Source organism: Variovorax sp. OK212, from assembly GCF_900112425.1.
Classification (GTDB): domain Bacteria; phylum Pseudomonadota; class Gammaproteobacteria; order Burkholderiales; family Burkholderiaceae_C; genus Variovorax.
In genome coordinates, this window is record NZ_FOLP01000016.1 from 57,672 (window position 1) to 112,623 (window position 54,952).

General features: G+C 68.5%; 56 protein-coding genes (2 of these 56 only partly in view). 21 read left to right on the forward strand and 35 right to left on the reverse strand.

Annotated features, from left to right (window positions below; translation table 11 throughout):
- Positions 1-866, reverse strand: the 5' portion of a protein-coding gene (gene ggt, locus BM004_RS30845) for a gamma-glutamyltransferase (protein ID WP_093219057.1). The gene continues 766 nt to the left of window position 1, outside the view; 866 of the gene's 1,632 nt are visible here — the first part of the coding sequence; it begins with the start codon at positions 864-866; the stop codon falls past the left edge of the window.
- An 89-nt stretch (positions 867-955) separates the two neighbouring features.
- The gene (locus tag BM004_RS30850; RefSeq protein ID WP_093219058.1) at positions 956-1,942 is read right to left on the reverse strand and encodes a Bug family tripartite tricarboxylate transporter substrate binding protein; all 987 of its coding nucleotides are present in this window, start codon (positions 1,940-1,942) and stop codon (positions 956-958) included.
- A gap of 103 nt (positions 1,943-2,045) precedes the next feature.
- Between BM004_RS30850 and BM004_RS30855 the strand changes: the two genes are divergently transcribed.
- The 5 genes from BM004_RS30855 to BM004_RS30875 all read left to right on the forward strand — a co-directional run bounded on the left by BM004_RS30855 (position 2,046) and on the right by BM004_RS30875 (position 5,509).
- Positions 2,046-2,981, forward strand: a complete 936-nt coding sequence (locus BM004_RS30855) for a LysR family transcriptional regulator (protein ID WP_093219060.1) — start codon at positions 2,046-2,048, stop codon at positions 2,979-2,981.
- A 481-nt stretch (positions 2,982-3,462) separates the two neighbouring features.
- Positions 3,463-3,708 carry a hypothetical protein gene (locus BM004_RS30860; protein WP_093219061.1) on the forward strand — a complete coding sequence of 82 codons (246 nt, stop codon included), beginning with the start codon at positions 3,463-3,465 and terminating at the stop codon, positions 3,706-3,708.
- A gap of 115 nt (positions 3,709-3,823) precedes the next feature.
- Positions 3,824-4,324, forward strand: coding sequence for a hypothetical protein (locus tag BM004_RS30865; protein WP_143072576.1), 501 nt, complete (start codon positions 3,824-3,826; stop codon positions 4,322-4,324).
- Between the two features lie 110 nt (positions 4,325-4,434).
- The gene (locus tag BM004_RS30870; RefSeq protein WP_093219064.1) at positions 4,435-5,178 is read left to right on the forward strand and encodes a hypothetical protein; all 744 of its coding nucleotides are present in this window, start codon (positions 4,435-4,437) and stop codon (positions 5,176-5,178) included.
- 97 nt (positions 5,179-5,275) lie between these two features.
- A complete protein-coding gene (locus BM004_RS30875; RefSeq protein WP_256220122.1) occupies positions 5,276-5,509 on the forward strand; it encodes a hypothetical protein in 234 nt (77 codons plus the stop codon).
- 368 nt (positions 5,510-5,877) lie between these two features.
- Here the strand turns inward: BM004_RS30875 and BM004_RS41610 are convergent, their stop codons facing one another.
- Positions 5,878-6,051: a hypothetical protein gene (locus BM004_RS41610; protein WP_177206658.1), complete on the reverse strand. Its 174-nt coding sequence runs from the start codon at positions 6,049-6,051 to the stop codon at positions 5,878-5,880.
- A 53-nt stretch (positions 6,052-6,104) separates the two neighbouring features.
- Here BM004_RS41610 and BM004_RS30880 point away from each other — a divergent pair, with 53 nt between their 5' ends.
- Positions 6,105-6,581: a DUF2846 domain-containing protein gene (locus BM004_RS30880; protein WP_093219067.1), complete on the forward strand. Its 477-nt coding sequence runs from the start codon at positions 6,105-6,107 to the stop codon at positions 6,579-6,581.
- Between the two features lie 529 nt (positions 6,582-7,110).
- Here the strand turns inward: BM004_RS30880 and BM004_RS30890 are convergent.
- The 9 genes from BM004_RS30890 to BM004_RS30930 all read right to left on the reverse strand — a co-directional run bounded on the left by BM004_RS30890 (position 7,111) and on the right by BM004_RS30930 (position 15,547).
- Positions 7,111-7,953, reverse strand: coding sequence for a MurR/RpiR family transcriptional regulator (locus tag BM004_RS30890; RefSeq protein WP_093133207.1), 843 nt, complete (start codon positions 7,951-7,953; stop codon positions 7,111-7,113).
- A 157-nt stretch (positions 7,954-8,110) separates the two neighbouring features.
- Complete coding sequence (locus BM004_RS30895) at positions 8,111-9,025, reverse strand: LysR family transcriptional regulator (protein ID WP_093219070.1); 915 nt, start codon at positions 9,023-9,025, stop codon at positions 8,111-8,113.
- A gap of 39 nt (positions 9,026-9,064) precedes the next feature.
- Positions 9,065-9,388 carry a ferredoxin gene (fdxA, locus tag BM004_RS30900; protein WP_093219072.1) on the reverse strand — a complete coding sequence of 108 codons (324 nt, stop codon included), beginning with the start codon at positions 9,386-9,388 and terminating at the stop codon, positions 9,065-9,067.
- A gap of 29 nt (positions 9,389-9,417) precedes the next feature.
- Entirely contained in the window at positions 9,418-10,194 is a 777-nt protein-coding gene (locus BM004_RS30905; protein ID WP_093219073.1) for an enoyl-CoA hydratase-related protein, read from the reverse strand.
- Positions 10,191-11,372 carry a CaiB/BaiF CoA transferase family protein gene (locus BM004_RS30910; RefSeq protein ID WP_093219075.1) on the reverse strand — a complete coding sequence of 394 codons (1,182 nt, stop codon included), beginning with the start codon at positions 11,370-11,372 and terminating at the stop codon, positions 10,191-10,193. The genes BM004_RS30905 and BM004_RS30910 overlap by 4 nt, the downstream gene beginning before the upstream one ends.
- Positions 11,369-12,751: an FAD-dependent oxidoreductase gene (locus BM004_RS30915; RefSeq protein WP_093219076.1), complete on the reverse strand. Its 1,383-nt coding sequence runs from the start codon at positions 12,749-12,751 to the stop codon at positions 11,369-11,371. Before BM004_RS30915 ends, BM004_RS30910 begins: the two co-directional genes overlap by 4 nt.
- Before the next feature lie 88 nt (positions 12,752-12,839).
- Positions 12,840-13,706, reverse strand: a complete 867-nt coding sequence (locus BM004_RS30920; protein WP_093219078.1) for an ABC transporter permease — start codon at positions 13,704-13,706, stop codon at positions 12,840-12,842.
- Between the two features lie 10 nt (positions 13,707-13,716).
- The gene (locus tag BM004_RS30925) at positions 13,717-14,511 is read right to left on the reverse strand and encodes an ABC transporter ATP-binding protein (protein ID WP_093133173.1); all 795 of its coding nucleotides are present in this window, start codon (positions 14,509-14,511) and stop codon (positions 13,717-13,719) included.
- Positions 14,512-14,515: 4 nt separating this feature from the next.
- Positions 14,516-15,547: an ABC transporter substrate-binding protein gene (locus BM004_RS30930; protein ID WP_093133171.1), complete on the reverse strand. Its 1,032-nt coding sequence runs from the start codon at positions 15,545-15,547 to the stop codon at positions 14,516-14,518.
- A 300-nt stretch (positions 15,548-15,847) separates the two neighbouring features.
- On the opposite strand from BM004_RS30930, the gene BM004_RS30935 reads away from it, so the two are divergent.
- Positions 15,848-17,503: a GMC family oxidoreductase gene (locus BM004_RS30935; protein WP_093219079.1), complete on the forward strand. Its 1,656-nt coding sequence runs from the start codon at positions 15,848-15,850 to the stop codon at positions 17,501-17,503.
- On the opposite strand, the gene BM004_RS30940 is transcribed toward BM004_RS30935, so the two are convergent.
- The 8 genes from BM004_RS30940 to BM004_RS30975 form a co-directional block, all read right to left on the reverse strand.
- Positions 17,478-18,503 (reverse strand): LacI family DNA-binding transcriptional regulator, encoded by a 1,026-nt coding sequence (locus tag BM004_RS30940; protein WP_093133167.1) that lies wholly within the window; start codon positions 18,501-18,503, stop codon positions 17,478-17,480. The two genes, BM004_RS30935 and BM004_RS30940, sit on opposite strands and share 26 nt — an antisense overlap.
- Before the next feature lie 139 nt (positions 18,504-18,642).
- Positions 18,643-19,623, reverse strand: coding sequence for a 2-hydroxyacid dehydrogenase (locus tag BM004_RS30945; protein WP_177206659.1), 981 nt, complete (start codon positions 19,621-19,623; stop codon positions 18,643-18,645).
- A 2-nt stretch (positions 19,624-19,625) separates the two neighbouring features.
- A complete protein-coding gene (locus tag BM004_RS30950) occupies positions 19,626-20,579 on the reverse strand; it encodes a sugar kinase (protein WP_093219081.1) in 954 nt (317 codons plus the stop codon).
- Between the two features lie 39 nt (positions 20,580-20,618).
- Positions 20,619-21,362, reverse strand: coding sequence for a sugar phosphate isomerase/epimerase family protein (locus tag BM004_RS30955; RefSeq protein ID WP_093133163.1), 744 nt, complete (start codon positions 21,360-21,362; stop codon positions 20,619-20,621).
- Positions 21,362-22,117, reverse strand: coding sequence for an amino acid ABC transporter ATP-binding protein (locus tag BM004_RS30960; protein WP_093133161.1), 756 nt, complete (start codon positions 22,115-22,117; stop codon positions 21,362-21,364). The genes BM004_RS30955 and BM004_RS30960 overlap by 1 nt, the downstream gene beginning before the upstream one ends.
- Before the next feature lie 35 nt (positions 22,118-22,152).
- A complete protein-coding gene (locus BM004_RS30965; RefSeq protein WP_093219082.1) occupies positions 22,153-22,950 on the reverse strand; it encodes a transporter substrate-binding domain-containing protein in 798 nt (265 codons plus the stop codon).
- Positions 22,951-23,002: 52 nt separating this feature from the next.
- Entirely contained in the window at positions 23,003-23,656 is a 654-nt protein-coding gene (locus BM004_RS30970) for an amino acid ABC transporter permease (protein WP_093219084.1), read from the reverse strand.
- Positions 23,657-23,680: 24 nt separating this feature from the next.
- The gene (locus BM004_RS30975) at positions 23,681-24,352 is read right to left on the reverse strand and encodes an amino acid ABC transporter permease (RefSeq protein ID WP_093133155.1); all 672 of its coding nucleotides are present in this window, start codon (positions 24,350-24,352) and stop codon (positions 23,681-23,683) included.
- Positions 24,353-24,505: 153 nt separating this feature from the next.
- On the opposite strand from BM004_RS30975, the gene BM004_RS30980 reads away from it, so the two are divergent.
- Together BM004_RS30980 and BM004_RS30985 are read left to right on the forward strand one after the other, a co-directional pair.
- The gene (locus BM004_RS30980) at positions 24,506-26,233 is read left to right on the forward strand and encodes a magnesium transporter CorA family protein (protein WP_177206660.1); all 1,728 of its coding nucleotides are present in this window, start codon (positions 24,506-24,508) and stop codon (positions 26,231-26,233) included.
- 20 nt (positions 26,234-26,253) lie between these two features.
- A complete protein-coding gene (locus tag BM004_RS30985) occupies positions 26,254-26,994 on the forward strand; it encodes a metallophosphoesterase family protein (RefSeq protein WP_093219085.1) in 741 nt (246 codons plus the stop codon).
- Positions 26,995-27,021: 27 nt separating this feature from the next.
- On the opposite strand, the gene BM004_RS30990 is transcribed toward BM004_RS30985, so the two are convergent.
- The 6 genes from BM004_RS30990 to BM004_RS31015 all read right to left on the reverse strand — a co-directional run bounded on the left by BM004_RS30990 (position 27,022) and on the right by BM004_RS31015 (position 33,535).
- A complete protein-coding gene (locus BM004_RS30990) occupies positions 27,022-28,164 on the reverse strand; it encodes an acyl-CoA dehydrogenase family protein (protein ID WP_093133149.1) in 1,143 nt (380 codons plus the stop codon).
- 38 nt (positions 28,165-28,202) lie between these two features.
- Positions 28,203-29,078, reverse strand: coding sequence for a MaoC/PaaZ C-terminal domain-containing protein (locus BM004_RS30995; RefSeq protein WP_093219087.1), 876 nt, complete (start codon positions 29,076-29,078; stop codon positions 28,203-28,205).
- Positions 29,079-29,133: 55 nt separating this feature from the next.
- Positions 29,134-29,928 (reverse strand): enoyl-CoA hydratase/isomerase family protein, encoded by a 795-nt coding sequence (locus BM004_RS31000; protein ID WP_093219088.1) that lies wholly within the window; start codon positions 29,926-29,928, stop codon positions 29,134-29,136.
- Positions 29,925-31,004 (reverse strand): DUF7064 domain-containing protein, encoded by a 1,080-nt coding sequence (locus tag BM004_RS31005; protein WP_093219089.1) that lies wholly within the window; start codon positions 31,002-31,004, stop codon positions 29,925-29,927. Before BM004_RS31005 ends, BM004_RS31000 begins: the two co-directional genes overlap by 4 nt.
- Before the next feature lie 10 nt (positions 31,005-31,014).
- The gene (locus BM004_RS31010; protein ID WP_093133141.1) at positions 31,015-31,788 is read right to left on the reverse strand and encodes an SDR family NAD(P)-dependent oxidoreductase; all 774 of its coding nucleotides are present in this window, start codon (positions 31,786-31,788) and stop codon (positions 31,015-31,017) included.
- A gap of 79 nt (positions 31,789-31,867) precedes the next feature.
- On the reverse strand, positions 31,868-33,535 hold the full coding sequence (locus tag BM004_RS31015; protein ID WP_093219090.1) for a long-chain-fatty-acid--CoA ligase: 1,668 nt from the start codon (positions 33,533-33,535) through the stop codon (positions 31,868-31,870).
- 155 nt (positions 33,536-33,690) lie between these two features.
- Here BM004_RS31015 and BM004_RS31020 point away from each other — a divergent pair, with 155 nt between their 5' ends.
- Entirely contained in the window at positions 33,691-34,860 is a 1,170-nt protein-coding gene (locus BM004_RS31020; protein WP_093219091.1) for a thiolase domain-containing protein, read from the forward strand.
- Position 34,861: 1 nt separating this feature from the next.
- The gene (locus BM004_RS31025) at positions 34,862-35,281 is read left to right on the forward strand and encodes a Zn-ribbon domain-containing OB-fold protein (protein WP_093219093.1); all 420 of its coding nucleotides are present in this window, start codon (positions 34,862-34,864) and stop codon (positions 35,279-35,281) included.
- On the opposite strand, the gene BM004_RS31030 is transcribed toward BM004_RS31025, so the two are convergent.
- The 6 genes from BM004_RS31030 to BM004_RS31055 form a co-directional block, all read right to left on the reverse strand.
- Positions 35,268-36,275 (reverse strand): Bug family tripartite tricarboxylate transporter substrate binding protein, encoded by a 1,008-nt coding sequence (locus tag BM004_RS31030; RefSeq protein WP_093133133.1) that lies wholly within the window; start codon positions 36,273-36,275, stop codon positions 35,268-35,270. The two genes, BM004_RS31025 and BM004_RS31030, sit on opposite strands and share 14 nt — an antisense overlap.
- Positions 36,276-36,316: 41 nt before the next feature.
- Positions 36,317-37,582, reverse strand: coding sequence for a CaiB/BaiF CoA transferase family protein (locus BM004_RS31035; protein WP_093219094.1), 1,266 nt, complete (start codon positions 37,580-37,582; stop codon positions 36,317-36,319).
- A 10-nt stretch (positions 37,583-37,592) separates the two neighbouring features.
- Positions 37,593-38,483: a CoA transferase subunit A gene (locus BM004_RS31040; RefSeq protein WP_093133128.1), complete on the reverse strand. Its 891-nt coding sequence runs from the start codon at positions 38,481-38,483 to the stop codon at positions 37,593-37,595.
- A gap of 35 nt (positions 38,484-38,518) precedes the next feature.
- On the reverse strand, positions 38,519-39,340 hold the full coding sequence (locus BM004_RS31045; protein WP_218152754.1) for a CoA-transferase subunit beta: 822 nt from the start codon (positions 39,338-39,340) through the stop codon (positions 38,519-38,521).
- Between the two features lie 147 nt (positions 39,341-39,487).
- The gene (locus BM004_RS31050; protein ID WP_093219096.1) at positions 39,488-40,381 is read right to left on the reverse strand and encodes a FadR/GntR family transcriptional regulator; all 894 of its coding nucleotides are present in this window, start codon (positions 40,379-40,381) and stop codon (positions 39,488-39,490) included.
- A gap of 118 nt (positions 40,382-40,499) precedes the next feature.
- Positions 40,500-41,228 (reverse strand): FadR/GntR family transcriptional regulator, encoded by a 729-nt coding sequence (locus BM004_RS31055; RefSeq protein WP_093133124.1) that lies wholly within the window; start codon positions 41,226-41,228, stop codon positions 40,500-40,502.
- Between the two features lie 162 nt (positions 41,229-41,390).
- On the opposite strand from BM004_RS31055, the gene BM004_RS31060 reads away from it, so the two are divergent.
- Both BM004_RS31060 and BM004_RS31065 read left to right on the forward strand, forming a co-directional pair.
- A complete protein-coding gene (locus BM004_RS31060; protein WP_093133122.1) occupies positions 41,391-42,377 on the forward strand; it encodes a tripartite tricarboxylate transporter substrate binding protein in 987 nt (328 codons plus the stop codon).
- 136 nt (positions 42,378-42,513) lie between these two features.
- Positions 42,514-44,124: an MFS transporter gene (locus tag BM004_RS31065; RefSeq protein WP_093219097.1), complete on the forward strand. Its 1,611-nt coding sequence runs from the start codon at positions 42,514-42,516 to the stop codon at positions 44,122-44,124.
- 19 nt (positions 44,125-44,143) lie between these two features.
- On the opposite strand, the gene BM004_RS31070 is transcribed toward BM004_RS31065, so the two are convergent.
- The gene (locus BM004_RS31070; RefSeq protein WP_093219099.1) at positions 44,144-44,839 is read right to left on the reverse strand and encodes a nitroreductase; all 696 of its coding nucleotides are present in this window, start codon (positions 44,837-44,839) and stop codon (positions 44,144-44,146) included.
- Positions 44,836-46,098: an NUDIX domain-containing protein gene (locus BM004_RS31075; protein ID WP_256220123.1), complete on the reverse strand. Its 1,263-nt coding sequence runs from the start codon at positions 46,096-46,098 to the stop codon at positions 44,836-44,838. Before BM004_RS31075 ends, BM004_RS31070 begins: the two co-directional genes overlap by 4 nt.
- Positions 46,099-46,387: 289 nt before the next feature.
- On the opposite strand from BM004_RS31075, the gene BM004_RS31080 reads away from it, so the two are divergent.
- The 8 genes from BM004_RS31080 (at position 46,388) to BM004_RS31115 (ending at position 54,481) form a co-directional block, all read left to right on the forward strand.
- Positions 46,388-47,707, forward strand: a complete 1,320-nt coding sequence (locus BM004_RS31080) for a Rieske 2Fe-2S domain-containing protein (RefSeq protein ID WP_093219102.1) — start codon at positions 46,388-46,390, stop codon at positions 47,705-47,707.
- A complete protein-coding gene (locus BM004_RS31085; RefSeq protein ID WP_093219104.1) occupies positions 47,704-48,663 on the forward strand; it encodes a PDR/VanB family oxidoreductase in 960 nt (319 codons plus the stop codon). Before BM004_RS31080 ends, BM004_RS31085 begins: the two co-directional genes overlap by 4 nt.
- A gap of 20 nt (positions 48,664-48,683) precedes the next feature.
- Positions 48,684-49,397: a FadR/GntR family transcriptional regulator gene (locus BM004_RS31090; protein WP_093219105.1), complete on the forward strand. Its 714-nt coding sequence runs from the start codon at positions 48,684-48,686 to the stop codon at positions 49,395-49,397.
- Positions 49,398-49,460: 63 nt separating this feature from the next.
- Complete coding sequence (locus tag BM004_RS31095; protein WP_093219107.1) at positions 49,461-50,441, forward strand: Bug family tripartite tricarboxylate transporter substrate binding protein; 981 nt, start codon at positions 49,461-49,463, stop codon at positions 50,439-50,441.
- A gap of 11 nt (positions 50,442-50,452) precedes the next feature.
- Positions 50,453-51,745, forward strand: a complete 1,293-nt coding sequence (locus BM004_RS31100) for a CaiB/BaiF CoA transferase family protein (RefSeq protein ID WP_093219108.1) — start codon at positions 50,453-50,455, stop codon at positions 51,743-51,745.
- Positions 51,742-52,923: a thiolase C-terminal domain-containing protein gene (locus tag BM004_RS31105; RefSeq protein WP_093219110.1), complete on the forward strand. Its 1,182-nt coding sequence runs from the start codon at positions 51,742-51,744 to the stop codon at positions 52,921-52,923. The genes BM004_RS31100 and BM004_RS31105 overlap by 4 nt, the downstream gene beginning before the upstream one ends.
- Entirely contained in the window at positions 52,920-53,387 is a 468-nt protein-coding gene (locus tag BM004_RS31110) for a Zn-ribbon domain-containing OB-fold protein (protein ID WP_093219111.1), read from the forward strand. The genes BM004_RS31105 and BM004_RS31110 overlap by 4 nt, the downstream gene beginning before the upstream one ends.
- Entirely contained in the window at positions 53,384-54,481 is a 1,098-nt protein-coding gene (locus tag BM004_RS31115; RefSeq protein ID WP_093219113.1) for a CaiB/BaiF CoA transferase family protein, read from the forward strand. Before BM004_RS31110 ends, BM004_RS31115 begins: the two co-directional genes overlap by 4 nt.
- Before the next feature lie 74 nt (positions 54,482-54,555).
- On the opposite strand, the gene BM004_RS31120 is transcribed toward BM004_RS31115, so the two are convergent.
- On the reverse strand, positions 54,556-54,952 hold the 3' portion of the coding sequence (locus tag BM004_RS31120; RefSeq protein WP_093219114.1) for a nuclear transport factor 2 family protein. The gene runs 32 nt beyond the window's last position; only the last 397 of its 429 coding nucleotides appear in the window; the start codon falls outside the window, past its right edge; the stop codon is at positions 54,556-54,558.

The window sequence follows — 54,952 nt, forward strand, 5'->3', positions numbered from 1 at the left end:
TCCAGGCTCGCCAGATCAAGGTGCTCAAGGATGTTGAGCATCTCCAGCAGCATGGCACCGCCGCCCGGGGGCTGGTTGGTCGTGATGGTGCGGTCGCGGTAGCGGCCCACCAGCGGCGGGTTGCGCTGCACTTGGTACCGGGCCAGGTCGTCGAGCGTGATCAACGCACCCAGCGACTGCAGGTGCGCCACCATCTTTTGCGCCAGGTCGCCCTGGTAGAACGGATGTGCGCCTTCTTCGGCAATCTGGCGCAGCACGGCGGCCATGCCTTCGTTGCGCAGCGGCGCACCGATGGGCTTGGGGCGGCCGTCGGGGCGGCAGTACAGCTGGCGGCTGTCCTCGCAGTACTGCAGTCGCTCCAGGTTGCCGACGCGGCCCATGGTGGGCTCGTCGATCCAGAAGGCGTGCATGCCGGGCCGCACAAAGTAGCCGTCCGCGGCCCAACGGATGGCGGGCTCCACCACCTGCCGCCACGGCAGGCGGCCGTGCGCCTGGTGCATGGCCTCCAGGCCCTTGAGCGTGGCCGGCGTACCGATGGACTGAGGGCCGATGTCGTTCACGCGGCCCTTGAGGATGAAGCCGAAACCGTCCTTGGTTTCGCCTTCCAGCAGGTGCTCCCACATGTCTTCCCTGGCCGCCAGGGGCGCAGGCGAGTGGAAGTCGAAATACTCGTGCACCTGGGCGCCGGGCAGGTACACGGCAGCGGTGCCAAAACCTGCGATGCCGCACATCAGAGGATCGACCACCGTCTGGGCCAGCGCGGTCGCGACGGCGGCATCCACCGCGTTCCCGCCCGCGCGCAGGATTTCAATGCCGGATTCGGCGGCCTCCGGCTGCGGGCAGACCACCATTGCTTCTTTTTTCATGACTTGTGCTGACGACCCCCTTGCTGCATCAGGGACACGGCAAGGGGTGGAGGTGAGAGGAAAAGGGACGGCGCTTGCGCGCCACGGGCCTACTTGGCGCTGAGGTTCAGTGCGCCGAGCGTGGGCCCCCAGGCCTTGGTATCACGCGCCGCGGTTTCCATGACCAGCACGGAAGGGCCGGACATGGGGATCACGCCCATGCTCTTGAGCTTGGCCTGCACGTCGGGACTGTTGTGGAAGGCTGCCGTCGCCTTGTTGAGCTTTTCCACGATGTCGGGCGGCGTGCCTGTGCGTGTCACCACGGCACTCCAGCCCATGTTGTCGAACCCCTTCACCCCCAGCTCGCCAAGGGTGGGCACGTCGGGCAGCTCGGGGGTGCGCTGTGGCGACAACACGGCCAGTGGATTGAGCTTGTGGTTCTTGATGTGGGGCAGGGCCGTGCCATACACCGGTGCCATCACTTCGGTCTGCCCGCCAATGGTGGCCAGGATGCCGTCGGCCTCGCCCTTGTACGGGATGTGGGTCATCGAAATGCCCAGGGCATTGGACACGAGCTCGACCGCCAGATGGGTGGAGTTGCCCAGGCCGGCGGACGCGAAGTTCAACTTGCCCGGCGCCGCCTTGGCTTTTTCCGTCAGATCCTTGAGCGTCTTGATGCCCGTGGCCGGATTGGCCGACAGCACGAACGGGACCGTGGTCAGCATGGTCACGCCGACGAAATCCTTCTCGGGGTTGTAGGGCAGCGGCTTGTAGGTGAATTGGTTGAGCACCATCAGCGACACGCTGCCCAACAGCAGGGTGTAGCCATCGGCGGGCGCGTTCAGCGCGGCCTGTGCGGCAATGAGGCCGCCCGCACCGGGCTTGTTCTCCACCACGATGGTGGCGCCAATCGCCCTGCCCGCGTGCTCGGCCCACATGCGTGCGATCGTGTCGCTGCTGCCGCCCGGAGCCTGCGATACGACCAGGCGCACGGGCCGGCTGGGGTAGGAGGATTGCGCGTACACGGTGGTAGCCGTGGCGGCCGCGACCGCGACACCCATCAGGATCTTGTAGACGTTCGTGATTGCTTTAGGCACAGGGATTCCTCTGAGGGTCTGACATGAAAGTTGAAGTAATTTTCATGACAACCCCTGCTATCCGCCTAGTGAAAATGCAAAATGGAACCATGAAGGTTTACTCATGATCGAGCGTTCGGAAGGCCTCTCCTGGGCCCGGGGCATCAAGGTCCGGCATCTGGAATCCTTTCTGGTGCTGGACGAGGCGGGCACGCTGACCGAGGCGGCCGCGCGGCTGCACATGACGCAATCTGCCATGTCGCACTGGCTGGCTGAACTCGAACGCGTGGCGGGCACGCCGCTGGTGGTGCGCGGGCGCAAGGTACAGCTGACGCCCGCCGGGCATCTGCTCAAACGGCTGGCCATCACCGTGCTGGGCGATATCGCCCGCACCGGCCTCGAGATGCATGCGGTGGCTGCGGGACGCGTGCCGCGACTGAATGTGGGCAGCGTCTGGGCAGGCATCGCCGGTGGCCTGCCCGAAGCCGTGACCGCGTTCCAGCAGCGCCATGCCGATGTGGCGGTGTCCATTCACGACGGGCTGTTCGACGACCTGCTCAAGGGCCTGGACACGCGTGCCATGGATGCCGTGATCGGCGTTCTGGATGCGAGGGCGCACCAGCCGCAGCTGGCGCATCACGTGCTCTTCGATGACCAGGTGAGCATCGTCATCGGCCACGGCAGCAAGCACTGGGACAGCGGCCAGCCACCGGGCTTTGCCGACGTGTTGCGCGAGAAATGGGTGATGCCTCCCCGTGGCACGCTCACTCGCATCCAGATGGATGCCTATCTCATCGAGCAACAAGCATCGTGGCTGGTGCCCAAGGCAGAAACGGCCTCGCTGGCCATGATGCAGGCACTGCTGCAAAAGGGCGACTACGTCGGCGTGTGTGCGCAATCCATGGCGGACTACATGGCCTCGCTGGGGCTGTTCAGGAAGATCGCCATTGAGACAAACATCCGCTTCGGCCCGATCACCGTGGTGTGGAACCGCGAGCACGTTTCGGCCACCCTCATGGACTTCATTGCCTGCCTGAAGGCGCATGCTTTGCGCGCGTAGGTCCACGAGCGCGTGCCCACTGCCCTGGGGTTCGACAGCAATCCTGGCAGCACCAGACGCTCCGCAACCGGAGAAGCGGATGATCTTTGACTCGATGAGGCGATTGAAGACGAGTATCGCGCGCGAAACGCAACAGCCCAACGCAAAGGAAGAGCGGTAGCTCAGTTGCTCGAGAGGATTTAAGCCATCGCTTCGACCAAGAATCTACGCAGTACGATTGCGGCTGGCGGCCGAGGCTGTGTGAAAACTCATCGTGCTACTGGCCATATCGGAAGTGGACCTCTCGGAGAGATCCAGGATCGACGATCGAAGGCGAGAGAAGGGTTTGAGTACCCCCGAAAACACGCCCATTGCGAGTTTTCACGCAGCCTCGGCCAGCCGCGGACCTGCTCAGTTCCGCGTCGACTGTCCGCTCGAGACTGGTTTCAGACCAGTGCTCCTCACGATAGATAGCGTCAAGTAATAGCTTGGAAATAATCAAATGATGGATTGGGTTCCTGTCGTCTTCATTGCGTTCAAGGTTCTCGTGTTCGGCACGGGCATGTTCTTCGCCATCAAGTGGCACTATGAGCAGGGGAAGAAAGGAAAGGAGGGGAAGGAGAAGCGGAGCGCGGTGCTACGCGCGAGCGGCAAGGTGGCCGCAGTCTTCGTGCTATTGCTCCTGGTCCTCTCGCTCCTCGCCTTCGGCCTTAGCAAGATGCTCGGCTTGGACTTGACCTTCCCATGACGGCAAGGAATGGTGGGCCGATATCCAGTTGTACGGCAGCCATTCCCCGATGCGGCTATTGGACAGCGTCGGCACGCGGCCAGAAGCCGACATTCACTAAGGAGGCCCAGCTCGCTTGAAAGCTGACGTTCGCGGCGCGTTCACACAATGTGTGTTCGGTTGCGCTGAAGCGCGTGCACACCAACTGAAGGCGCGTCAACAATCGACCAACATGAGCTACACAGTATTTGTGCAGAAGTTCGCCAACGGAGAACCGAGCGCGTTTCCTTTCGCCTTGGTGGTTTCAATCCTGCAACGGTACGGTGATGTCGGTGATGCCGGCGGTCGCCTGGAATTCACGCCAGCAGACGATGACCTTTGCGAAGTTGGATTCGTCGGCGGCAGCGAAGCCAAGGGCATCGAGTCGGTCATCTTCGAGCGACCGGTTTCCGGCGGTCGTCTAGCTCCGCTCGTATTCGAACTGCTCGGCCTTCCAGGCATGTGCTACTACGAGTTGGATTGCAGCTACGTTCTCGCGCGGACAGAAATCACGGCCGAACTTCCGCCCGGCCTTGCCGACATGTGCGAATCGGGAACTGTCACTGTTATATCTTCGGCGAGTGAAGTGCCGCTGTGACCGAGGACGGCCAAGATCGGACATTTCGTGCGCTCTCCCTTCTTGAGAAGAAGAGCCGCTGATCGTCAGTAATTTTCCGGGAACGAGAGCCGAACAAGGGGGAAACAGTCATGGGGGTAGCACAAGCAGGAGTCGCCTTCTGGCCGCAGACAGAGATTTCGGATCTGCCGCGATTCGTCTCTGGGCTCTTTGGCGAAGAGTATGTGGAGATCGCGCACCCGAACGTTCGAGAGTTCGACATCCGCCATGGTGGAGACGTCATGGTCCAGAACTTCGACGGAGCCATCTTCGTTTGCAGTGGCGATCTCGCGTGGGGCCATCTGAAAGATGTGAACAGTGATCTCCTTTTGCTCCACCACCAATTGGGCTCTCCGGCCACCTTCACGGTTTTCTGCAACTACGACTCTGGCGGGAGTTACGGCTACGCGCTTGTCGAAAACGGGGTCCGAAAGCGATCACGACTTCAGACCATGGGCGGACCTCAACTGCCACCTTTGATCGAGTATGGAGCGCCAACCGCCATCGAGCAGAGATGGCTGTCTGCGGAATCGTATCTGGAGGATGACGACTGCCCGATAGATGAGCGGCAACGCATGCTTTACCTTGAAGATCCGCGGGTCGAGATTGCAGAGGACGATCTTACGGGGAGAGTCCTCCATGAGACATTGATCGCCCAATTCGGCGTGTGTCCTTGGGAGACCGAAGCAGAGCCTGTCTATCACTTTTACCGGGCAATCTCCAAGATGCGGGAGATCAAAACGCCGGAACCACCAAGTACATTACCGAGCGGTGCTCTGCTTGACGCGATCCAGAAGCAGACGCGCCCCTGGTGGAGGATGTTGCTTGGGAGTTGACATGTAGCCAGAAGGACGGACTCGGCCAAAACCGGTCACTCAGCACTTCCCCAAAACGACAACCGGAGCGAATGTGGTCTTTCTTGCAATAACCCCCATGGGTCTGAAAGATGCGATGCGTGAGGCGGCGGGTTCGAGCACCGCGGTTTGGTGTGGCGCCGATGCCGTCACTGAGCAAGACTTTGCTGCAATGATGGGGAAAGGCCTGACGCGCTTCGCCTATCCTATCGGAGCGCGCGACCCACTGGTGTTAGAGGGGGCGCTAGATACCATCGGCCAGCATCACGCAGACGAAGTCGTTTGGGTTGAAGCCGCAATTTCGGCAGGCTGACCGCACCCGGCCAGAAGCGGTCCTCTGCCACCGCGACAAAGCCGGCTCCCTTCGACGCTGTGCTTCAGGTACCGTTATGCAATGACCGACAAAAACCGTTTGTTATCCGCTTCCGAGCACACACTCGCGCGGTGGATGCTGGAGAACGGCACTCCTGAGGCGCTTGCATTTCTCGGGCAACTCGAGGGTGCCGAGGTCACGCCGTGGCGCTGTCCATGCGGCTGCGCAAGCATCAACTTCCAAATCAGGGGCCACGCGCCGGCGCCGCCGGGAGTGCATATTCTCGGCGACTTCGTCTGCGGCCCTTTGGACGCGCCGGCAGGTGCATATATCTACGAGAGCGGAGGAACGCTCCGCGGCATCGAGGTTTACTCGCTTGCGAGTGATGCGCCATCTACGTTGCCTGTCCCTCCGCTGCGCCCGTTCGGATAGAGTGCTTCCGGCCACAACCAGACATTCATCTCGTTTTGGCAGAAGGCCGTTGCGTCTGCATCGAAAAGGCCATGATCGGCAGGAGCGGTCACAGCGATGCCGATTTCCATGTGTTCATTCTCCAGACCTGAGATAGCTCGTTTTTCAAAATCTAAATTCAGTCATGCCTAGAAGCCGCCTCAAGATTGCCTTAATCTTTCTCCTAGCCTTTTTGCTTGCGGCTTGCAGCGCAACGGGCGAAAAATTTTCACGGCTGAAGATTCCTAATTCTTCTGTTGGCGCTCTTTACGTATACCGCCTACCGAACTTTGCAGGCGGCGGCAACGCGCCACTTCTATTCATCGACGGCAACGACCAAGGCAGCTTGAAGAACGCGGGCTATATACGTAAGGAACTTGCAGTCGGGCGACATGTGATCGAACTGAGGAATGGCTCCATCCTTTCAAATATGAAGCCGCTAACTTTCGACTTGACTGTTGAGGGCGGGACAACATACTTTCTTCGATACACGATTGAACATCGCGGCAGCCAACACATTTTCGGGTCGACCGCGTTCATCCATGATTTTTATCGCTCATTCGAATTGATCGAGCGCGACGCTGCATTGGTGGAGTTGAAGGACACCAACGAAATCAAGTGAAATTCTCTTGTGCTTCATTTCACGCTCGAATCGGTTTGAGGTTTGAGGTTTGAGGTTTGAGGTTTGAGGTTTGAGGTTTGAGGTTTGAGGTTTGAGGTTTGAGGTTTGAGGTTTGAGGTTTGAGGTTTGAGGTTTGAGGTTTGAGGTTTGAGGTTTGAGTCTGAGGACTTTCTCGCAGAGAACGAACGCGGTAGGGCGTGGACGTTGGCATATCGAGGGAGCGGTGGTTCTAGAGCGCGGCGAACTTCGGCTCTGGGCCCGAGGCGGCTGTACGCCGTGCTCTGATCCGGACCTTCAGCGAACGTCCGCTTCCGGGAGCGCCCGACGATCGCTATGGGACGCGAACCAACCCCTCATGCTCCCACCTGAATTCTCAGACTCAACCGCCAAATTCCAATTTCAGCGGCTCAAACCTCGAAGCGGTCCAAGTTGAGCGAAACAACAGCTCCGCACTGAGTGACAAGTTTCCGCACAAGTCGTCGATCTCAAAGACAACGCGGGGTCACGTCAAGCGACGTCCCACAGCGCCTCAAAGCTCCCCGGTTTCCTCGTGCCCGAGCTCGATCGCAGCCAGCCGTTTGCGCCCCGCCGAGCCGGCAGCCTCGATCACCATGGTGGCCAGCAGATCGCACACCCCCATCACCGCGGTGTGGTTGTCCAGCAGCCCCGGCCCTCGGCAATCGCATTGCAGCGACCACGTGGCGCCGGCGAAGTCGGGCGAGGCCTGGTCGCTGATGTAGACGATGCGCGCGCCGATGCGGCTGGCGGCTTGCAGCAGGGTGTCCATCTGCCGCGTCTGCCGGCGCGTGCCGAAGACGATCACGCAGTCGCGCGTGCCCAGGCCGGCGAGGTGTTCTGCCAGCGTCTCGCCCGGCCCCGGGATGGCGGTGACGCGCGGCACCACCTGGATGATCTGCCAGCGCAGGTACTGCGCGAAGGCATGGCTGCTGCGGCTGCCGAAGATCAGCACCTGGCTCGCGCCGATGATCGCCTTCACGATCTCGCTCATCTGCCGGTCGTCGAGCCGGTCGAAGGTGCTGGCCAGGTTGGCCTGCGACTGCTGGAAGTGCGTGGCCACCAGGTGGCCGCGCTTGGAGGCCTCGGTGGCGTTCTGGAACAGCGGCGAGCCGGTCTGCTTTTCCTCGCGGACCTGGCGGCGGGCTTCCTCGTAGTTCTCGTAGCCGATGCGGCGGATGAAGCGGCTCACCGTCGAGGGCGACACGCCCGCCAGCTCGGCCAGTTCGTTGCCGGCGTAGCTCGCCAGCTCGCCCGGGAATTCGAGCACGAAGTCGGCAAGCTGGCGCTCCGTTGCGGACAGCTGGTCGAGCTGGCTGCGAACGCGGCGAACGAAGGAGTCTGCGGAAGGTGCCATGGCGTCTGGAAACGCGATGATGCCACGGCGTGCCTGCAGCATTTCAGCCGGGGCCGGCGGCTGAAAGCAGGATTGCGGCGTGCGACGCCGCCCTCATGGCCCTCATGGCCCTCACCGCTCTCACCGCTCTCACCGCCATCGCGGATGGTTCACACGCTCACACCGCCGCAGCCGCAATCTCCAGCTGGGTCAGCCGCCGCGCCATGCGGCCGACGAAGTTCTGCGTCACATGCGGCAGCACGCGCTGCGACGGCACCACGATGCCGACCTGCAACTGCTGCAGCGCGGGCAGTTCGAAGGGGCGCCATATCAGGTCGCCGCGCTTCAGGTCTTCGATGAAGGCGATCTTCGAGAAGCATGAGATGCCCTTGCCGGCCATGATCAGCCGCTTGAGCATCGGCGTCGAGTTGCAGGTGGCGGCCGGCTCCATGTCGTCCCAGAACGCGGCGAACTCGGGCGACAGCGCGGCGCTGATGACCGGGTGCGAGCTGGAGCGCAGGAACGGGTAGCGCGCGCACTCCTTCAGCGACACCTTCGCATGGTTGGCCAGCGGATGGCCCGGCGGCATCACCACGCCGATGGGCAGGTTGGCCAGCGCCACCGCCGCCACGCCGCCCGGCAACCGGCTCACAAAAGTCATGCCCACGTCGACCTGGCCCGACATGACCATCTGCGCCACGTCCATGGGCTGCACCGCGGTGATGGTGTACGTGACCGCGGGGAACACCTGCAGGAAGTCTTCCACCGCCGAGGGCAGCATCTCCTCGAAGAACGAGTCCATGGCCGCCACCTTCACGTGGCCGGTACGCTCGCCCTTGAGCGCATCGAGCTCTGTGCGCATCACCTGGTATTCGTGCAGCGTTTCCTGCGCGTGCTTCAGCAGCCGCTCGCCCGCCGCGTTGAGCCGCAGGCCGTTGGGCATGCGGTCGAACAGTTCCACGCCCAGCTCGTCTTCCAGCTTGTGGATCTGCCGGTTCACGGCGCTCGCCGCCACGAAGAGCCGCTCTGAGGCCTTGCGCACCGAGCCGCAGCTCGCCACCTCGATGAAGTACTTGAGAATGCTCGCGTGCATCAGCCGGCCCTCCCGTGCGGGGCCGGCGCTTGCGCCGGCTCAACCGGCCAGGCGTGCAATGTCGGGGTGGTCGCAGGCCACGCGCCCGGTGTCGGCCGCGCCGCCGGGCGAGCCCAGCCCGCTGACGTTCGCCGCGAAGAAATCGCGGTTGATGGCCGTGAAATGTGCCATTTCGGGCGGCAGCCGAAGGTCTTCGTAGATGGCCTGCGTGGGGCAGGCGGACACGCAAACGCCGCAGTCGATGCATTCATCCGGGTGAATGTACAGAGTGCGCTCGCCTTCGTAGATGCAATCGACCGGACAGCACTTGACGCACGCGCCGTCCTTGATGTCGATGCAGGCGCCGGTGATGACGTGGGGCATGGCATTGGGCCTTCGCAACGGCGCGCGGGCTAGCGGCCCTGCCACTGCGGCTTGCGCTTCTGCTGGAACGCCAGCACGCCTTCGTTCGCGTCTTCCGACTGCAGCGCGTCCACCAGCGCCGGCAGCCGCATGCGGTGCGCCTCGGCGGGCGACAGCGTGCCGGTGCGCCGCACCACCTGCTTGATGGCCTTGAGCGACAGCGGCGCGCAGGCCAGCATCTGCTGCACCCAGCGGTTCACCGCCGTGTCGAGCTGCGCGCGCGGCACCACCTCGTTGACCAGGCCCATCTCCAGCGCGCGCTGCGCCTTCACGCGCTGGCCGGTGAGCATCATGCCCATGGCCTGGCGGTAGGGAATCTGGCGTTGCAGCAGCAGCATGCCGCCGTCCAGCGGCAGGCGGCCGACCAGCGGCTCGGGCAGGCCGAAGCTGGCCTCTTCGCAGGCCACGACGATGTCGCAGCCCAGCACCATCTCGAAGCCGCCGCCCAGCGCAAAGCCGTTGACGCGCGCGATCACCGGTACGTCCAGCGTCTCGCGCAGCGCGATGCCGCCGAAGCCGCCGGGGCGCGCCGCGGCCCAGTACTCCACGCCCTTGAGGTTGGAGGTGTTCTTCAGGTCCGCGCCCGCGCAGAACGAGCGCTCTCCAGCGCCGGTGAGCACCACCGCTCGGATGTCGTTGCGCGACTCGATCTCGCGCCAGATGCGCTGCAGTTCGGCCTCGGTCGGCAGGTCCACGGCATTCAGCACCTCGGGCCGGTCGATGGTGACGGTGGCGACATGGTCGGCCACTTCGAAGAGAACGCTCATGCGTCGGCCTCCTCGATCAGCGCGCGCGCCTCGGCCAGCACCTCGGCCGTGTGCTGCCCGAGCTTGGGCGGCTCGCGGCGCAGGCCGGCCTTGGCGCCCGACATGTGGATCGGGCTGGCAATGAACTTCAGCGGCCGGCCCGAGGCCGAGCCGGCTTCCAGGATCATCGCGTTGTGCAGCGTCTGCGGATCGACCAGCGCCTCGCGCATGTCGCGCACCGGGGCCGAGAGCAGGTCCTGCTCTTCCAGCTTCGCCAGCCAGTGCTCGCGCGTGTTGCCGGCGAATCGTTCGTCGAAGATCGCATGCAGCGCCGCCTTGTTCGCGAACTGCGCCTTCAGCGTGGCATAGCGCGCGTCGAGCGAGAGGTCTTCCAGGCCCAGCGCCGTGCAGATGTCGCGCAGCGGGTTGGCCTTGAACGCGCCCACCAGCACCAGCGGCCCGTTCTGCGTGTCGAACACGCCCGACAGCGGCATGGCGGCCCAGTTCACCTCGGAGTCTTCCATCATCACCATGGCCGCTTCCTGCATCTGCATGGCCAGCATGGAGTTGTAGAGCGACACCGAGATCTTCTGGCCCTCGCCCGTGCGTTCGCGCTGCAGCAGCGCCAGCAGGATGCCCTGCACCATGTGCATGCCGGCCGTGTAGTCGGCCAGCGCCGTGGGGTAGATCGACACGGGCACCGACGCATCGGCGCGCCGCGCCATCACGCCGGTGAGCGCCTGCGCCAGCACGTCCTGGCCGCCCTTGTGGGCATACGGTCCGGTCTCGCCGAAGCCGGTGCCCACCGCGTAGACGATGCGCGGGTTCAGCCGCTTGCAGTCTTCGTAGCCCAGGCCCAGGCGCTCCATCACGCCGGCGCGGAAGTTGTTGGTAACCACGTCGGCGCCGGCAATCAGCGCCTTCACCAGTTCCATCTGCGCCTCGTCGCGCAGGTCGATCTCCACGCTGCGCTTGTTGCGGTTCAAGCTGCAGAAGATCGGGTTGTCCTCGCCGGCCACCGGCGCGAAGGTCGAGCGGCTCAGGTCGCCCGCACCCTTGCGTTCGATCTTGATCACGTCGGCGCCATGGTCGGCCAGCATCTGCGTGCAGACCGGGCCCATCATCACCTGCGTGAAGTCGATTACGCGGATGCCGTCGAGAGGCAGTGCGTTGGCGTGGGTGTGGGTGTCGGTTTTCATGCGGCCTCCTGGGTGAACGAGCGGGCGATGGCGGGCACGTCGGCGTTCGGGCCCTTCTGGTCGCCCGGGTCGGCGCCTTGCGAACGCAATGTCTTCTGCAGCTTGGCGATGTCGACCTCGCGCACCGACACGCCCGCGTTCAACGCCAGCGCCGCGGCCGCGCCCGTGGCTTCGCCCATGGCCATGCAGGGCGGGATCTCGCGCGAGATCTTCTGCGCGGCCGAGGTGGCCGAATAGTGCCGGCCGGCCACCAGCAGGTTCTCGACGCTGCGCGGCAGCAGCGTGCGGTACGGGTAGTAGTAGTCGCGCCCGCGCGCCACGCTGTCCTCGAAGCGCGTGCGTTGGGCCACGTCTTCCTTGGTCATCACGTAGGCGCCTTCGAGCAGGCGGGTCTGGCGGATGCCGGTCTGCGGCGCCATGTCGATCAGCGTGCAGCGCGAGAAGCCCGGCAGCTTCGCGCGCACGAACTCGATCACCTTGTGGATGGTGGCGCGGCCCTGCACCTCGGCGCGCGTGAGGTCGCTCACCTTCAGGCCGTCGAGCCCCGGCATGTGCGGGCAGTTGCACCACACCACGCCCGGCAGCGGCGTCTTCAGCCACCAGGCCTCCCACGCGCCGCCCAGCATGTGCTTGATCTCGCGGTCCAGCGCCTGCCAGACCACGGGGTCCTCGCGCTCGAAGCGCTCGGCCTCCTCGGTGTCGACTGCCCCCAGCCGGAACACGGTGGTCACGATGTAGCTGCCGCTGATGTGCGGCGCGCCGGCCGAGGCGGCCACGTCGAGGTCGCCGGTGGCATCGATCACCACCTTGCCCAGGATGGCCTCGCGCCCGCCCTTGGTCTCGCAGACCACGCCCTTGACCTTGCCGTCTTCCACCAGCGTGCGCGAGAACCACGAGTGCAGCCGCAGCTCGACGCCGGCCTGCAGCACCATCTCGAGCGAGGTGCGCTTCCACGCATCGGGGTCGAAGGCGGCGGCGAAGCAGATGGGGTGGGGCTTTTCCTTGCTGTGGAAGTCGTAGGTGCCCCAGCGCTTCCAGCGCCGCACCGCGTCGGGCAGCGTGCCCCAGTCCTGCTGGCGCGGGTACTCGGCCAGGCCGAGCGCGGACATGCGCTCGATCATTTCCAGGCAGATGCCGCGCACCGAAATCTCCTGCTGGTGGCTGTCCCACATGTCGTCCAGCACCAGCACCATGCCGCCCGAGGCCAGGCCGCCCAGGTGGTTGTAGCGCTCCAGCAGCGTCACGCTCGCGCCGTTGCGCGCGGCGGCTAGCGCCGCGGCCTGCCCCGCGGGGCCGCCACCGACCACCACCACGTCCGATTCGGCTGCCACGCGCACGTCGTGCGCGCTCTCCTGCATCCAGTCGCCAATACGGCTCATAGAACTATCTCCTGTTGAAATGTTTGGATGTGTGCGAAGTGCACGGTGCGATTCATTGCGCGCGACTGTTCACGTGTCTTTGCGCGTGTCACTGCCCGCTCTCGGGTTGCCAACGAATGACCCACTTTTCCGCCAGCGTGACCAGCAGGAAGAACAGCCCGGAGAGCGTGGCGCTCATGACGATCGCGGCGTACAGCAGCGGCGAATCGAAGTTGAAGGTGGCCTGCAGGATCATGGCGCCGATGCCCACCGTGGCACCCACCCACTCGCCCACCACCGCACCGATGACGCACATCGACGCCGCAATGCGCAGGGCCGAGAACAGGTAGGGCAGCGCGTTCAGCAGGCGCAGGCGAAAGAAGATCTCGGTCTTGCTGGCCGACAGCACCCGCATCAGCTCCATCGCCTGCGGGTTGACCGACTCCAGCCCGCGCACCATGTTCACCAGCGTCGGAAAGAAGCACACCAGCGCGGCAATGGTGATCTTCGGCTCCATGCCGTTGCCCATGATCAGCACCAGCACCGGCGCCTTGGCCACCAGCGGCACGGCGTTGAACATCAGCACCACCGGGAAGAAGATGTCCTGCAGCGTCTTGTTGTGCACGAAGATCGTCGCAATGACGATGGCCGCCAGGTTGCCCAGCACGAAGCCGCCGGCCGCCTCCATGGCCGTGGGCAGCAGGTTGTCGAGCAGCACGTCGCGCTTGGCGTAGAGCGTCTCCAGCACGGCCCAGGGCGTGGGCGCGATGAAGGGCTTGACGTCGAACACGGTAATCACGGCCCACCACAGCACGAGCAGCCCGCCGATGCCGAGCGCCGGCAGCACGCGGCGGCGCCAGATGCGCTTTTGCCGCGCGGCGGCCCAGGCCAGGTATTCGGGGTCGGCCGAGGCGCTTGTCGTGCCTGTTGCGCTGGAAGCGACCGGCACGGCGGTGTCGATGGAACGGGTATTCATGGCATCGGCCTCAGCAGGTTTCCAGCACACGCCGCAGATGGCTTGTGAGGCGAACGAATTCGGGGGACTCGCGCATCTCCAGCGTGCGTTCGGCGGGCAGTTCCACCGGAACGATCTCGCGCACGCGCCCCGGGTTGGCGGCCAGCATCAGCACGCGCTGGCCGAGGAACGCGGCCTCGTGGATGCTGTGGGTGACGAAGAGAATCGTCACGCCGGTATCGCGCCACACGCGCAAGATTTCTTCGTTGAGCCGGTCGCGCGTGATCTCGTCGAGCGCGCCGAAGGGCTCGTCCATCAGCAGGATCTTCGGGTCGCTGGCCAGGGCGCGCGCAATCGACACGCGCTGGCGCTGCCCGCCCGACATCTCGTGCGGGAAGGCGTTCACGCGGTCCTTCAGCCCCACGAGCTCCAGCAGTTCCTGCGGCGAACGGCGGCCCTTGCGGCTCGCGCCGCCGCCCACCTGCAGCGGCAGCTCCACGTTCTGCAGCGCGGTGCGCCAGGGCAGCAGTGCCGCGTCCTGGAACACGAAACCGATGTCGCGGTTCTTGCGCGCGGCCTGCGGCGTGGACGACAGCACCTCGATGTGGCCGCGGCTGGGTTGCAGCAGGTCGGCCACCACGCGCAGGAAGGTCGACTTGCCGCAGCCCGAGGGCCCCAGCAGCGTGAGGAACTCGCCCTGCGCCACGTCGAGGTCGAGGCTCTTGATGGCGGTGACGTCGCGGCGCTCGGTGAAGAAGCGCACGCCGATGTCGCGGCAGGCGATGGCGGGCGCGGAGGCAGGCGGCGCGTTGAGAACGGCGGCCATCGCGTCAGCCCTTCATGGCCCGCGCGGCGGCGGTGGCTTTCAGCGCGTCGAGCGAGATCACGTCTTCCACTTTCGGCGTGCGCGCGGTGAACTGGCCCAGCTCCGCATAGGTGGCGATCTGTTCCTGCCACACGGCCGGGTCCATCGCGCCCCAGCCCTGCGTCTGCGCGGCGCCGCCGAAGGCGTACTCGAGCATCACGTCGACCGCCACGCGCTCGTCCTCGCGCTTGAGGTTGGGGTACTCCTTCACCAGCATGTCGACCGCCTGGTCGCGGTTGGCGCGCACGTGGTGCCAGCCCTTGGCCGTGGCGCGCAGGAAGGCCTCGATGACCTTGGGCTGCGTCTCCAGCGTCTTGGTGGACGCGTAGTAAGGCAGCGCGTACAGGCGCACGCCCGCGTCCCACTGCGTGAGCGAGGCGATGTCGGGGCCCAGCACCTTGATGGCGGTGGTGTTGGTGAGCCAGCCCGTCACCACGTCGACCTGCCCCGTGAGCAGCGGCGACATGTCGGCGCCGATGGAGACGATCTTCACGTCCTTCTCGGCGATCTTGTTCTTCGCGAGCAAGGCACGCAGCAGGATCGCCGCGGTCGACGGAATGCCCACGCGCTTGCCGACCAGGTCGGCGGGCTTGCGCACCGGGTTCTTGGCCAGCGAGAAGTAGGTGTAAGGGTGCTTCTGCGCGCCCACCGCGAAGCACTTGATCGGCAGGCCCTGCGACACGGCCAGCATGATCGACGGGCTCGACGAGACCTGCCCGACCTCGTAGCGGCCCGAGGCGATGATGGCCACGCCGTCGATGTTCGGCCCGCCCGGCTGGATCGCGAAGTCGATGCCTTCCTGTTCGTAGAAGCCCATGCGCTTGGCCACCACTTCGCCGATCTGGTTGCCCCCGACGATCCAGCCCAGCTGCATGTTGATGCGCGCCTTGCCCTGTGCGAAGGCGTCGACGCTGAGCAGGCCGCCGGCGGAGAGTCCGCCCGCGATGAGGGACGTCTTGAGGAGACTTCGGCGACCGGGGTCGCGGAGCTGGGCCATGGCGAATTCCTTTGGGATGCGATGAAGTGAACGGATGCTAGGAGCGCGCAGCGAGCGCACCAAGCACCGTTTTTCGCAACGGGCGAACTAAAAAATTGGTCCCCTTGCGCGCTTCCCAATGACATTGCGGTGCACACGGCGCACCGGCGCGCACCACATCGGGGAAAACGTGAATGCCCGGCGAGCGCGCCTGCATCGCGCGCTGCTGCCCGATTTGTTGCGCACGCGGCGTCGTATGCCGGTATAAATCCGCACGCCCGGCAAAGACCGGAGACGAGACAACACGAAGGACGGCACCTCATGGAGTTCGACTATGTGATCGTGGGCGGCGGCTCGGGCGGCGCCACCCTGGCTTCGCGGCTCAGCGAAGACCCGGGCGTACAGGTCTGCCTGGTCGAGGCCGGCGGCGACGGGCGCGGCATTCTCGTGCGGGCGCCGGCCGCCACGGTGGCCATGCTGCCGGGGCGCCCGCGCATCAACAACTACGCCTACCAGACGGTGCCGCAACCGGGCCTGGACGGGCGCCGCGGCTACCAGCCGCGCGGGCGCTGCCTGGGCGGCTCGAGCGCCATCAACGCGATGCTCTACGTGCGCGGCCACCGCGAGGACTACGACGACTGGGCACGCGCGGGCTGCGCCGGCTGGTCCTTCGACGAGGTGCTGCCGTACTTCATTCGCGCCGAAGGCAACCAGCGCGGCGCGAGCGCGCTGCACGGTGCCGACGGGCCGCTGCAGGTGGCCGAGCAGCAGAGCCCGCGCGCCATTGCGGAGGACTTCGTGCGTGCCGCCGAGTCGTGCGGCATTCCGCGCAACGGCGACTTCAACGGCCCCGAGCAGGAAGGCGCGGGCCTCTACCAGGTCACGCAGTTCCACGGCGGGCCGAAGAACGGCGAACGCTGCTCGGTGGCCGCGGCCTACCTGCATCCGGCGATGAAGCGCTCCAACCTCACGGTGCTGACCGGCGCGCAGGCGCAGCGCGTGATGCTGCAGGAGCGGCGCGCCGTGGGCGTGGAGATACGGCGCGGCGGCAAGACCGAAACGCTCGCCGCGCGGCGCGAGGTGGTGCTGTGCGGCGGTGCCTTCAACTCGCCGCAGCTGCTGATGCTCTCGGGCATCGGCGACCCCGCCGAGCTTGCGCCGCACGGCATCGCGGTGCGGCATGCGCTGCCGGGCGTGGGCCGCAACCTGCAGGACCACACCGACTTCATCCTCTCGTACACCTCCAAGGACACCGAGCTCTTCGGCATCGGCGCGGTGGCGGGGCTGAAGCTGCTGAAGGCGATCTTCGAATGGCGCAAGCGCGGCACGGGCCTGGTCGCCACGCCCTTCGCCGAAGGCGGCGCCTTCGTCAAGTCGTCACCTGAACTGCGGCGGCCCGACCTGCAGCTGCACTTCGTGATCGCCATCACCGATGACCATGCGCGCAAGCTGCATGCGGGGTTCGGCTTCTCGTGCCATGTGTGCGTGCTGCGGCCCAAGGGCCGTGGCGACGTGCGGCTGAACGATGCCGACCCTGCCTCCGCGCCGCGCATCGATCCGCGCTTCCTGTCGCAGCCCGAGGACATGGCGCTGCTGCTGCGGGGCGTGAAGAAGACGCGCGAGATCCTGCGCGCGCCCGCGCTCGCCAGCTACCGGCACCGCGAGCTCTACACCGCCGACGCCCACACCGACGAAGAGCTGACGCGCCACATCCGCGCGCGCGCCGACACCATCTACCACCCGGTGGGCACCTGCAAGATGGGCACCGACGCCCTGTCGGTGGTCGACGCGCAGCTGCGCGTGCACGGCATCGAGAACCTGCGCGTGGTCGATGCCTCTGTCATGCCCACGCTGATCGGCGGCAACACCAACGCGCCGACCGTGATGATCGCGGAGCGCGCGGCCGACTGGATGCGCGGGCCGATCACCTTCGACCGCGCGGTGCTGGACGCTAGGGCGCCTGCGACGAGCCCCTGACGACCAGCTCGCCGGGCAGCAGCAACTGGCGCGGCGGCACGTCGAGGCCGCGCAGCCGTTCGATCAGGCAGGTGGCGGCCGTGCGGCCGATGGCATCGGTGGGCTGCGCCACGGTGCTCAGGCCGGGGCCGATGAGCGAGGCCCATTCGGGATCGTCGAAGCCGACGAATCCCAGGTCTTCCCCGAACTGCCAGCCCAGCCGCGCCATGGCCTGCGCCACGCGCAGCGTGACCACGGCATTGCCGGCCACCACCGCCGCGCGGCGTGCGCGCCTGGCGCGCTGGCGCAGCGCGCGCAACGCCTCGTCGAGGTCGTCATGGCCGCCTTCGACGCATTCGAAGATCTCGCCGGCCACGCGCGGCTCGTGCGCGGCCACGCAGGCGCCGAAGGCGGCCGTGCGTTCGCGCCGCGAGCTCACGCCCTTCTGCGGCTCGGTCACGTAGAGCAGCTCGCGGTAGCCGCTGTCGACCAGGTGGCCGCAGGTGGCCGTCATCGCCGCATGGTTGTCGAGCGAGACGAAGTCGGTGTGCATGCCGGTGTGGCGGCGGTCGACCAGCACGGCCGGCTTGCCGTGCAGCGTGACCGCGTCGACCACGTTGCTGCCGCGCCCCAGCGTGTTGAGGATGAAGCCGTCGACCTGGTAGCCTGCCAGCGCATCGATGGCCTCGCGCTCGCGTTCGCTCTCGTTGCCGAGGTTGAACAGCATCACGAGGTAGCCGGCGTCCTGGCAGGCCTTCTCGGCGCCGCGCAATACCGCGACCGAATACGGATTGGTGATGTCGGCCACGATCAGGCCGATGAGCCGCGAGCGGCCATGGCTCAGCGCCTGCGCCATCGGGCTCGGCGAATACGCCAGCTTGGCGATGGCCACCTCGACGCGCGCGGCGATGTCGGGGCTCAGCAGCCGCTCGCGGTGGTTCAGGAAGCGAGAGACGGTGGCCTTGGAAACGCCGGCCTCCTCGGCAACGTCGCCAATGGTGGCGCGCCCGCTCGGCTTCATGCGCGGCTCTCGCTCCCTCTCCCCTTGGGGAGAGGGTTGGGGTGAGGGCCCGCGGCGGTGGCGAGGGCAGCGTCCGCACGGCGGCCGACGCCCTCACCCCAACCCTCTCCCCGAGGGGAGAGGGGGCAAGACAGGTCAGTCATGCGGACGCCGTGTCGTACGGCGCCGTCGGCTTCTCGCCGGCCAGCGCCTGCAGCAGGTTGGTCGTGGCCAGCTCCGCCATCGCGTGGCGGGTTTCGATGGTGGCCGAACCGATGTGCGGCAGCGGCGTGACGCGCGGGTGCGTGCGCAGCGGCGACTCGGCCGGCAGCGGCTCCTTGGCGAACACGTCGAGCCCGGCGGCGCGCAAGGTGCCGTGGTCGAGCGCCTGCAGCAGCGCCTCTTCGTTCACCGTGGCACCGCGGCCGCCGTTGATGAAGGAAGCGCCCGGCTTCATGCGCGCGAAGAAGGCGGCGTCGATCATGCCGCGCGTGGCCTCGGTCAGCGGCAGCATGGCCAGCACGATGTCGGCGCGCGCCAGCAGGTCGTCCAGCGGCGTGTGCGCGGCGCGGCCTTGCAGCTCGGGGGCCTGCGCGGCCAGGTCGACCGCGCGGCGCGAGTGGTACAGCACCGGCATGCCGAAGCCCAGCGCGGCGCGGCGCGCCACGGCCTGGCCGATGCGGCCGAAACCGAGGATGCCCAGCGTCTTGCCGTGCACGTCGGTGCCGAAGAGTTCCTCGCCGATGTTCTTGGTCCAGCGGCCTTCGCGCACCAGGTTCGACAGCTCGACCACGCGGCGTTGCGTGGCCATGAGGATCGCGAACACCGTGTCGGCCACCGTCTCGGTGAGCACGTCGGGCGTGTGGCACAGCACGATGCCGCGCTGGTGCAGCTCGGCCAGCGGGTAGTTGTCGACACCGACCGACACGCTCGAGATCACCTGGAGCTGCGGCGCCGCGTCGAGCAGCGCGGCATCGACGTTGTAGCTCGAGCCGATTAGGCCGTGGGCGGTGCGCAGCGCTGCGGCAAAGGCCTCGGGCTCCTTGCGCGGATCGGCCACGACAACGTGGTGCGCAGCCTGCAGGCGCGCCAGCTGGTCCTCAGGCAACGACCGGAAAACAAGAACATTCTTCTGCGTCATGGTCAGAGCCCCGCTTCTTCGAGTTGAGCCCGCGTCGGCAGGCCTTCGGTGTCGCCCAGCACCTGCACGGCGCGCGCACCGATCCAGGCGCCGCGGCGCACCGCGTCGGGCACGCTCCTGCCTTCGAGCAGGGCGCTCACCACGCCGGCCGCGAAGCCGTCGCCCGCGCCCACCGTGTCGATCACTTCCTTCACGGGGAAGCCGTCGACATGGCCGGTGCCGGCCACGTCGCTGTCGTAGTAGGCGCCCGCGGCGCCGAGCTTCACCACCACCAGCTTCGCGCCGCGTTCGCGGTAGAACCTGGCGACGTCTTCGGGCTTGTCGTGGCCGGTGAGCAGCAGGCCCTCTTCGATGCCGGGCAGCACCCAGTCGGCGCGCGAGGCGAGTTCGTTCACCCAGTGGCGCATGGTCTCGGTGGACGACCACAGCGTGGGGCGCAGGTTGGTGTCGAAGGAAATGGTGCGGCCCGCGGCGCGCATCACATCCATGGTCTTCAGCGCGGCCTGCAGGCTGGTCTCGGAGATGGCGGCGAACACGCCGGTGGCGTGCAGGTGGCGCGCCGAGCGCAGCCAGGCCTCGTCGACGTCGGCCGGGCCCATCTGGCTCGCGGCCGAGCCCTTGCGGTGGTATTCGATCGGCGGGTCGCTGCCGTCGGTGACGCGGCCCTTGAACTGGAAGCCGGTGCGCTGCATGGCGTCGGTGATCACGTGCGAGCAGTCGATGCCTTCGGCGCGCATCGCGGCCAGCAGCGCGCGGCCCATGGAGTCGGTGCCCAGGCGGCTGGCCCAGCCCACCTTCAGGCCCAGGCGCGACAGGCCGATGGCCACGTTGGTCTCGGCGCCGGCGGTGCGCTTGAAGAACGACTCGGCGTTTTCCAGCGGACCGGGCCGGTCGGCCACGAGCAGCAGCATGGCCTCGCCGAAGAGAGCCACGTCGAAGGCGATGGGATCTGTCATGTTGTTCTGGGTTCTTTGGGAGATCTGCGACCGCGAAGACTAGGCCCGCGCGGCGCGGATGAAGTCGATCTGCGCGCGGGTCACGGCCAGCAGGTCGTCGCCCACGAGCGGGTATTCGATGGCGTGCGGCACGTCGGCCGGCAACGCGCGCAGAACGGCGCGCCACGGCGCGACCGAGTCGCCCAGCGGCACCGCCACCCACTTGTGCGGCAGGCGCTGCGCGCCCTTGCAGTGCACGTAGCGCACGCGGTGGCCCAGCGCCTGGGCGGCCTGCAGCGGGCACTCGCCCACCCAGTGCCAGTTGCCCATGTCGAAGGTCATGCCCAGCGGCACGCCGGCGCGGTCGGCCACGTCGAAGAAGGTCTGCAGCGCGGCCAGCGTGCCGGCACGCACGGTCTGGTCGTTCTCGATCACGAGCTCGATGCGCGTCTCGGCCAGCTCCACCTTCAGGCCCCACAGCGAGCCGTGCGACGCAGCCTGGAAGTCGCCGATGGACATCTTCAGCCGCTTCGCGCCCACGCGCGTGGCGGCGGCAATGCCGCGCTTGAGCGCGGCGCTGTCGAGCCAGCCGCCTTCGGCCCACAGGCCTTCGGGGCTGGAGTACACGGACGCCAGGCCGTTGAGCGCGGGCAGTTCGGCGTCGGCGTCGCGCAGCATCTCGCCGCGCACTTCCACCGAGTCGGCACCGGCCGCGCGGGCCAGTTGCGAACACCAGAGCTGGCCGTGCCGCCCCACCTCGGCCGCACCGAAGGACGACAGAGAGATCAGGACCTCGAAGGACATCAGTGGCCTTGGTGCGAGCTGAGGATCTGGCCGAGGAACTGGCGCGTGCGCTCGTCCTTGGGGTTGCCGAAGAACTCCTCGGGCGGCGCCTGCTCGACGATCCTGCCTTCGGCCATGAAGATCACGCGGTCGGCCACGCTGCGGGCAAAGCCCATTTCGTGGGTCACGCACAGCATGGTCATGCCGTCTTCGGCCAGGCCGATCATGGTGTCGAGCACTTCCTTGACCATCTCGGGGTCGAGCGCGGAGGTGGGCTCGTCGAACAGCATGATCTTGGGCGACATGCACAGCGCGCGCGCAATGGCCACGCGCTGCTGCTGGCCGCCCGAGAGCTGGCTCGGGTACTTGTTGGCCTGCTCGGGAATGCGCACGCGCGTGAGGTACTTCATGGCCACCTCCTCGGCCTGCGCCTTGGTCATGCCGCGCGAGCGCATCGGCGCGAGCGTGCAGTTCTGCAGGATGGTGAGGTGCGGGAACAGGTTGAACTGCTGGAACACCATGCCGACCTCGGCGCGCACCGCGTCGACGTTCTTGCCGCCGGCCGTGAGGTCGATGCCGTCGACCACGATGCGGCCCTTCTGCACCGTCTCCAGCCGGTTGATGCAGCGGATGAGCGTCGACTTGCCCGAGCCCGAAGGCCCGCAGATCACGATGCGCTCGCCCTGGCGCACCGACAGGTCGATGCCGGTCAACACCTGGAATTCACCGTACCACTTGTTGACCGCTTCCATGCGGATGATCGATTCCGTCGTCATGCCAGGATTCCTTCAGCCTCTTTGAACCGCGGTGCTTACTGCATCTTGGGCAGGTCGGCCTGCAGCCACTTCTGGTACAGCTTGTTCAGCTCGCCGTTGGCGGTGTTCTTCTGCACGAACTCGTTCACGGCCTTGGCCAGCTCTTCCTGGCCGGGGCGCATCGCGATGCCCATCGACTGCTGCACCAGCGTGAACTTGTTTTCGAAGGTGTTGGCAGGCACGCGCTTGGCGATCTGCGCGGCCACGGTCACCGAGCAGCCGATGGCGTCGACCTGGCCCGAGATCAGGGCCTGCATGGCCGATGCGTCGTCGTCGAAGCGGCGGATCTCGGTGCCTTCCGGCGCGGCCTTGGTCACGGCCACGTCCTGCGTGGACGCGCGGGCCACGCCCACGCGCAGGCCCTTCAGGTCGCCGGCGGCCTTGATGGGAGCCTTGGTCGCGCCGTACAGCACGATGGTGGCGGCCGCGTAGGGCTGCGAGAACTGCACCTGCTTCGAACGCTCGGGCGTCACGGCCAGCGAGGCCACCAGCAGGTCGACCTTGTTGGTCAGCAGGAAGGGAATGCGGTTCGGGCCCGTGACCGGCACGATGTTGGCCTTCACGCCCCAGTCCTTGGCCAGCAGCTTGGCCACGTCGGCGTCGTAGCCGTCGGGCTGGTTCTTGGCGTCGGTGGTGCCGTAGGGCGGGAAGTCGACCAGCATGCCGATGGTGATCTCGCCCTTCTTCTTGATGTCGGCCACGGACTGTGCCGAGGCGAAGGGTGCGAACACGGTCAGCGCGGCGCCGAGGCCCAGGGCTGCGAGGGCAGCGCGGCGGGTGGTGGTACGGGTCATGGAATGTGTCTCCTGAATAAAGAAAGGAACGACGAGAAAGAAGAAACGGAAATCAGCGGGCGAGCGCGCGGGCGCGCTTGCGCTCCATGTGCGCGGCCAGCAGCGACAGCGGCCAGCAGATCGCGAAGTAGATGGCCGCCACCACCGAGAACACGATGAGCGGCTGGAAGGTGGCGTTGTTCACGATCTGCCCGGCGCGCGTGACCTCGACGAAGCCGATGATGGCCGCGAGCGACGTGCCCTTGATGATCTGCACCACGTAGCCCACCGTGGGCGCCAGCGCGATCTTCAGCGCCTGCGGCAGCACCACGTCGCGCATGCGGGCGCTGTACTTGAGGCTCAGCGCCTCGGCCGCTTCCCACTGGCCGCGCGGAATGGCTTCGATGCAACCGCGCCAGATCTCGCCCAGGAAGGCGGCGCTGTTCAGGATGAGCGCCACGCCCGCGGCCACCCACGGGTTGATGTCCAGCCCCAGCACCGGCGCGCCGAAGAACACCAGGAACAGCTGCAGCAGCAGCGGCGTGCCCTGGAAGATCTGGATGAAGGTGGTCGAGATGCCGCGGGCCCAGCGCGACTCCGACGTGCGCATCAGCGCGATGACGAGCCCCAGGATCGCGCCTCCCACGAAGGCGATGGCCGACAGCGCCAGCGTCCACTTGGCCGCTTCGAGGATGAAAAGGAATTCGGGATAGCCGAAGGTACGCATGGTGTCTGCTCCGTCCGTGGTCTCTTACCGGCGGTCCGGGTAGTTGAGCGTGCGCTTGTAGATCAGCTTGAACATCGCCGAGAAGGCGAGCGCCAGCGCCAGGTAGATGCCCGCGACCACGATGTAGATCTCGAAGCTGCGGAAGGTCTGCGACTGCAGGTTGGCGGCCACCGAGGTCAGGTCGTCGGCCGAGATGACCGAGACCACCGCCGAACTCAGCATCAGCAGGATGAACTGGCTGGTGAGCGCCGGGTAGATGGCCTTCAGCGCCGGCTTGATGATGACGAAGCGGAAGATTTCCCACGGCTTGAGGTTGAGCGCGCGGCCCGCCTCGATCTGGCCCTTGGGAATGGACTCGATGCCCGCGCGGATGATTTCCGTGGCGTAGGCGCCCAGGTTCACCACCATGGCCACCAGCGCGGCCGTTTGCGGCGACCAGCGCAGGCCGATGGCCGGCAGCGCGAAGAAGAAGAAGAACAGCTGCACGAGGAACGGCGTGTTGCGGATCACCTCGATGTAGGCATTGACGATGAAGCGCAGCCAGCCCGGCCCCGAGGTCTTGCCCCAGGCACAGAAGATGGCCACCACCAGACCCAGCACGGTGGCCACGAGCGACAGCTGGACGGTGATCCAGGTGCCCTTGAGCAGCAGCGGCCAGGCGGCGAAGACGGCGTCGAATTGAAACTGGTAGTTCATGGTGGGCGAGCGCGCAACAGGTGCAGGAAACGCCGGTTGTGCGCCGTGCATGCCTGAAAAGCAATGCTTGCAGCTTATATGAAACCGGTTTCAGACCCTCCTAGGGATTCCCCTAGGTGGTCGTTTTGTCCTACCCGCTGCCTACACTGAGCGATGCTGAACCCACCCGCCGCCACCCTGCCCGCTGAGGCGAACGCGCTCGCTGCCAGCGCCGTCGGCGCCCCTGGAGCCTCTCCCGGCGCGCCCACCGTGCAGCATTTCAGGCAGGCGCTGCTCTGGCCCCTGCGGCTGATGCCCGCCGCCGACGCCAAGCCCGCCCACCACGGGCCGTGGCACGTGCTGCGCGAGATGGGCGAGGCCTCGCCCTGGCGCGAGGAGGTCGACGAATACACCGGCGACAGCAGCCGCTTCCACGAGCGGCACTACAACGAGTTCGTGAGCTTCCTGCCTTACGTGCAGCGCTTCCTGTACGGCGAGGGGCGCGCGCGCGGCGCGACCGACAGTGCCGGCGCCGACGGCGATTCGCCCATGCGCATCTTCCGCCGCCACGACGTGGCCGCGGTGCGCCTGGTCGCGCAGCCGGGCGACGCGCCGGTCACGCTGCAGGTGATCCACTGCGATCTGTACTTCTTCTTCGACATCGACGTGGTGCTGCTCAACCTGGAGGTCGGCGCCGACCACCTGAGCCTCGCGCAGGCGCAGGACATCCTGTACCGCTTCGGGCGCGCCTACCCTTCCGGCTGGGAGCCCGACGGCTCGGCGCTGCATTGCATGGCCAGCGTCGAATGGCTGGCCGCCGACGGCCGGGTGCTCGCGAGCTCCGACGCGCAGCAGCGCGAGGCCTTCCTGTCGCACGTGGCCCAGCACCGCGCGCCGCGCATCTCGTCGCACTGGGCCTACCTGATGCAGCCGCTGGTGACCGACTACTCCGACGAGCCCGGCGCGCTGCGCTACCGGCAGATCGAGTACTACCGCATGCCCGTCATGGCCTACCTGTCGCTGGACGACCCGCGCCGCCTCACGCGCGACGACTTCGTGCGGCTCGCGCTGGTCACCGGCGCGGGCGCCACCGACGCCCACCTGCCCTATGCCGACCACCACCTGGCTGACTTCGAGCACAAGTACTGCTACGACCGCTTCTGGGTGAACGCGGGCGCGGCGCCCAACACGCGCTACCTGTGCAACGGACATGCGCTGGTGGTGGTGGGCGATGCGCGCTCGGAGTTCTTCTGCTGCCGCGACCGCGGCGTGCTCGCGCAGTTCAGGCACCAGCACTTCCTGCTGTTTCTGATCGCGCACTTCCAGAAGGCCTCGCTGCTGATGTTCTCCGACCAGCTGGTGGAGGCGCTGAAGCGGCTGGACATCCGCAGCACGCCGAGCGTGAAGCTGTTCAAGCGCGCCATCCGCGCGAGCTTCGAGCGCTTCCTGCGCTTCACGCACCGCTACTGGTTCCACGAGATCTCCGAGCAGGCGCAGGTGCGCGCGCTGTCGCACATGTGCGCCACCCACCTCGGGCTCGACCCGCTGTACGACGAGGTCAAGGCGCGCATCGCCGACATGAACACCTACCTCGACGCCGACAGCCTGCGCCGCCAGGCCAGCACCGTCGTGCGGCTCACGGTGGTCACGCTGTTCGGGCTCATCGGCACCATCACCACCGGCTTCCTGGGCATGAACCTGCTGGCCGAGGCCGACGCGCCGCTGTGGCGCAAGGCGGTCTGGTTCGGCGTGGTGTTCGTGGCGACCACCTGGCTCACCATCTACACGATGGTGAAGTCGCAGCGGCTGTCGGACTTCATCGACGCGCTGTCGAACGACAAGCTGGGCTTTCGCGGCAAGATGGCCGCGCTGGCGCGGGTGTGGCGGCCGGGCGCCGATTGACCGGACGGCAGAATCGCGCGATGCGCATCGCCATCGTCTCGGACATTCACGGCAACCTTCCGGCCCTCGAGGCCGTGGTCGAGGACATCGCCCGCCGCGGCGCCGACCTGGTCGTCAACCTGGGCGACAGCGTGTCCGGCCCGTTGATGCCGCTGGAGACCGCGCGGTTCCTCATGGCGCAGGACTGGGTGCACCTGGCCGGCAACCACGAACGCCAGCTGCTGACGCTGGGCCCGGGCCGATGGGGGCCTTCGGACGAATTCGCGCACGCCCGCCTGGGCCCGAAGGAGTTCGAATGGCTGGCGTCGCTCGAACCGAGCCTGCGCCTGAGCCCCGAAGTCATGCTGTGCCATGGCACGCCGAGCAGCGACGTCGCGTACTTTCTCGAGACGGTCGAACCGTCGCTGTTCCGTGCGGCCACGCTGGCGGAGATCGACGCGCGCCTCGGCCAGGTCGATGCGCCACTGGTCGCATGCGGGCACACGCATGTGCCGCGCGCGGTTCGCGCCTCCAGCGGCCAGCTCATCGTCAACCCGGGCAGCGTGGGCCTGCCGGCGTACGACGACATCCATCCGTTCCCGCATGCCGTGCAGACGGGTTCGCCGGACGCGCGCTACGCCATTGCCGAACAGCGGGACGGCGCATGGACCTGCGCGCTGCTGTCGGTGCCCTACGACCATCGGCCCATGGCCGCGCTGGCGCTCTCGCGCCAGCGGCCCGACTGGGCCAGCGCGCTGCGCACCGGCTACCTGCCGCGATAGCAGCTTCGGCTTCGGCTTCGGCTACGCCTACCCCTGCGCCAGCAACTGCTTGGCGATCATGTTCCGGTGGATCTCCGACGCGCCTTCGTAGATGCGCAGCACCCGCAGGTCGCGGTAGACGCGCTCGACGATGGTGCCGCGGCAGTAGCCCGAGCCACCGAAGATCTGCAGCGCCTTGTCGGCGATGCGGCAGGCCGCCTCGGTGCAGATCACCTTCACCATCGACGCCTTCATGCGCGCGTCTTCGCCGCGCGCGGCGCGCCACACCGCCTCGAACAGCACCATGCGCGCGGCGTGCAGGTCCATCGCCATGTCCGCGATCATGTGCTGGATGGCCTGGTGCTCGCCCAGTGTCTGGCCGAAGGTGACGCGCGTCTTCGCATGCTCGATGGTTTCGTCGAGCGCGATCTGCGCGGGGCCCAGCGCCTGGCAGCCGACGTTGAGCCGGCCTTCGTTCAGCCCCGACATCGCATACGACAGGCCGCGGCCCTCCTCGCCCAGCAGGTTCTCCACGGGAATGCGGCAGTCGGTGAAAGAGATCTCGCACAGGCTGTCGTCCATCCAGCCCATGGTCGCCATGGTGCGCGTCACCTTGAAGCCGGGCGTGGTGGTGTCGAGCAGGAAGGCCGAGATGCCGCGCTTGCCGGCCGAGCGGTCGGTGGAGGCGAGCACGGTGATCGAGTGCGCGTGGTTGGCGTTCGAGATGAAGGTCTTCACGCCGTTCAGCACGTAGTGGTCGCCCTCGCGCGTCGCCGACGTGAGCATGCGCGCCGCGTCCGAGCCCGCATGCGGCTCGGTGATGGCGATGCAGTTGCGCGAGCGGCCCGAGGCGATCTCAGGCAGCCACTTCTTCTTGATCGCCTCCGAGCCGTGGTCCACGATGATGTGCACGCCCGGCCCGAGCGCCGAGCGCACGAAGGGCCAGAACTGCGGCGGCAGGCGCGCGAGCTCCAGCTGCACCGCCACGCTGGTGAGGTGGTCCATCGGCATGCCGCCCCAGGCCTCGGGAATGGCCATGCCGTAGAAGCCCATTTCGCGCAGCGTGGTCTCCACCTGCTCGGGCACCTCGCCGGTTTCATGGAAGCGCGGCTCCAGCTTGAGCAACGCGTCGACCGCATTGCGCGTGGCCACCCGCATTTCTTCGGCGTCGGGGGGCAGATCGAAATTCATGGCATCTCCTTGGGTTGACTGTGGTGGGCCGGCAGCGGCTACAGAAGCTCGGCCCGGCCGTGCGTGAGCACGAGCACGTCGCGCTCGAGCGCGCGCAGGCGAAACGCCACTCCGGTGCCGTCGCGCCAGCTTTCGAGCCGCAGCGTTTCGCCGGGGTAGACCGGCGCCGAGAAGCGCGCGCGCATGGCGCGCAGCCGCGCGGGGTCCGAATCGGCATACGCCGCCAGCAGGCCGCGACCAGCCATGCCCCAGGTCGCGAGGCCGTGCAGGATGGGGCGCGCAAAGCCCACCTTGGCGGCGAACGCGGGCTCGGCGTGCAGCGGGTTCATGTCGCCCGACAGGCGGTACAGCAGCGCCTGGTCGGGTCGCGTCGGCAAGTCGAGGGTGAGCTGGGGTGCGACATCGGCCGCCGGGTGTTCGGCAGGTAGTGCCGGCGCGGGCTCGTCGCACTGGCCGTCCCCGGCCGAGAACCCGCCATCGCCGCGCAGGAAGTACACGCTCTCAACCGTGGCCAGCGCCTGGCCGTCGCCGTCGACGAGTTCCTTCTCGGCATGCAGGATCGCCCCCTTGCCTTCGCCCTTGTCGACCAGCCGCGTGACGCGCGTGCGGCCGACGACCGTGCCCGACGGCGGCAGCGGCGCATGCAGGCGCACCGCCTGCTCGCCGTGCACGAGCTTCATGAAGTCGATGCCGATCTCCTTGCGCTCGCGCATCCAGAAGCCGGGCGAGGCCAGCACGGCGGCCATGGTGGGCAGCGCCGCGAGTTCCTTCTCGTAGACGAAGCGCAGCTGCTTCTCGTCGAGCGGGTCGGCGCCCAGGCCGAGCCCGAGGGCGTAGAGCATCGTGTCCCTGGGCGTGTAGGCGTGGCGCACGTCGCCCGATTGCCAGTCGCGTGCCTTGCGGTAGTCGATCATGGGTGTGGCTGTGTTGTCGGTGTTGACGGTCTTGACGGTCTTGACCGTGTTGAACTCATGAAGACGCCGCCGGCCAGCGGAACTGCGCCGGCTCGCGCGCGGCGAAACGCCGCACCGCCTCTTTCGCGTAGTCGCTGCCCGAGGCCAGTGCCTGGCCGTCGGCTTCCACGTCGAGCAGCGTCTGCAGGTCGTTGGCGAGCGAGTCGCGCAGCGCGCGCTTCGACAGCCCCATGGCCACCGGCGACGCGCCGGCAAAGCTGCGCGCAATGGCCTGGGCGCGCGGCAGAAGCGCCTGAACGGGCAGCACTTCCATCGCGATGCCCAAGCGCAGCGCCTCGGCCGCATCGACCTCGCGCGCCGAGAAGATCAGCTCCTTCGCGCGCTGCAGCCCGACCACGCGCGGCAGCGTGTAGTGCGCGGCCATGTCCGGAATGAGGCCGATGCGCTGGAACACCATGCACAGCCGCGCGCGTTCGCTCAGCAGCACGATGTCGCACATCAGCGCGATGCTGAAGCCCGCGCCGAAGGCCACGCCGTCCACCGCGGCGATGACGGGAATGTCGAGCGCCATCAACTCGGTGCAGATGCGCGAGTAGCGCGCCATGCCGTCGCGGCGCTGCTCGGCCGTGCGTGGCCCGCCCTGCCCCATGGCCTTGACGTCGCCGCCCGCGCAGAACGCGCCGCCCGCACCCGCAATGACCAGCGCGCGCACCGACGCGTCCGCGCGCAGCGCGGCCAGTTGCTCGCCGAGTTCGGCGGCCATGGCCGGGTCGAGCGCGTTCTTGGCCTCGGGGCGGTTCAGCGTCAGCAGGGCCACGCCGTCGTCGACGCGGAAGTCGATCGTCTTCATGGCGCGGGCTCCTCCAGCACCGAGATGGGCGTGCCGTCGACCATCACGTCGCAGTACTCCGACATGCCGAGCACGCGGCGCCCTTCGCAGCTGTACTCGGTGATGCCTTCGGTGATGCGGGTGTACGAGCCGTCTTCACCCGTGCCGCCTGCACCGCCCGCACCGCCCGCGCCGCCCGCGCGTTTGTGCCGCAGCGGCACCAGCGCGCCGACCTTGCCCTGCAGCGTGTAGCTGCGCTCGGCCGTGCGCAGGTGCGCGGTGAAGCTGCGCGGAAAGTAGCGCTCGTCGTAGACCGTCACGATGCGCCCGTCGATCACCGGCTCGTGGCGCCCGTTGCGCAGCACGTTGCCGCTCACGTGGTGGGCCTGTCCCTTGTGGTCTTTCCGGCCCTTGACCGACAGCAGCACGCCGAAGTCGCGCCCGAAGGTCACGGGCAGCCACTTGTACCAATGGAAGCTGTGCCAGTGGCGCGGCCCCCACGACTTGTCGCGGTAGCCCGTGCCGTCGATGTCGAAGCGCTGGCCGTCCACCGCGATGTGGCCGCGCACCGCCATGCTCTGCTCGGTGTGGCCGCGGTACACGGCGTTCGCGGGGTCGAGCACCAGGCGGCTGCCGTCGGGCGCGACGATCTCGCCGCCGTGCATGGGCGACACGCCCTCGAAGTCGAGCGCGATCGACGCGGGCCGCTTGGGGTAGCGCTTGAAGGCGCTGCTCGGGTCGGCCATGGCGTGCGGGTCGTCCATCAGCAGCAGTTCGCCCTCGTACGTCGCGCGCAGCCGCTTGAAGGGCTCGATCACCTCGAAGCGCAGGCCGCCGGCGTCCATGGCGTCGTTGTTCGCAATGTGCGGACGGGCATGCATGAAGCCGACGCGGCCGTCGGGCAGGTAGACGCAGCACGTCATCTCCGCGTGCCCTTCGTGCGGCCGGTTGCCCAGCCGCATCCACGCGCCGATGCCGCGCGCGGTGTCGAACGCGTTGAAGTACATGCTCTCGTTGTAGTTGGCGGCGTCTTCGGGCACGTGGGTGTACTCGTCCCTCGGGTCGAGGCGCAGCGTGCTGCCGGGCGGCATGTACATGGCCGCTCGCTCAGAGGCTGATGTGGAAGCCGCCGTTCACGCCCAGGTGCTGGCCCGTGATGTACGAGGCCGCGTCGGACATCAGGAAGCACACCGTCTTCACCACTTCCTGCGGCGTCGACCAGCGGCCCAGCGGAATCTGCGCCAGCATGCCGTCGCGGAATTTCTCGCCGCGCACCACCTCGGTCATGGGCGTCTCCACCACGCCGAAGCAGATGGAGTTGGTGCGGATGTTGTAGCGGCCCCATTCGCGCGCGGCCGTCATCGTCACGCCCAGCATGCCGGCCTTGGCGGCCGCGTAGTTGACCTGGCCGATGGAGCCCTTGCGGCCCGCGTCCGACGAGATGTTGACGATGGCGCCGCCGGTCGTGTCGCCCGCTTTCGCGCGCGCCACCATGTGGCGGCCCACGGCCTGCAGCCAGTAGAAGGTGCCGGTGAGGTGCACGTCGATCACCTCCTGCCACTGCGTGGGCGTCATCTTCTCGATCATGGCGGGGCGCGTGATGCCCGCGTTGTTGACCAGCCCGTGCACGCCGCCGAAGCGCTTCACGGCCTCCTCCACTGCGCTGGCGGCCAGCGCCGCGTCGGTCACGCTGCCGACCACCTGCTGCACGCGCGCGGCGGGCAGCTCGGCCATCGCGGCCTCGAGCGTGTCGGGGTTCAGGTCGAGCGCGACCACGTTGCCGCCGAGTTCGATCACCAGCTCGGCGGTCGCCTTGCCGATGCCCTGCCCCGCACCGGTGACGACGATGGTGCGGCCTTCGAGAGTGACGAGATTCTGCATGGGTTGCCCAGTTGAATTTAGTTTGGTTGAACCAATGATAGATGGCTTGCGCGAACCGATCAAGCGCGATCAATCCCGATCAGGCCGCGGCGCGCAGCGCCTTCGCGCGCTCGGCCTCCTGCAGCTGGCGCCAGGCGATCTTTCCGGTGGCGGTCTTGGGCAGCTCGGCCACGAACTCCACCAGCCGCGGGTACTTGTAGGCGGCCATCTTCTGCTTCGCCCATTCGACGATGTCGGCCTCGCGCACCCGCGCGCCCTGCCCTTCGCGCAGCACCACCACGGCCTTGACCGTCTCGCCGCGGTAGGCGTCGACGGCCGCGATCACGCAGGCCTCGGCAATGGCCGGGTGCTCGTGCAGCATCGCCTCGACCTCGGCCGGCCACACCTTGAAGCCCGAGGCGTTGACCATGCGCTTGAGCCGGTCGACGATGAAGAAGTAGCCCTCCTCGTCGCGCCGCCCCAGGTCGCCGCTGCGCACGAAGCGCTTGCCGTCCAGCACCAGCGTGGCGTTGCGCGTGGCCTCTTCGTTGCGCCAGTAGCCCGTGAAGACCTGCGGCCCGGCCATCACGATCTCGCCCACCTCGCCGGGCGGCAGCTCGGCCGATGTGTCGGGGTCGATCACGCGCAGGTCGGTGTTGAACAGCGGCACGCCCAGGCACTGGCGCTTGAACGCGGCCGGCGGGTTGCCCGACACGTGCGCGGTCTCCGAGAGGCCGTAGCCCTCGAGAAAATCGAGCCCGGTCAGCGCCTTCAACCGCTCGCCCACCGCCTCGGGCATGCCGGCGCCGCCGCCGCCGATGCGCCGCACCGAGCGCAGGTCGTATTCCGCCAGCCGCGGGCTCGCGAGAAAGTCGATCACCATGGTCGGCATCGCGGTCCAGTGGCTCACCTGGTGGCGCGCGATGAGCGCGGCCGCCTCGTCGCGGTTCCAGCGCTTCATGAGCACCAGCGTGCCGCCGCCGTAGATGGGCGCGTTCAGCAGGTTCTGCATGCCGGTGATGTGGAAGTAAGGCAGCGCCACCAGCTGCACCGAGTGCGGCACCAGCCCCATCCAGTGCGCGACGATCACCGTGCTGGCCGTGAGCGTGCGGTGCGTGTGCATGCAGCCCTTGGGCGCGCCGGTGGAGCCCGAGCTGTAGAGGATGAGCGCGAGCGCATCGGGCAGGTGCTCCAGCGGCGCGAGCGGGCCCGGCGCCGTGGCCAGCACGCGGCGCAGGCCGATGGTGCGTGCGGGGTTCCCGAGATTCCCCGCGCCTTCCGCGACAGTGTCGGCAGGCACATCCGCCGGCCCGGGGCTGCCCACGATGATCACGCGCCGCAGCTGCTGCGCCGCGGGCACGGCCAGCAGCTCGGCCACGTTGTCGGAGCCGCAGAAGGCCGCCACCGCGCCGGTGTCGCTCAGGTAGTGCGGCAGCTCGTCGCGCTTGTTCATCGGGTTCACCGGCACCACCACGGCGTTGATGCGCAGCACGGCGTAGTAGGCGGCAACCCAGCCGCGCCCGTTCTGCAGGCAGAGGAGCACGCGGTCGCCGCGCTGCACGCCGAGCTCGTTCTGCAGGAAGGCCGCGATGCGTTCCACCTGCTCGACCAGCTCGGCGTAGGCCAGGCTGCCGAAGTCGTCGACCAGCACCGCGCGCCGCGGCGAGCGCATGGCCGACACCAGCAGGTTGGCGCACAGGTTGGTGGGCGGAATGTCGATGTCGCGCGGCAGGCCGCGCGGCCAGGTGCTCAGTTCATGCGGGGTCACGCTTGTCGTCCTTCGTTCTTCGTGTTCTCTGGTCTTCGCTGGCGTTCTGCTTCACGCCCCGGCCTCGCCACAACGGCAATTTTCCATCTTGCATTGTTTTGGTTGAACCAATGATAATGACGACGGCAATCCACTGTCAACATGGAGCAAACCGAATGAGCATTCAACGGCGGGCCTGCATCGCGGGCGCTTTCGAACACCCCACGCGCAAGGCGCCCGACAAGACGGTGGCGCAGCTGCACGCCGAGTGCGCGCGCGGCGCGCTGGCCGATGCCGGCCTGTCCCTGCAGGACGTCGACGGCTACTTCTGCGCCGGCGACGCGCCCGGCCTCGGGCCGCTGAGCATGGTCGACTACCTGGGCCTGAAGGTGCGCCACGTCGACACCACCGACACCGGCGGCTCGGCCTACCTGGTGCAGGTGTCGCATGCCGCGCAGGCCATTGCGGCAGGCAAGTGCAACGTGGCGCTCATCACGCTGGCGGGCCGGCCGCGCAGCGAGGCCGCCGGCATCGGCACCGGGCCGCGCAACGTGACCGCGGCCACGCCCGACGTGCCCTGGGAAATGCCCTACGCGCCGGTCACCGTGAACATGTACGCGCTGGCCGCGGCGCGCCACATGCACGAGTTCGGTACCACCAGCGAGCAGCTCGCCTGGATCAAGGTGGCCGCCGCCGCGCACGCGCAGCACAACCCGAACGCGATGCTGCGCGAGCCGGTCACGGTGGAAGAGGTGCTGGCCTCGCCAATGATTTCCGACCCGCTGCACAAGCTCGACTGCTGCGTGGTGAGCGACGGCGGCGGCGCGCTGCTGGTGGTACGGCCCGAGATCGCGCGCGCGCTCAAGCGGCCTGTGGTCAACGTGCTCGGCGCGGGCGAGACCGTGAAGGGCCAGGCCAACGGGCAGGTCGACCTCACGTACTCCGGCGCGGCCGTGTCGGGGCCGATCGCCTTCGCCGAGGCGGGCGTGACGCCGGCCGACATCCAGTACGCCTCGGTCTACGACAGCTTCACCATCACCGTGCTCATGCAGCTCGAGGACCTGGGCTTCTGCAAGAAGGGCGAAGGCGGCAGGTTCGTGATGGACGGCAACCTGATCTCCGGCATCGGCAAGCTGCCGTTCAACACCGACGGCGGCGGCCTGTGCAACAACCATCCGGCCAACCGCGGCGGCATCACCAAGGTGATCGAGGCGGTGCGCCAGCTGCGCGGCGAAGCGCACCCGAAGGTGCAGGTGCCCAACTGCGGCCTGGCCCTCGCGCAAGGCACCGGCGGGCTGCTGGGCTCGCGCCACGGCAGCGCCACCCTGATCATGGAGAGGAACTGAAATGACCACGATGTACCAAGAGCGCGCGCTGGGCGCACCGATCGTCGACGCCGCCACCGAGCCCTACTGGAACGCCGCGAAGGAAGGCATGCTGCGCATCAAGCGCTGCACCGCCTGCGCCAGGCTGCACTGGTACCCGCGCGCGCTGTGCCCCTACTGCCTGGGCGACACCGAATGGGTCCATGCCTCGGGCCTGGGCACCGTCTACAGCGTGAGCGTCACGCGCCGCGCGGGGCCCATTCCCTACGCCATTGCCTACGTGACGCTCGACGAAGGCGTGACGATGCTCACCAACATCGTCGACTGCGACCTCGACACGGTGCGCATCGGCGACCGGGTGAAGGTGTGCTTCAAGCCGGCCGAAGGCGGCTTCGCGGTGCCGATGTTCGCGCCGCTTGCAGCGCCGGTTACTCCGACTTGATGTTCGCCTCGCGGATCACCGAGGTCCACGTGGCGTACTCCTCGGTGATGCGCGCGCCCAGTTGCTCGGGGGTGCTGCCGGTGGCATCGGCGCCGGCGGTCTCGAACTTCTCCTTCACCTCGGGCAGCGCCAGCGCCTTGACGATGGCCTCGTTGAGCTTCGCGACCACGTCGCGCGGCGTGCCGGCCGGTGCGAACAGGCCGAACCACACCTCGGGGTTGAAGCCCGGCAGCGTGTTGGCGATGGGCGCCGCGCCGGGCGCCAGCGGCGAAGCCTGCAGCGAGCTCACGCCCAGCAGGCGCACCTTGCCGTCCTTGATGAAGGCGTTCATCTGCGACGAGCTGGTGCTCAGCAGCACCTTCGACTCGCCCGTGAGGATCGCCTGCGTGGTCGGCGCCTGTCCCTTGTAGGGAATGTGCGTCATCTCGATGCCGGCGCGGCGGCTGAAGAGCTCGGTGGCCAGGTGGCCGAAAGAGGCGGGCCCGGCGGTCGCGAAGTCGAGCTTGCGCGGGTTGGCCTTGGCGTAGTCGATCAGTTCCTTGACCGACTTCGCGGGCACCGTCGGGTTGACCACCAGGATCATCGGCTGCAGCGACACCAGCGAGACGGGCGCGAAGTCTTTCAGGGGCGCGTAGTCGGCGTCCTTGGAGACCTGCGGCGAGATCACCAGCCCGTTGTTGGGGAACAGCAGCGTGTAGCCGTTGGCCGGCGCCTTCGCCACGAACTTGGTGCCGAGCACGGCCGACGCGCCAGCCTTGTTCTCGATGATGACGGGTTGCTTCAGGAAGCGCTGCATCGGCTCCTGCAGCACGCGCGCGAGCACGTCGGTGGTGCCGCCCGGCGGGTACGGCACGATGATGGTGATCGGCTTGTTCGGAAAGTCCGACGGCTGGGCAATGCCGGCCTGCGGCAGCGCCAGTGCGCCGGCCGCGAGCAGCGCGGCGCACAGCGACCTCGCCTTCAGTTTCACGAGGCGCTTCAACCTGCTTGTCATGTCTTGTCTCCTTCGTTGTTCGAACCGCGGGACCGGGGGCTTCAGCCGTTCACATGCAGCGTGCGGCTTTCTCTCAGTGCGTCGATGCGTTCCGCGCTCAGGCCCAGCAGCTCGCCGAGCAGCGCGGGGCCGTCGCCGCCCAGCGCCGGCACGCCGCCGCGCGCATGGGCGGCCGTGCGGCTGAAGCGAAAGGCCGGGTTGGGCACCTGGAACGCGCCCGAGCCGTCGTCGATGGTCTGGAAGGCCTGGCGCTCGACCAGCGGCGGCAGTTGCATCGCCTCGCGCACGGTGAAGTAGCGCGAGCACGGTACGCCCGCGGCATTCATCTCGGCCTCGCATTCGGCGGCGGTGCGCGAGGCGGCCCAGTCGTCGAGCAGCTGCATCAGCTCGCCCCAGTGGTGCTCGCGCTCCTGGCTGGTGCGAAAGCGCGCGTCGGTGATCCATTCGGGGTGGCCGGTGCCACGCGCCAGCGCCTCGAAGTTGTTCTGGCTCACGGGCGCGATCAACAGGAAGCCGTCCTTCGCCTTGGTCGGGCGGTAGAGCGGGCGGCGCCGCTCGGCCGGGAACTGCGCCTCCTGGCATTCGTAGACCAGCAGGCCCAGCATCGCGTCCATCAGCGACAGGTCGACATGGTCGCCCTCGCCCGTGCGCGCGGCGCGGAACAGCGCGCTCTGGATCGCGCCGAAGGCCAGCGAGCCGCCGAGCACGTCGGCCACGAAGATGCCGTTCTTCAGCGGCCGCTCGACGTCGCCCTCCTGGTAGTCGAGGTTCGCCATGTCGTAGCCGCTGGCCGCGTGCAGCACGGGCGCATACGCGCTGCGGCCCGACCAAGCGCCCTCCTGCCCGAAGCCGGAGATCGAGCAGTACACCAGCTTGGGGTTCAGCGCGCAGAGCGCCTCGTAGTCGAGCCCGAGCCGCTTCATCACGCCGGGCCGGTAGTTCTCGACCAGCACGTCGCACTGCGCGACCATCTCGCGCACCAGCGCAATGGCCTCGGGCTTCTTCAGGTCGAGCGACAGGCTTTTCTTGCCCGCGTTGAGCTGTGCGAAGTAGGTGCTGCGCCCCTCGCGGCGCGGCGGCCGCATGCGGATGTGGTCGCCCTCGGGCGGCTCGACCTTGATGACCTCCGCGCCGAGGTCGGCCATGAGGCGGGTGCAGTACGGGCCCGACATCATGGCGGTGAAGTCGAGGACCCGCACGCCGTCGAGGATGCCCGGCCTGGCCTTGGCCTTGGTGTCGCCGCTGTTGCCGCTGTTGCCGCTGTTGCTGCTGTTGCTGCTGTTGCTTCTGTTGCTGTCGCTGTTCATCTGGCGTCCTTCAGGCGATGTTCGATTCGGACACCGCGAGCGCGGCGAGCCGGCCGCCGCCAAGGGCGTCGAGGTAGTCGGCATGCGTGGCCGCATCGCCGGCGTAGCGTTTCAGGTAGGCAGCAAAGGCTTCCCCGCTGGCGCTGGCCTTCACGTACTCCTTCAGGTGGCGCTCGTCGGCGCGGTAGAGCGAAGGCGACGAGGTCGGGTGCGCGCCGTAGGGCGCCTCCACCACCGCGTCGACCATCACGCCCGGCAGCTTGGTGAGGTGGTTCGAGCGGCGGATGGTGTCGCTCGACACGATGCGGTCGACCGACACGATCACGTGCCGCGAGGCCTGCGCCAGCATCGCGTCGAAGAAGGGCGTGGCCAGGAACTGCACGTTGCCGTGCTCGTCGGCCTGCTGCGCGTGCAGCAGGCACACGTCGGGCTTGATGGCCGCCGCCGCGAGCATCTTGCGTTCGCCGGGCTTCGAAGGCAGGGGCCAGTAGTGCTCGGGCGTGTGGCGCGGCAGGTCGGTGCCCAGGTCGGGAATGGCGGTCCACGGCATGTCGCAGATGCCGGCGCGCAGGCCGCCCGCGATGCCGGGGCCGTCGAGCTCGTACACCTTCAGCGTGCCGGCCTCGGCCTGGCGGCGGAAGTGCGGCGCCAGGCCGAACTGCTCGAAGCTGATGAACACGCAGGCCGTGCTGCGCGCACAGCCCGCGCCTATGAGCATGTCGGGTGCGATGGAGCCGGGCGCGGGCACCAGGTCGAGGTTGCGCGCGCCCTTGCGGATCAGCGCGCGCACCAGCGCCATGGGCTGCGCGTTGAAGATCCAGCCGCCGAGGCCGACCTTGTCGCCGTCTTTCACGACGGACACGGCTTCGTCGAGCGAGACCAGCTTGCTTTTTTGAGTCATGGGTGGAGGCCTGTCAGGGAACGACCGGAAGCCGGTCAGGGGAACTTGCGGCGAAGCGTGCCGCGCGTGTCGACACGGGTGCGAAGAAGGTGCAGCTCTTCGGCGGTGGGCATGGCGGTGACGGGCGGCGTGCCGTCCACGCGCATCTCGAAGCCGGTGGCCGCGTGGATCTGTTCGAGCGTGACGCCCGGGTGCACCGAGCGCACGCGCATGGCCTTGCTGGCCGGCTCGAAGTCGAACACGCCCAGCGGCGACACCACGAGCTTCGGGCCGCCCGCGGGCAGGCCGGCTTCCTCGCGCGAGTTGCCGCCTTCCATGTGGCCCGGGCCGCAGAGAAAGTCGACGCGCGGCACGAAGGCGCTCCTGTCGTGCCGCGTGAGCGCCACGTAGAAGCGCCTGGCCAGCCCGCAGAGCGCGCTGATGCCCACCGTGCCGGGCCCGCGCACCTTGGGCCGCGCATGGTCGCCGACCACCACGGTGTTGATGTTGCCGAAGCGGTCGACCTGCAGCGCGGAGAGGATCGCGAAGTCGAAGAAGTGGATCTTCCAGTCGATGAAATCGATCATGTTCGGAAGGTCCATCCAGGCTTCGGACGACTCGATGTTGTCCGAGTCGGCGGTCGACAGCAGATGGTCGCGCACCGGGTTGACCATGCCGCCCGGGCCCGAGATCCACCACAGGCGCGGGGCTTGCATCTCGCGCGCCAGGTTGCAGGCGGCGAGCTGGATGTCGGAGTTGGTGCCGATGATGACCTTCTCGCCGTCCTCGAAGTCGCGTGCCAGCAGCACGGCGAGCAGTTCGCCGGTGGAGGGCGCGGAAGGCGCGGAAGGCACGGAAGACATCTCGTCGTCGTGCATCGCTTGAGGTATTTTTGGTTGAACCATTGCTAAATGCTAGGAATCAACCACCGCACTGTCAAGCGGGGTTCGCCTTGGGGCGGGCAAAAAAAGACCGCGCGCCTTGCGGCGAGCGGTCTGTGCGTGGCGCGTGCGGCTGCTACGGAATCAGCGTGCGGTCTTGCCCGCCGTCTTGCCCGCCGTCTTGCCCGCTGTCTTTGCCGCGGCCTTCGCGGCCGGCTTGGCCGCGGGTTTGGCGCGGGTCTTCGCGGCGGCCGGCGCCGCGGGCGCTTCCTCGGCCGCGGCGTCTTCCACCTTCGACAGGTAGCTGCGCTGCAGCCGCTTGAGGATGGATTCCATCTCCGCCACGGCCGCGGCCGCGTCGCGCGCCACCAGGTGCTTCAGGAAACGGCGGCGCGACGGCAGCACGTAATTGTTGTCGTAGTGGCCCACCTGTCCGATGAACTCGGCCAGCACGTTGAGCACGCCGTTCATCACGATCACCATGATCGGGTTGCCCGTCATGCGCGCAAGGATGCGGTGGAACTCCAGGTTGGTGGCGGCGCGCGCGGGAAAGTCGTCCTTGCGCATGGCCTCTTCGGCCGCGTCGATGTTGTTGCTCAGCGCCTCGATGTCAGCCGGCGTGGCGCGCGCGCAGGCCTCGCGCACCAGGATCGACTCGAGCCAGATGCGCGCCTCGGTCAGCTGCGCCGGCTGGATGGCGCCCATGTGGTACATGTCCATCAGGCCGGTGGCAATGGCGTCGCCGCTGCGCCCGCTGATGAAGGCGCCGCCGGTCGCGCCCTTCTGCAGGCGGATGAGGCCGGCGTGCTCCAGCGAGCGCAGCGCCTCGCGCAGCGTGTTGCGCGACACGCCGAACTGCTCGGACAGCGCGCGCTCCGACGGCAGGCGCGTGCCCACCTTGAGCCGGCCCTGCGCGAGCTCGGTGCGGATCTGCTGGGCGATTTCCTCGAAGGCGCGCGCGGAACGGATGGCCTGGAACTTGGCGGCCGGCGCCGCGGGGGTGTCTGCCGGTGTGGGCTGCGGTTCTTTGGCGGTCATCGGAATCTCCCGGAAAAATGAAAAGTTGGACCTTTGAGCCAATGATAAGTGGCACGGTCCGGGCCGGGAGGCGATGCGGGCCCGGCAACGGGCCGGGGCGCGAGCTGACGCTCGACTTCTAGCGCCCCGCCTTCTTGCGCTCCATGTCTTCCAGCAGCAGGTGCAGCGCGGTCAGGTGCTTGGCGAGCGCCGCGCTGGCCTTGTCCGCGTCGCGCTCGCGCATGAGCCGCAGCACCTTGCGGCGCACCTGCACCACGTTGCTGTGCGGCGTCTGCAGCTGCGCGATGAGGCCGCGCAATATCTCGGAGAGCGCGTCGATCAGCATCACGATCACCTCGTTGTGCGTCGCGCGGCCGATGAGCCGGTAGAACTCGGTGATGAGCCCGCTGTCGCGCACCGGCTTGCCCTGCTTCACCAGCTCGGCAAAGCGGTCGATGTCGGCCTCGATGGCGGCAAAGTCTTCTTCGGTGGCGCGCTCGCAGGCCAGCTTGATGGCCAGGCCGCACAGCAGGATGCGCGCCTCGGTCACGTCCGACACCGGCACCTGGTTGAGCGCCACCATGTCGCGCACCGCCTGCGTGATGCCCTCGGGGTGCGACTGCTTGATGTAGAAGCCGCCGTTGATGCCGGTCAGCGCCTCCACCATGCCCGCCATCTCCAGGCTGCGCAGCGCCTCGCGCACGCCGCTGCGGCTCACGCCGAACTGCTCCGACAGCTCCTTCTCGCTGGGCAGCCGGTCGCCCGCGGCCAGCAGGCCGTCGGCCACCTGCTGGCGGATCTGGTCGCAGATGGCCTCGAAGGCGCGGCGCATGCGCACGGGCGCAAAGACGGGTGTGGTTTCGGACATGGCTCCTTTCCTCCTTCAGATCACGGTTGGCGGCACGGCCGCCGGGGTCGGCGCCTAGTGTGCCTCCCCCGGGCCGGCCCGATTGACCATTGTCGCCGCATTCGATATGGTTGAACCAATGAAAGCCTAACGATAACTTCCTACACTTCAGGAGACAAGCCGATGAACCCGTCCCGCCGCCACACGCTCGCCACCGGTCTCGGACTGCTGGGCGCAGCCGCCCTGCCGCCGCTCATGGCGCCAGCATCCGCCCGGGCCGACCCGGCCTACCCGAACAACGTCGTCAAGTTCATCATTCCCACGCCGGCCGGCGGCGGGCACGACACCATGATGCGGGTCATCGGCCAGAAGCTCACCGAGGCCTGGGGCCAGCCGGCCATCGTGGAATCGAAGGCAGGGGCGAGCGGCGCCATCGCGGCCGCCACGGTGGCCAAGGCGGCGCCCGACGGCTACACGCTGCTGGTGAACTACAGCGCGCTCATCAGCAACCTGGTGCTGCAGCCCACGCAGACCTACAAGCTGTCGGAGCTGGCGCCCATCAGCATGCTGGCGCTCACGCCCATCGCCATCGGGGTGCGCGAGTCGCTGAACGTGAAGACGCTCAAGCAGCTGGTCGATCTTGCGAAGAGCAGGCCGGGCAAGATTTCCTATGGCTCCTACGGCCCCGGCTCGGGCGGCAACTTCGTGGGCGAGCTGCTCAACATGGCCGCGGGCATCGACACCGTGCACGTGCCCTACAAGGGCGAGGCGCCGGCGCTGCAGGACCTGATGGGCGGGCAGATCGACACGGCCGTGGTCTCGCTGGGCGGCGTGTCGCGCTACCCCGGCAAGATCCGCGCGCTGGCGGTGGCCAGCCCGACCCGCTTTCCGCTGTACCCCGACGTGCCCACCTTCGCCGAGGCCGGCTACCCCGAGGTCAACATGCCGGGCTTCGGTGCGCTCTTTGCGCCGGCGGGCACGCCCAAGGCCATCATCGACAAGCTCACGGTGGAGATGGCGCGCATCGTGAAGCTGCCCGACGTGGCGCCCAAGCTGCTCGAGCTGGGCTTCGAGCCCGCGGGCTGGGGGCCGCAGAAGCTCTCGGCCTTTCTCGCGGAGCAGCTCGCGCTGACGCAGAAGCTGGTGGCCACGGGGCGCATCAAGCTCTGAGCGCTTCGCGCGGCAAGCGCAGTGAGCGCCGCGAGAGCCGCGAGAGCCGCGAGAGCCGCGAGCGCGACAATCGCGACAAGCGCGCCGGGGGTTGCGCCGATATGATTTGCGCAGCCCGCCGACAGAGCTCCCGCGCTTGAACCACCACAACCCCGCCGCCCCAGCCCCCGCGCCTTCCATCTGGCGTCCGCTCGCGCACCGCCCGTTCCGCGGCCTGTGGACGGCCGGCAGCCTGTTCTTCGTGGGCAACGCCATGCAGAACATGGCGGCCTCGTGGCTGATGATCGAGCTCACGGCCTCGTCCTTCCTGGCGGCGCTGGTGCAGACGGCCTCGTTCCTGCCGATGTTCCTGCTGTCGCTGCCCGCCGGCGTGCTGGCCGACACCACCGACCGCCGCACGCTGATGCTGCGCATCCAGGGCGTGTACACGGTGGCGGCGTTGGTGCTCACGGGGCTGGCGCTGGCCGGCTGGGTCGGGCCGGGCACGCTGCTGTTCTTCACCTTCCTGCTGGGCGTGTGCACGGCGCTGCAGTCGCCCTCGTGGAACTCGGCCGTGAGCGACGCGGTCGATCGCAAGGAGCTGCCGCAAGCCATCACGCTGGTGTCGATGGCCTTCAACGGCGCGCGTGCCGTGGGGCCGGCGCTGGCGGGGCTGGTGTTCGCGCTGACCGGCGCCAGCGCGGTGTTCGTGATCGCCGTGCTCACGGCCGTCGGCATGAGCTACGCCACGCGCCGCTGGCCGCCGCGCCCGCCGCTGCCCGGCAAGCTGCCGGCCGAGCGGCTGTGGGGCGGCATGCTGAGCGCGCTGCGCTATGCGCGGCATTCGCCGGCCATCTTCGCGCAGCTGATTCGAACCGCCGGCTTCAGCGGGCTGGGCTCGGCGCTGTGGGCGCTGCTGCCCGTCATCGCATCGCAGCGGCTCGGCCTGGGCGCGGCGGGCTACGGGCTGCTCATGGCCTGCCTGGGCACGGGCGCGGTGTCGGCCGGCTTCTTCGTCGGGCGCATCCGCTCGCGCTTCGGGCTCGACACGCTGGCCGCGTGCTGCTGCCTGGTCTTTGCCGGCGCGATGCTGGTGGGCGCGCTGTCGACCTGGCGCCCGCTGGTGTACCTGAGCTTTGTGCTCGGCGGCGCGGCGTGGATGACCATGATGTCGACCTTCAACGCCGCCACGCAGACCAGCGCCCCGCCATGGGTGCGGGCGCGCGCCGCGTCGCTGCACACGCTGTGCTCGCTGGGCGCCTTCGCACTGGGCTCGGCCCTGTGGGGCGCGGTGTCGAGCCTGCTGGGACTGCCGGCGGCGCTGTGCCTGTCGGCCGCGTTCATGGTCGCGAGCGTGGGGCTGGCGCGGCCGTACCCGCTGCGCATGGGCGCCGACGACGAGGTGACGCTGGCCGACCACCGCGACGAACTCTCCCTGCCGACCGAGCCGGAATTCGAGGCCGGCCCCGTGGCGGTCGAGGTGGTCTATTGCATCCGCGAGAGCGATGCGCGGCGCTTTCTCGATGCGGTGCAGCAGCTGGCCGTGCCGCGCCGGCGCGGCGGCGCCACCTTCTGGCGCGTGTACCGCGACCTGGGCGACCCGAGCCGCTATGTCGAGCGCTTCATCGTGACCTCATGGGCCGACTACCTGCGCCAGCGCGCGCGCGCCACGGTGGCGAGCAACGAGCTCGAGGCAAATGCGCGCAGCTACCAGGTGGCCGACGTGGCGGTGGTCACGCGGCACTACCTGGCCGAACGCAGCCCCTGAGCGGCATTGCGTTCAACGCTCAATCGACCCAGCGGCTCGCCTCGCCCACCGCCGCGCGCGCGGTGCGAAAGCGGTTCGCCGGGTGCTCCGGATCTTCGTAGCCGAACGAGATGCCGCACACCACCTGGCGGTCGTCCGGAATGTCGAACCACCGGTGCAGGAACTTCGCGCGCGAGGCGATGGCCGCCTGCGCGATGCTCGCGACGCCGCGCGCCCGCGCGGCCAGCATGAAGTTGCTGACGTACGCCCCGCAGTCGAGCACGCCGTAGGTGCCCAGCACCGCCTCGGTGGTGACCAGCGCCATGTGCGGCGCGCCGAAGAAGCCGAAGTTCAGCAGCGCCTGCCGCGCCGAGGCCTCGCGGTCGCCGTGCGCGATGCCCACGCTGTCGTACAGCTGGAACCCGCACTCGCGGCGGCGATCGCGGTACACGCCGCGGTACTCGGCCGGCGGCGCGATGTCGAAGGCCTGCTCGGCCGATGCCTCGGGCGTGGCCATGGCCCGGCGCAGCCGCTCGGTGGCGTCCGCGCTGGTCACGGCCACCTGCCAGGGCTGCGAGTTGCACCACGAGGCGGTGCGCTGGGCGGCACGCAGGATGGCGTCGATCACCTCGCGCGGCACGGCCTGCGGCAGGTAGCCGCGGCAGCTGTAGCGGGCGTCGAGCACGGCGTCGAAGGCTGCTGCTGCTTGGGGGTCGTCGGAAGTGGAGGGATTCATGTCGGCTTCAACAAGGGTTGCATGGGTTCGGCAGGCGTGCGCAGGAAGCCTTGCGCGGGAGCGATCCAGTCGATGTCTTGCGGCAATAGCGCGATGCGTGCCGGCGCGCAGCTGCCGCTGAAGAGCGTCTTTTCTTCTTCGAGCAGGAAGCAGCGCTCGCCGGACGCGCGCACGGTGGTGAGCGTGAGGCCGCCGAGGTCGACGAGGTGGGGGGCAGCATCCGCGTCGCTCGTGCCCCCTGCGCCGGTGGCCAGCGTCCACCGGATCTCTCCGGGCGCCGCCGCACGCACCGTGGCCAACGCGCCATCGTCCTTCGGCGCGTCGATCAGCGCCCACGCATTACCCTCGCCGCCGCCCACCAGGTAGCTGTTGTGCCCGGCCTGCGCGCCGGTCGTCACGCGCAGCACATGCGGCGACAGGCGCACCACCAGGCCGTCTTCCAGCGTGTGGTGGCACTGGCCGTGTCCGTCGGGATCGAGGCGCCCGACTTCCGCGTACGCCGGCTCCCACGGGTTCACCGGATGGCGCCCGGCCTTGCCGTTGGCCACGCGCGGCATGATCATCGGCACCTCGCGCAGCGCCTGCGCGCCGTCGATGCAGGCCTGCGCGGTGTCGAACGCTTGCAGCTGCTCGAGGATGCGGCGCGTGACGTTCATCAGCTTCAGCGCGCGCGCCTCGCTCAGCGCCTCGGCGGGCGTGAGCCACATGCACTCGACCGTCTCGCGCGTGTCGGCGCTCGGCGTCTGCGCCTGCGGTGCGAGGGCGACGAAGAAGCGCGTGTCGAAGCGCCGCGGCATGCCCGGCGGCGTGAGCCAGTGGCTGAAGTAGCGCAGCCGGTCGACCGCCAGCCGCCAGCCACGCTCGCGGCACATGTGCAGCAGCGCGTCGGAGCCTTGCTCGGCCGAGTGGCGCAGCGCCTCGCGTTCGCTGGCCGGCAACGCATCGAGCGGCGCCAGCGCGCCGGCCTCGTCGGACGCGAACAGCAGGCCCGCTTCTTCGAAGCACTCGCGCACGGCGGCCACGTAGTAGTCGAGCCCGTTGGCCGGCACCGCCAGCCGCAGGCTCGCGGCCGCGTCGTCGAGGCCGCAGCAACTCGCGTGCATGGCGGGGTCGTGCGTGTCGACCGTGCCGCCGGGGAACACGCTGGCGCCGCTGTTCTGGTCGGCCTCTTTCTCGGCCCTGCGCAGCATCAGCACCTCGAGCCCCCTGCCGCTGGCCGCGCCGTCGCGCAGCACGATGAGCGAGGCGGCCGTACGCACCGGCCGCACGCCAGCTGGCTTTGCACCCGCGTTCGTGCCCGGGTTTGTGCCCGGGTTTTCGCCCCGGTTTGCAGCCTGTGCCGCGGCCGGCAATTTCATACCTTGATTCATCGGCGTACTTGTCGAATCGGACATCTATGGTTGATCCATTCTAAAGGTTATTGGAACGAATGCTTTACACGGCGACGTGCGCGGCCCTAGCATTGGTCCTACCAATCTGGTCATCCAGATTGGACACACCACATTCTGTGTCCGCGCACACCCACGACCCATCAAGGAAAACGCGCCCATGCTCTCCCACGAAGACAACGAAACCCTGGTCCGCGTCGGCCCCGACACCCCCATGGGGCAGCTGATGCGCCTCTACTGGATTCCCTTTCTTCCCAGCCGCGACCTCGTGGCCGACGGCCAGCCGCAGCGCGTGCGCCTGCTGGGCGAAGAGCTGCTGGCGTTTCGCGACACCGAAGGCCGCATCGGCCTCATCGACCATGCCTGCCCGCACCGCGGCGCGCCACTGGTGTTCGGGCGCAACGAGGACTGCGGCGTGCGCTGCATCTACCACGGCTGGAAGTTCGGCGTGGACGGCCATGTGCTCGACACCCCGGCCGAGCCCGCGCAGAGCCGGCTGAAGGACACCGTGCAGATCAAGAACTACCCCTGCCGCGAGCGCAACGGCATCGCCTGGACCTACATGGGCCCCGACCGCGACCACCTGCCGCCGCTGCCCAACCTCGAATGGAACCTGGTGCCCGAGGAGAACGTGTACGTGAGCTTTCGCGTGCAGGAGTGCAACTGGCTGCAGGCGGTGGAAGGCGAGATCGACTCGGCGCACGCGCCCATCCTGCACGGGCGCATCGACCAGCAGGGCGCCATCAGCGACTGGACCGCCAAGAAAGACCTGCGACCCACCTTCGAGTGCAAGCGCCAGGACTTCGGCATGAGCGTGGCCTCCAAGCGCGTGCTCGACGAGCGCACGCACTACTGGCGCGTGAACCAGTTCCTGCTGCCCTTCTACACGCTGGTGCCACCGCAGTCGCAGTACCCCGAGCTCAGCGGCCACGCCTGGGTGCCGCTGGACGACCACCACACGCTGTGCATCATGTTCTCGTACCACCCGGTGCAACCGTTCTACGAGAAGACCCGCAAGATCTTCGACAACGGCCACGCCGGCCGCGAGACCGGCCACCCCAGCGTGAACGCCTACGCGCCGCGCCCGGCCACCGAGCCGTACGCGAAGTACTGGACGAAGTTCAACCTGCAGAGTGCGTTCCTCTTCAACTACGACGCGCAGACCAAGACCTGGTTCTCGGGCCTGCCGGGCCTGTGGGTGCAGGACGCGGCCTGCCAGTCGGGCGTGGCGCCCATCTACGACCGCTCCAAGGAGCACCTGGGCATGAGCGACACCGGCATCGCGATGACGCGCCGGCTGTTGCTGGAGACCGTGCGCAACCTTGCCGTGCGCCAGCAGCGCCCGCCGCGCATCGAGGACCCCGACCTGCCGATGGTGCGCGCGGTGTCGCTCACGCTGCCGGCCAGCGCGTCGTGGAACGAGTCGGGCCGCGAGCTGATGACCGCGCGCCTGGGCGCCGACTTCGGCTACACGCCATGAACATGCCCGCCCCCATCGACCTGCGCCTGCGGCAGATCCGGCTGGAGGCCGAGGGCATCGCGTCGTACGAGTTCGTCTCGGCCGACGACGCGAGCCTGCCCGCCTTCACCGCCGGCGCGCACATCGACCTGCACCTGCCGCACGGCATGGTGCGCAGCTACTCGCTGGTCAACGCGCCCTCCGACGGCGGGCGCTACGTGGTGGCCGTGCAGCGCGACGCCGAAGGCCAGGGCGGCTCGGCGTGGATGCACGCCGCGCCGCGCGTGGGCGACCGCCTGCGCGCCACGCCGCCGAGCAACGACTTCGCGCTGGCGGAAGACGCCGCGCATTCGGTGTTCATCGCGGGCGGCATCGGCATCACGCCCGTCATGTCGATGCTGCGGCGGCTGCGCGAACTCGGCCGGCCGTGGCGGCTGCACTATGCGAGCCGCTCGCCGCGCGAGACCGCGTACGCCGACGCGCTGCGCGCCATGGCGGGCGACGGGCGCGAGGTCGATTTCTGCTTCGGCTCCTCGCGCATCGACCGGCTGGACCTGGCCGGCATCGTGCGCGACGCGGCGCCCGGCACGCACCTGTACTGCTGCGGCCCGGCGCGCATGATCGACGCCTTCATCGCGGCCTGCGCCACGCGGCCCGCGCACACGGTGCACTTCGAGCGCTTCGCCGCCACCAGCGAGGCCGCCACCGAAGGCGGCTACGACGTGGTGCTCCAGCGCAGCGGCCATCGCTTCACCGTCGCGCCCGGCAAGACCATTCTCGACACGCTGCTCGACCACGCCGTGGACGTGCCCTACGCCTGCACCGCCGGCGTGTGCGGCACCTGCCGCACGCAGCTCGTCTCGGGCGAGCCCGACCACCGCGACGACTTCCTGAGCGCCGAGGAAAAGCAGGCCAACGACAGCATCATGATCTGCTGCTCCGGCGCGCGCTCCAAGACGCTGGTGCTCGACCTCTGAACAAGGACCCGAGGCACGCCATGACCACCACCACCGAAGCGCACGAGACCGGCAGCGGCCACGGCGCCATCGCCGGCATCCTCGCGTACCTGCGCGACCGCCGCCTGCAGCCCGGCGACCGGCTGCCCTCGGAGCGCGACCTGGCCGAGCGGCTGGGCGTGGGCCGCAACGCGGTGCGCGAGGCGCTGGCGACGCTGGTCACGCTGCGCATCGTCGAGTCGCGGCCCAACTCGGGCATCTACCTGCGGCACGTGGAGCGCGAGGCCAGCTTCGAGGCGCTGGTGATGCTCACCGACATGGGCGGCACGCCCACGCCGGTCGAGGTGGCCGAGACCATGGAAGTGCGCGGCCATCTCGAAGTGCTGGCCGCCGGCCTCGCCTGCCAGCGCCGCACCGACGCCGACCTGGAACGCATGCAGGCCGTGCTGCAGCGCACGCAGGAGGTGCTCGCGCAGAACGGCAACATCGCCGCGGCCGACACCGACTTCCACATCGCGCTGGTCGACGCCACCCACAACTCGGTGCTGGTGCGCGTGCTGCACGCCTTCTACCGCTTCACCGGCCGGCGCCGCGAGGCGATGTTCGAGGACACGGTGCAGGGCACGGCCTCGCTGCGCGACCACCGGCGGCTGTTCGAGCACATCCGCGAACGCGATTCGGCCAAGGCGCAGCTGCTCATCCTGCGGCACATGGACCGCGCGCGCAGCTACTGGTCGACCGTGCTCGGCGACTGAGCGCGCACCACAGATTCACCCACGCATCCACGCATCCCCACAAGACAAAGGAGACAACGCCCCATGAAACCCACGCTCTTCCGCCGCCGCGCGCTGCTGTGCGCCGCCTGCGTCTCGCTCGCGGCGAGCGCGCTGCCCGCCTTCGCGCAAGGCAGCTTCCCCAGCAAGCCGATCCGCATGATCGTTCCCTACGCGGCCGGCGGCAGCACCGACCAGCTCGCGCGCGCCATCCAGCAGTCGATGAGCGAGACGCTGGGCCAGACCGTCATCGTCGAGAACAAGCCCGGCGCGGGCGGCACCATCGGCGTCGACTTCGTGGCCAAGGCGCCGCCCGACGGCTACACCCTGGTGTTCGGCAACACCGGGCCCAACGCGGTGGTCGGGCTCATGCGCAAGGTGCCCTACGACGAACTGAAGGACCTGCGGCCCGTCTCCACCGTGGCGATCACGCCGATGATCCTCGCGGTGCCGGCCGACAGCCCGGCCAAGACGATGAAGGAGTTCCTCGCGTACGCGAAGAAGAACGGCACGTCGCTGAACATCGGCTCGGTCGGCAACGGTTCGCTGTCGCACCTGTCGGCCGAGTACTTCAACGAGGCAGCCGGCCTGCGGCTGCAGCACATTCCGTACAACGGCGGCGCGCCGATGATGACCGCCTTTGCCGGCGGCCAGCTGCAGGCGGCCTTCGTCACCGGGCTCGACGGCGCCACGCTCGTGAACTCCGGCAAGGTGCGCTACCTCGCGGTGGGCACGCTCAAGCCGACCGACACCGTGCCGGGCCTGCCCGCCATTGCCGACGACGTGCCGGGCTTTCGCAGCTCGGCATGGTTCGGCGTGCTCGCGCCGAAGGACACGCCGCCGGACGTGGTCGACAAGCTGCACGCCGCCGTGGCCGCCGCGGTGGCCCGCCCCGAGGTGCGCAAGATGTTCGCGGACCGCAACGTGGAGGCGCGCAGCAGCACGCCGCAGGAACTCGAGAAGCTCATTCGCGACGAGATGGCGCAGTGGGGCCCGGTCGTGCGCAAAGCCAACATCCAGATGTGAGAACCCGATTCATGCTCGACAACATCGCAACCGACTTTCCGGAACACACGCCCCGCCCTGCCGGCGCGCCCCAGGCGCTGGCCGGCATCAAGGTGGTCGACTTCACGCACTTCATCGCGGGCCCTTTCGCCACGATGATGCTGGCCGACATGGGCGCCGACGTGCTCAAGATCGAGGCGCCCGGCCGCGGCGACGACTTTCGCCAGTACCCGCCGGTGCACCCCGACCTGGCGCAGGGCGCGCCCTTTCTCTGGTCGAACCGCAACAAGCGCAGCGTGGCGCTCGACCTGAAGACGCCCGAGGGCCTGGAGGTGGCGCGCGCGCTGGCCGCCACCGCCGATGTGGTGGTCGAGAACTTCTCCAGCGGCGTGATGGCGCGCTTCGGGCTCGACTACGAGAGCATCCGCAAGACCAACCCCGAGGTCGTTTACTGCGCGGTGTCGGCCTACGGCCGCGAAGGCGCGTTCGCCGACCGGCTGGGCTTCGACCCCATCGCGCAGGCCGAGAGCGGCTTCGTGTCGATGAACGGCTATGCCGACCGCGAGGGTGTGCGCGCCCTCTCGCCGGTGATGGACATCAGCACCGCGATGATGGCCTGCAACGCCATCCTGGGCGCGCTGGTGGCGCGCGAGCGCACGGGCCACGGCCAGTCGATGGAAGTGGCGCTGTTCGACAACGCCGTGCTGATGACGGGCTACGCCACGCTGCAGCACGTGTTCAGCGGCGCCGAGCCCCAGCGGCACGGCAACACCAGCCCCGACACCTGCCCGTCGGGCGTGTTCGAGGCGCAGGACCGCTCCTTCTATATCAACAGCGGCAACAACAAGATCTTCCAGCGGCTGATGGCGCAGGTGGTCGAGCGCCCCGACGTGGCCAACGACCCGGCCTTTGCGACCGGGCGCGACCGCTCGGCGCGGCGCGAGGAGTTGTTCGCGCTGCTGGGCGAAGCCTTTGCGCGGCAGCCGTGGTCGCACTGGCAGGCGCGCATGCGCGCGGCCGGCGTGCCGTGCGGCGAGGTGCGATCGGTGGGCGAGGCCATCCGCTCGCCCGAAGCGCGCGAGCGCCGGCTGGTCACGCGCATTCCGCACCCGGCGGTCGGCTGGGTGCCCAACATGGCGCTGCCCATTCGCTACGGCCGCACGCCCATCGCCGACCCCGTGGCGGCGCCCACCGTGGGGCAGCACACGCACGAGGTGCTGCGCGAAGCGCTGGGCTACGACGAGGCACGGCTCGCTTCACTGGCGCAGGCCGGCGCCTTCGGCGCGCCGGCCACGCGCCACGAAACCGCGGGCGCGCCCGCGTGACCGTGCGATCGCTCCGGGGCCGGGTGGCGGTCGTCGGCATCGGCGAGACCACCTACTACAAGCACGGCCAGTCGCCCGACGCGGAATTCAAGCTCGCGCTCAAGGCCATCCTCGCGGCCTGCGCCGACGCGGGCCTCGACCCGCGAGCGATCGACGGCTTCGCCTCGTACAGCGACGACCGCAACGACGCCTCGCGGCTGGCCGCGGCGCTGGGCACGCGGCACCTGCGCAGCGCCACCATGCAATGGGGCGGCGGCGGCGGCGGGTGCTGCGCGGCGGTGGCCAACGGCGCGGCGGCCATCGCGGCCGGGCTGGCCGATTGCGTGGTGGTGTTCCGCGCGCTGGCACAGGGGCAGCACGGGCGCTTCGGCCAGGTGGCGGGCATCGACACCGTCTCGGGCGAGAAGGCCTACCTGATGCCCTACGGCGTGCTGTCGCCGCCGCAGCGCTTCGCGATGCGCGTGCGCCGCTTCATGCACGAGCATGGCGTGCGGCAGGAGGCGTTGCGTGCCATCGCGCTGGCCTCCTACCACCACGCGCAGGCCAACCCGCGCGCGGTGATGCACGGCAAGCCGCTGAGCGCCGACACCTACGACGCCTCGCGCTGGATCGCCGAGCCCTTCCACCTGTACGACTGCTGCATGGAGAACGACGGCGCGGCGGCCATCGTGCTGGTGGCCGCGGAGCGCGCGAAAGACTTCGCGCACAAGCCCGCCTACCTGCTCGGCGCGGCCACCGGTTCGGGCCACCGCACCGGCGCCATCCCGCACAACTCGCCACGCTACGGCAGCGCCAGCTTCGACACCGTGGCGCCCGCGCTCTACGCCATGGCCGGCATTGCGCCGGCCGACGTGGGCGTGGTGCAGAGCTACGAGAACTTCACCGGCGGCGTGGCCATGGCACTGGCAGAGCACGGCTTCTTCAAGCCCGAGGAGGCGAACGAATTCCTCACGCTCGACAACCTCGCGGCGCCCTCCGGCCGGCTGCCGCTGAACACCAGCGGCGGCAACCTGGCCGAGTGCTACATCCACGGCTTCGAGCTGGTGCTGGAGGCCGTGCGGCAGGTGCGCGGCACTTCGACCAGCCAGGCGAAGCGCAGCGACGTGGCGCTGGTGATCGGCGGGCCGATGGTCACGCCGGTGAGCGACCTCCTGCTGGCATCGGAGAACGTGCTGTGAACGACGCGACGACCACCCGCTACCTTCCGCCGGGCCTGCCGGTTCCGGTGCCCGAGCCCGACGGGCTCTCCGCGCCCTATTGGTCGGGGCTGCGCGAGGGCCGCCTGCGCGTGCAGCATTGCACCGCGTGCGGCACCTGGCAGTTCGGCCCCGAATGGCTCTGCCACCACTGCCACGCCTTCGACCCCACCTGGGAAGACGTGGCGCCGCGCGGGCGCATCTACAGCTGGGAGCGCGTGTGGCATCCGGCGCATGCCGCGCTCAAGGGGCACGGCGCCTACCTCGTCGTGCTGGTGGAGCTGCCGCACGCCGGCCTCGTGCGGATGGTCGGCAACCTGCTGGGCGACCCGATGCAGGAGGTGCGCATCGGCGCGGAGGTCGAAGGCGTGTACGAACACCACGCCGATGCGCAGCCTCCGTTTTCGTTGCTGCAGTGGCGCCTGCTGGAGGAGAACGCTCGATGAACGGACCGTTGAACGGCCTGAAGGTGGTCGAGTTCGCCGGGCTCGGCCCCGGCCCCTTCGCCTGCATGCTGCTGTCCGACATGGGCGCCGACGTGGTCACCGTCGACCGGCCGGGCCGCAAGCTCGGCGACCGCACCGACATCACCGGGCGCGGCCGCACCGTGGTGCTGGCCGACCTGAAGAACCCGCAGTCGCGCGAAGAGGTTCTGCGGCTGCTCGACAGCGCCGACGTGCTGGTCGAGGGCTTTCGCCCCGGCGTGATGGAACGCCTGGGCCTCGGCCCCGACGCGGTGGCGGCGCGCAACCCGCGCCTGGTCTACGGCCGCATGACCGGCTGGGGCCAGCACGGCCCGCTCGCGCAGGCGGCGGGCCACGACATCAACTACATCGCGCTGACCGGTGCGCTGCACGCCATCGGCCCCGCCGGCGGCGCGCCGGTGCCGCCGCTCAACCTGGTGGGCGACTACGGCGGCGGCAGCCTCTACCTGGTCGTCGGCCTGCTCGCGGCGCTGCACGAGGCGCGGCACTCGGGCCGCGGCCAGGTGGTGGATGCGGCCATCACCGACGGCGTGACCTCGCTGATGAGCCTGTTCGCGACCGGCGCGATGCGCGGCACCTTCGCCGAGGCGCGCGGCAGCAATGCGCTGGACGGTGGCGCGCCGTACTACGGCACCTACAAAACGGCGGACGCGCGCCATGTGTGCATCGGCCCGATCGAGCCGCAGTTCTTCGCCGAGCTGTGCGAGCGGCTCGGCGTTGCGCCCACGCTGCGCGGCGCGCAGCACGACCGCGCGCAGTGGCCGGCGCTGCGCGCCGAGCTCGAACGCATCTTCCGCACGCACACCCGCGACGAATGGACCGCGCGGCTCGAAGGCAGCGATGCCTGCTTCGCGCCGGTGCTGGCGCTGAGCGAGGCGGCGGCGCATCCGCACCAGCGCGCACGCGAGGCCTTCGTCGAGGTGGACGGCGTGAGGCATCCCGCGCCCGCGCCGCGCTTCTCGCGCACGCCTTCGGCGATCCAGGGGCCCGCGCCGTCGCAGGCCAAGGCGGTGGGGGATGTGCTCGGGCGGTGGGCTTCCATCGCCGGTGCCTGAATCTGTCCAATCCGATGAATCAAAAGGACAACCCTGCCGTTTTTGTTGTGCTCGATAAATCGGGAAGCGGGCATTCAAGCCCGGATCGCCATCCGTATGCGCCGCGATCGAATCCGCCACCCCACGGCAGTCCGCAGAAACCTGTCGTGGTACTCCACCACCGAAGGCGGCCCGGACAGTTGCGCGGCACCCGCACCTGCCTCCCCCGTGCCCTGGAAGAACAGCACATAGCAAACGCCACCGGCCTCGTCCTCGGACGCGGCATCGAAGCTCACGCGGATGTTCGAGCACACGTGCCGCGTGGTCACGTCCGCCGGCCGCGCGGCCAGGAAGCGCGCGATGCCGTCCCGGCCCGCCGACACGTTGCCCATGCGGTCGAGCGCCGCGTCTTCGGTGAACAGGTCGAGCACCTGCTCGTAGCGCCGCGCGTCGAGGTGGTTCGCGAAATCGACGCACAGCCGCGCGCACGCG

Excerpts from the sequence above, each read along its gene's own strand:
- BM004_RS30970 (WP_093219084.1), bottom strand. The coding sequence starts at position 23,656 with ATGCGTACCTTCGGCTATCCCGAATTCCTTTTCATCCTCGAAGCGGCC.
- BM004_RS30985 (WP_093219085.1), top strand. The coding sequence starts at position 26,254 with ATGCGCATCGCCATCGTCTCGGACATTCACGGCAACCTTCCGGCCCTC.
- BM004_RS31025 (WP_093219093.1), top strand. The coding sequence starts at position 34,862 with ATGACCACGATGTACCAAGAGCGCGCGCTGGGCGCACCGATCGTCGAC.
- BM004_RS30860 (WP_093219061.1), top strand. The coding sequence starts at position 3,463 with ATGATGGATTGGGTTCCTGTCGTCTTCATTGCGTTCAAGGTTCTCGTG.
- BM004_RS30960 (WP_093133161.1), bottom strand. The coding sequence starts at position 22,117 with ATGACGACGGAATCGATCATCCGCATGGAAGCGGTCAACAAGTGGTAC.
- BM004_RS31040 (WP_093133128.1), bottom strand. The coding sequence starts at position 38,483 with ATGACTCAAAAAAGCAAGCTGGTCTCGCTCGACGAAGCCGTGTCCGTC.
- BM004_RS31030 (WP_093133133.1), bottom strand. The coding sequence starts at position 36,275 with ATGACAAGCAGGTTGAAGCGCCTCGTGAAACTGAAGGCGAGGTCGCTG.
- BM004_RS30920 (WP_093219078.1), bottom strand. The coding sequence starts at position 13,706 with ATGAATACCCGTTCCATCGACACCGCCGTGCCGGTCGCTTCCAGCGCA.
- BM004_RS31010 (WP_093133141.1), bottom strand. The coding sequence starts at position 31,788 with ATGCAGAATCTCGTCACTCTCGAAGGCCGCACCATCGTCGTCACCGGT.
- BM004_RS30910 (WP_093219075.1), bottom strand. The coding sequence starts at position 11,372 with ATGAAAACCGACACCCACACCCACGCCAACGCACTGCCTCTCGACGGC.
- BM004_RS31035 (WP_093219094.1), bottom strand. The coding sequence starts at position 37,582 with ATGAACAGCGACAGCAACAGAAGCAACAGCAGCAACAGCAGCAACAGC.
- BM004_RS30945 (WP_177206659.1), bottom strand. The coding sequence starts at position 19,623 with ATGACGCAGAAGAATGTTCTTGTTTTCCGGTCGTTGCCTGAGGACCAG.
- BM004_RS30925 (WP_093133173.1), bottom strand. The coding sequence starts at position 14,511 with ATGGCCGCCGTTCTCAACGCGCCGCCTGCCTCCGCGCCCGCCATCGCC.
- BM004_RS31100 (WP_093219108.1), top strand. The coding sequence starts at position 50,453 with ATGCTCGACAACATCGCAACCGACTTTCCGGAACACACGCCCCGCCCT.
- BM004_RS30995 (WP_093219087.1), bottom strand. The coding sequence starts at position 29,078 with ATGATCGACTACCGCAAGGCACGCGACTGGCAATCGGGCGACGTGCGC.
- BM004_RS31005 (WP_093219089.1), bottom strand. The coding sequence starts at position 31,004 with ATGTACATGCCGCCCGGCAGCACGCTGCGCCTCGACCCGAGGGACGAG.
- BM004_RS30880 (WP_093219067.1), top strand. The coding sequence starts at position 6,105 with ATGCCTAGAAGCCGCCTCAAGATTGCCTTAATCTTTCTCCTAGCCTTT.
- BM004_RS30950 (WP_093219081.1), bottom strand. The coding sequence starts at position 20,579 with ATGACAGATCCCATCGCCTTCGACGTGGCTCTCTTCGGCGAGGCCATG.
- BM004_RS30855 (WP_093219060.1), top strand. The coding sequence starts at position 2,046 with ATGATCGAGCGTTCGGAAGGCCTCTCCTGGGCCCGGGGCATCAAGGTC.
- BM004_RS30875 (WP_256220122.1), top strand. The coding sequence starts at position 5,276 with ATGGGTCTGAAAGATGCGATGCGTGAGGCGGCGGGTTCGAGCACCGCG.
- BM004_RS30895 (WP_093219070.1), bottom strand. The coding sequence starts at position 9,025 with ATGCACGCGAGCATTCTCAAGTACTTCATCGAGGTGGCGAGCTGCGGC.
- BM004_RS30870 (WP_093219064.1), top strand. The coding sequence starts at position 4,435 with ATGGGGGTAGCACAAGCAGGAGTCGCCTTCTGGCCGCAGACAGAGATT.
- BM004_RS30930 (WP_093133171.1), bottom strand. The coding sequence starts at position 15,547 with ATGGCCCAGCTCCGCGACCCCGGTCGCCGAAGTCTCCTCAAGACGTCC.
- BM004_RS30965 (WP_093219082.1), bottom strand. The coding sequence starts at position 22,950 with ATGACCCGTACCACCACCCGCCGCGCTGCCCTCGCAGCCCTGGGCCTC.
- BM004_RS30915 (WP_093219076.1), bottom strand. The coding sequence starts at position 12,751 with ATGAGCCGTATTGGCGACTGGATGCAGGAGAGCGCGCACGACGTGCGC.
- BM004_RS31090 (WP_093219105.1), top strand. The coding sequence starts at position 48,684 with ATGACCACCACCACCGAAGCGCACGAGACCGGCAGCGGCCACGGCGCC.
- fdxA (WP_093219072.1), bottom strand. The coding sequence starts at position 9,388 with ATGCCCCACGTCATCACCGGCGCCTGCATCGACATCAAGGACGGCGCG.
- BM004_RS31020 (WP_093219091.1), top strand. The coding sequence starts at position 33,691 with ATGAGCATTCAACGGCGGGCCTGCATCGCGGGCGCTTTCGAACACCCC.
- BM004_RS30940 (WP_093133167.1), bottom strand. The coding sequence starts at position 18,503 with ATGAAGCCGAGCGGGCGCGCCACCATTGGCGACGTTGCCGAGGAGGCC.
- BM004_RS31045 (WP_218152754.1), bottom strand. The coding sequence starts at position 39,340 with ATGCACGACGACGAGATGTCTTCCGTGCCTTCCGCGCCTTCCGCGCCC.
- BM004_RS31080 (WP_093219102.1), top strand. The coding sequence starts at position 46,388 with ATGCTCTCCCACGAAGACAACGAAACCCTGGTCCGCGTCGGCCCCGAC.
- BM004_RS31060 (WP_093133122.1), top strand. The coding sequence starts at position 41,391 with ATGAACCCGTCCCGCCGCCACACGCTCGCCACCGGTCTCGGACTGCTG.
- BM004_RS30990 (WP_093133149.1), bottom strand. The coding sequence starts at position 28,164 with ATGAATTTCGATCTGCCCCCCGACGCCGAAGAAATGCGGGTGGCCACG.
- BM004_RS30935 (WP_093219079.1), top strand. The coding sequence starts at position 15,848 with ATGGAGTTCGACTATGTGATCGTGGGCGGCGGCTCGGGCGGCGCCACC.
- BM004_RS41610 (WP_177206658.1), bottom strand. The coding sequence starts at position 6,051 with ATGGAAATCGGCATCGCTGTGACCGCTCCTGCCGATCATGGCCTTTTC.
- BM004_RS31095 (WP_093219107.1), top strand. The coding sequence starts at position 49,461 with ATGAAACCCACGCTCTTCCGCCGCCGCGCGCTGCTGTGCGCCGCCTGC.
- BM004_RS30975 (WP_093133155.1), bottom strand. The coding sequence starts at position 24,352 with ATGAACTACCAGTTTCAATTCGACGCCGTCTTCGCCGCCTGGCCGCTG.
- BM004_RS31115 (WP_093219113.1), top strand. The coding sequence starts at position 53,384 with ATGAACGGACCGTTGAACGGCCTGAAGGTGGTCGAGTTCGCCGGGCTC.
- BM004_RS31055 (WP_093133124.1), bottom strand. The coding sequence starts at position 41,228 with ATGTCCGAAACCACACCCGTCTTTGCGCCCGTGCGCATGCGCCGCGCC.
- BM004_RS31000 (WP_093219088.1), bottom strand. The coding sequence starts at position 29,928 with ATGAAGACGATCGACTTCCGCGTCGACGACGGCGTGGCCCTGCTGACG.
- BM004_RS30955 (WP_093133163.1), bottom strand. The coding sequence starts at position 21,362 with ATGTCCTTCGAGGTCCTGATCTCTCTGTCGTCCTTCGGTGCGGCCGAG.
- BM004_RS31070 (WP_093219099.1), bottom strand. The coding sequence starts at position 44,839 with ATGAATCCCTCCACTTCCGACGACCCCCAAGCAGCAGCAGCCTTCGAC.
- BM004_RS31085 (WP_093219104.1), top strand. The coding sequence starts at position 47,704 with ATGAACATGCCCGCCCCCATCGACCTGCGCCTGCGGCAGATCCGGCTG.
- BM004_RS31050 (WP_093219096.1), bottom strand. The coding sequence starts at position 40,381 with ATGACCGCCAAAGAACCGCAGCCCACACCGGCAGACACCCCCGCGGCG.
- BM004_RS30905 (WP_093219073.1), bottom strand. The coding sequence starts at position 10,194 with ATGAGCGTTCTCTTCGAAGTGGCCGACCATGTCGCCACCGTCACCATC.
- BM004_RS30890 (WP_093133207.1), bottom strand. The coding sequence starts at position 7,953 with ATGGCACCTTCCGCAGACTCCTTCGTTCGCCGCGTTCGCAGCCAGCTC.
- BM004_RS30980 (WP_177206660.1), top strand. The coding sequence starts at position 24,506 with ATGCTGAACCCACCCGCCGCCACCCTGCCCGCTGAGGCGAACGCGCTC.